At 65.7% G+C, this 56,081-nt stretch carries 55 protein-coding genes (2 of these 55 cut by a window edge); 47 read left to right on the forward strand and 8 right to left on the reverse strand.

Annotated elements, in window-relative coordinates; all coding sequences use genetic code 11:
* The 12 genes from AB1K63_RS02745 to AB1K63_RS02800 form a co-directional block, all read left to right on the forward strand.
* Positions 1-28: the end of an acyl-CoA ligase (AMP-forming), exosortase A system-associated gene (locus AB1K63_RS02745; protein ID WP_366958398.1), read on the forward strand. 1,499 nt of this gene lie to the left of the window's left edge; the window shows 28 of its 1,527 coding nt (coding positions 1,500-1,527); its start codon lies off the left edge, out of view; the stop codon is at positions 26-28.
* Entirely contained in the window at positions 25-1,251 is a 1,227-nt protein-coding gene (locus AB1K63_RS02750) for a pyridoxal-dependent decarboxylase, exosortase A system-associated (RefSeq protein WP_366958399.1), read from the forward strand. Before AB1K63_RS02745 ends, AB1K63_RS02750 begins: the two co-directional genes overlap by 4 nt.
* A gap of 177 nt (positions 1,252-1,428) precedes the next feature.
* Positions 1,429-2,073, forward strand: a complete 645-nt coding sequence (locus AB1K63_RS02755) for an XrtA/PEP-CTERM system exopolysaccharide export protein (RefSeq protein WP_366958400.1) — start codon at positions 1,429-1,431, stop codon at positions 2,071-2,073.
* 13 nt (positions 2,074-2,086) lie between these two features.
* Positions 2,087-3,625 (forward strand): XrtA system polysaccharide chain length determinant, encoded by a 1,539-nt coding sequence (locus tag AB1K63_RS02760; protein WP_366958401.1) that lies wholly within the window; start codon positions 2,087-2,089, stop codon positions 3,623-3,625.
* Between the two features lie 11 nt (positions 3,626-3,636).
* A complete protein-coding gene (locus AB1K63_RS02765) occupies positions 3,637-4,722 on the forward strand; it encodes a capsular biosynthesis protein (RefSeq protein WP_366958402.1) in 1,086 nt (361 codons plus the stop codon).
* Positions 4,719-6,347, forward strand: a complete 1,629-nt coding sequence (locus AB1K63_RS02770) for a preprotein translocase subunit YajC (RefSeq protein ID WP_366958403.1) — start codon at positions 4,719-4,721, stop codon at positions 6,345-6,347. The genes AB1K63_RS02765 and AB1K63_RS02770 overlap by 4 nt, the downstream gene beginning before the upstream one ends.
* An 18-nt stretch (positions 6,348-6,365) precedes the next feature.
* Positions 6,366-7,559 (forward strand): XrtA/PEP-CTERM system-associated ATPase, encoded by a 1,194-nt coding sequence (locus AB1K63_RS02775; protein ID WP_366958404.1) that lies wholly within the window; start codon positions 6,366-6,368, stop codon positions 7,557-7,559.
* A 10-nt stretch (positions 7,560-7,569) separates the two neighbouring features.
* Positions 7,570-8,469 (forward strand): XrtA system polysaccharide deacetylase, encoded by a 900-nt coding sequence (locus tag AB1K63_RS02780; protein WP_366958405.1) that lies wholly within the window; start codon positions 7,570-7,572, stop codon positions 8,467-8,469.
* Complete coding sequence (locus AB1K63_RS02785; protein ID WP_366958406.1) at positions 8,466-9,527, forward strand: FemAB family XrtA/PEP-CTERM system-associated protein; 1,062 nt, start codon at positions 8,466-8,468, stop codon at positions 9,525-9,527. The genes AB1K63_RS02780 and AB1K63_RS02785 overlap by 4 nt, the downstream gene beginning before the upstream one ends.
* A complete protein-coding gene (locus AB1K63_RS02790) occupies positions 9,527-10,750 on the forward strand; it encodes a TIGR03087 family PEP-CTERM/XrtA system glycosyltransferase (protein WP_366958407.1) in 1,224 nt (407 codons plus the stop codon). The genes AB1K63_RS02785 and AB1K63_RS02790 overlap by 1 nt, the downstream gene beginning before the upstream one ends.
* Positions 10,740-12,284: an exosortase A gene (xrtA, locus tag AB1K63_RS02795; RefSeq protein ID WP_366958408.1), complete on the forward strand. Its 1,545-nt coding sequence runs from the start codon at positions 10,740-10,742 to the stop codon at positions 12,282-12,284. Before AB1K63_RS02790 ends, xrtA begins: the two co-directional genes overlap by 11 nt.
* A 10-nt stretch (positions 12,285-12,294) precedes the next feature.
* Positions 12,295-14,199 carry an XrtA/PEP-CTERM system amidotransferase gene (locus AB1K63_RS02800; RefSeq protein WP_366958409.1) on the forward strand — a complete coding sequence of 635 codons (1,905 nt, stop codon included), beginning with the start codon at positions 12,295-12,297 and terminating at the stop codon, positions 14,197-14,199.
* A 3-nt stretch (positions 14,200-14,202) separates the two neighbouring features.
* On the opposite strand, the gene zapE is transcribed toward AB1K63_RS02800, so the two are convergent.
* Genes zapE through AB1K63_RS02815 form a run of 3 tightly spaced genes read right to left on the reverse strand, consistent with a single transcriptional unit; the run spans position 14,203 to position 16,570 of the window.
* On the reverse strand, positions 14,203-15,315 hold the full coding sequence (gene zapE / locus AB1K63_RS02805; RefSeq protein WP_366958410.1) for a cell division protein ZapE: 1,113 nt from the start codon (positions 15,313-15,315) through the stop codon (positions 14,203-14,205).
* Complete coding sequence (locus AB1K63_RS02810; protein ID WP_366958411.1) at positions 15,315-15,773, reverse strand: PaaI family thioesterase; 459 nt, start codon at positions 15,771-15,773, stop codon at positions 15,315-15,317. The genes zapE and AB1K63_RS02810 overlap by 1 nt, the downstream gene beginning before the upstream one ends.
* A 14-nt stretch (positions 15,774-15,787) precedes the next feature.
* Positions 15,788-16,570 carry a succinate dehydrogenase iron-sulfur subunit gene (locus tag AB1K63_RS02815; RefSeq protein ID WP_366958412.1) on the reverse strand — a complete coding sequence of 261 codons (783 nt, stop codon included), beginning with the start codon at positions 16,568-16,570 and terminating at the stop codon, positions 15,788-15,790.
* A gap of 182 nt (positions 16,571-16,752) precedes the next feature.
* On the opposite strand from AB1K63_RS02815, the gene AB1K63_RS02820 reads away from it, so the two are divergent.
* On the forward strand, positions 16,753-17,484 hold the full coding sequence (locus AB1K63_RS02820; RefSeq protein ID WP_366958413.1) for an SDR family NAD(P)-dependent oxidoreductase: 732 nt from the start codon (positions 16,753-16,755) through the stop codon (positions 17,482-17,484).
* Positions 17,485-17,489: 5 nt separating this feature from the next.
* Here AB1K63_RS02820 and AB1K63_RS02825 read toward each other — a convergent pair whose 3' ends face one another.
* A complete protein-coding gene (locus AB1K63_RS02825) occupies positions 17,490-18,386 on the reverse strand; it encodes a haloalkane dehalogenase (RefSeq protein WP_366958414.1) in 897 nt (298 codons plus the stop codon).
* Between the two features lie 174 nt (positions 18,387-18,560).
* Positions 18,561-21,365, reverse strand: a complete 2,805-nt coding sequence (locus tag AB1K63_RS02830; RefSeq protein ID WP_366958415.1) for a ribonuclease E/G — start codon at positions 21,363-21,365, stop codon at positions 18,561-18,563.
* Positions 21,366-21,831: 466 nt separating this feature from the next.
* On the opposite strand from AB1K63_RS02830, the gene AB1K63_RS02835 reads away from it, so the two are divergent.
* From AB1K63_RS02835 to AB1K63_RS02855, 5 genes are all read left to right on the forward strand, one after another.
* Positions 21,832-22,707 (forward strand): N-acetylmuramoyl-L-alanine amidase, encoded by an 876-nt coding sequence (locus tag AB1K63_RS02835; RefSeq protein WP_366958416.1) that lies wholly within the window; start codon positions 21,832-21,834, stop codon positions 22,705-22,707.
* A 56-nt stretch (positions 22,708-22,763) separates the two neighbouring features.
* Entirely contained in the window at positions 22,764-25,283 is a 2,520-nt protein-coding gene (locus AB1K63_RS02840) for a transglycosylase domain-containing protein (RefSeq protein WP_366958417.1), read from the forward strand.
* 78 nt (positions 25,284-25,361) lie between these two features.
* A complete protein-coding gene (prfB, locus tag AB1K63_RS02845; RefSeq protein ID WP_366958418.1) occupies positions 25,362-26,489 on the forward strand; it encodes a peptide chain release factor 2 in 1,128 nt (375 codons plus the stop codon).
* A gap of 42 nt (positions 26,490-26,531) precedes the next feature.
* Positions 26,532-27,266, forward strand: a complete 735-nt coding sequence (locus AB1K63_RS02850) for a class I SAM-dependent methyltransferase (protein WP_366958419.1) — start codon at positions 26,532-26,534, stop codon at positions 27,264-27,266.
* Positions 27,267-27,304: 38 nt separating this feature from the next.
* The gene (locus tag AB1K63_RS02855; RefSeq protein ID WP_366958420.1) at positions 27,305-28,711 is read left to right on the forward strand and encodes a nitronate monooxygenase; all 1,407 of its coding nucleotides are present in this window, start codon (positions 27,305-27,307) and stop codon (positions 28,709-28,711) included.
* Between the two features lie 30 nt (positions 28,712-28,741).
* Here the strand turns inward: AB1K63_RS02855 and AB1K63_RS02860 are convergent, their stop codons facing one another.
* Entirely contained in the window at positions 28,742-29,755 is a 1,014-nt protein-coding gene (locus tag AB1K63_RS02860; protein ID WP_366958421.1) for a D-glycerate dehydrogenase, read from the reverse strand.
* 79 nt (positions 29,756-29,834) lie between these two features.
* On the opposite strand from AB1K63_RS02860, the gene AB1K63_RS02865 reads away from it, so the two are divergent.
* Positions 29,835-30,305 carry an SH3 domain-containing protein gene (locus tag AB1K63_RS02865; RefSeq protein WP_366958422.1) on the forward strand — a complete coding sequence of 157 codons (471 nt, stop codon included), beginning with the start codon at positions 29,835-29,837 and terminating at the stop codon, positions 30,303-30,305.
* Here the strand turns inward: AB1K63_RS02865 and AB1K63_RS02870 are convergent.
* On the reverse strand, positions 30,302-31,498 hold the full coding sequence (locus AB1K63_RS02870) for an acetyl-CoA C-acyltransferase (protein WP_366958423.1): 1,197 nt from the start codon (positions 31,496-31,498) through the stop codon (positions 30,302-30,304). The genes AB1K63_RS02865 and AB1K63_RS02870 overlap by 4 nt on opposite strands.
* Positions 31,499-31,673: 175 nt before the next feature.
* Here AB1K63_RS02870 and AB1K63_RS02875 point away from each other — a divergent pair, with 175 nt between their 5' ends.
* From AB1K63_RS02875 to AB1K63_RS03000, 26 genes are all read left to right on the forward strand, one after another.
* Positions 31,674-33,104, forward strand: a complete 1,431-nt coding sequence (locus AB1K63_RS02875; protein WP_366958424.1) for a coniferyl aldehyde dehydrogenase — start codon at positions 31,674-31,676, stop codon at positions 33,102-33,104.
* Between the two features lie 127 nt (positions 33,105-33,231).
* The gene (ndhC, locus tag AB1K63_RS02880; RefSeq protein WP_366958425.1) at positions 33,232-33,606 is read left to right on the forward strand and encodes an NADH-quinone oxidoreductase subunit A; all 375 of its coding nucleotides are present in this window, start codon (positions 33,232-33,234) and stop codon (positions 33,604-33,606) included.
* A 59-nt stretch (positions 33,607-33,665) separates the two neighbouring features.
* Positions 33,666-34,208: an NADH-quinone oxidoreductase subunit B family protein gene (locus AB1K63_RS02885; RefSeq protein ID WP_366960633.1), complete on the forward strand. Its 543-nt coding sequence runs from the start codon at positions 33,666-33,668 to the stop codon at positions 34,206-34,208.
* A 15-nt stretch (positions 34,209-34,223) separates the two neighbouring features.
* Positions 34,224-35,084 carry an NADH-quinone oxidoreductase subunit C gene (locus tag AB1K63_RS02890; protein ID WP_366958426.1) on the forward strand — a complete coding sequence of 287 codons (861 nt, stop codon included), beginning with the start codon at positions 34,224-34,226 and terminating at the stop codon, positions 35,082-35,084.
* The gene (locus AB1K63_RS02895) at positions 35,081-36,292 is read left to right on the forward strand and encodes an NADH-quinone oxidoreductase subunit D (RefSeq protein ID WP_366958427.1); all 1,212 of its coding nucleotides are present in this window, start codon (positions 35,081-35,083) and stop codon (positions 36,290-36,292) included. The genes AB1K63_RS02890 and AB1K63_RS02895 overlap by 4 nt, the downstream gene beginning before the upstream one ends.
* A gap of 32 nt (positions 36,293-36,324) precedes the next feature.
* Complete coding sequence (locus tag AB1K63_RS02900; protein ID WP_366958428.1) at positions 36,325-36,477, forward strand: hypothetical protein; 153 nt, start codon at positions 36,325-36,327, stop codon at positions 36,475-36,477.
* Positions 36,470-37,138 (forward strand): NAD(P)H-dependent oxidoreductase subunit E, encoded by a 669-nt coding sequence (locus tag AB1K63_RS02905; RefSeq protein ID WP_366958429.1) that lies wholly within the window; start codon positions 36,470-36,472, stop codon positions 37,136-37,138. The genes AB1K63_RS02900 and AB1K63_RS02905 overlap by 8 nt, the downstream gene beginning before the upstream one ends.
* The gene (locus AB1K63_RS02910) at positions 37,132-37,311 is read left to right on the forward strand and encodes a hypothetical protein (RefSeq protein WP_366958430.1); all 180 of its coding nucleotides are present in this window, start codon (positions 37,132-37,134) and stop codon (positions 37,309-37,311) included. The genes AB1K63_RS02905 and AB1K63_RS02910 overlap by 7 nt, the downstream gene beginning before the upstream one ends.
* Positions 37,311-37,451 (forward strand): hypothetical protein, encoded by a 141-nt coding sequence (locus tag AB1K63_RS02915; RefSeq protein WP_366958431.1) that lies wholly within the window; start codon positions 37,311-37,313, stop codon positions 37,449-37,451. Before AB1K63_RS02910 ends, AB1K63_RS02915 begins: the two co-directional genes overlap by 1 nt.
* Positions 37,448-37,645 (forward strand): hypothetical protein, encoded by a 198-nt coding sequence (locus tag AB1K63_RS02920; RefSeq protein ID WP_366958432.1) that lies wholly within the window; start codon positions 37,448-37,450, stop codon positions 37,643-37,645. Before AB1K63_RS02915 ends, AB1K63_RS02920 begins: the two co-directional genes overlap by 4 nt.
* The gene (nuoF, locus tag AB1K63_RS02925; protein ID WP_366958433.1) at positions 37,635-38,927 is read left to right on the forward strand and encodes an NADH-quinone oxidoreductase subunit NuoF; all 1,293 of its coding nucleotides are present in this window, start codon (positions 37,635-37,637) and stop codon (positions 38,925-38,927) included. The genes AB1K63_RS02920 and nuoF overlap by 11 nt, the downstream gene beginning before the upstream one ends.
* Positions 38,924-39,142: a hypothetical protein gene (locus AB1K63_RS02930; protein WP_366958434.1), complete on the forward strand. Its 219-nt coding sequence runs from the start codon at positions 38,924-38,926 to the stop codon at positions 39,140-39,142. The genes nuoF and AB1K63_RS02930 overlap by 4 nt, the downstream gene beginning before the upstream one ends.
* Complete coding sequence (gene nuoG / locus AB1K63_RS02935; RefSeq protein ID WP_366958435.1) at positions 39,135-41,141, forward strand: NADH-quinone oxidoreductase subunit NuoG; 2,007 nt, start codon at positions 39,135-39,137, stop codon at positions 41,139-41,141. The genes AB1K63_RS02930 and nuoG overlap by 8 nt, the downstream gene beginning before the upstream one ends.
* The gene (locus AB1K63_RS02940) at positions 41,138-41,407 is read left to right on the forward strand and encodes a hypothetical protein (RefSeq protein ID WP_366958436.1); all 270 of its coding nucleotides are present in this window, start codon (positions 41,138-41,140) and stop codon (positions 41,405-41,407) included. Before nuoG ends, AB1K63_RS02940 begins: the two co-directional genes overlap by 4 nt.
* Positions 41,407-41,610, forward strand: a complete 204-nt coding sequence (locus AB1K63_RS02945) for a hypothetical protein (RefSeq protein WP_366958437.1) — start codon at positions 41,407-41,409, stop codon at positions 41,608-41,610. The genes AB1K63_RS02940 and AB1K63_RS02945 overlap by 1 nt, the downstream gene beginning before the upstream one ends.
* Positions 41,607-42,653, forward strand: coding sequence for an NADH-quinone oxidoreductase subunit NuoH (gene nuoH, locus AB1K63_RS02950; protein ID WP_366958438.1), 1,047 nt, complete (start codon positions 41,607-41,609; stop codon positions 42,651-42,653). Before AB1K63_RS02945 ends, nuoH begins: the two co-directional genes overlap by 4 nt.
* Positions 42,650-43,135, forward strand: coding sequence for an NADH-quinone oxidoreductase subunit NuoI (gene nuoI, locus AB1K63_RS02955; RefSeq protein WP_366958439.1), 486 nt, complete (start codon positions 42,650-42,652; stop codon positions 43,133-43,135). The genes nuoH and nuoI overlap by 4 nt, the downstream gene beginning before the upstream one ends.
* A 27-nt stretch (positions 43,136-43,162) precedes the next feature.
* Entirely contained in the window at positions 43,163-43,783 is a 621-nt protein-coding gene (locus tag AB1K63_RS02960) for an NADH-quinone oxidoreductase subunit J (protein ID WP_366958440.1), read from the forward strand.
* On the forward strand, positions 43,780-44,085 hold the full coding sequence (nuoK, locus tag AB1K63_RS02965; protein ID WP_366958441.1) for an NADH-quinone oxidoreductase subunit NuoK: 306 nt from the start codon (positions 43,780-43,782) through the stop codon (positions 44,083-44,085). Before AB1K63_RS02960 ends, nuoK begins: the two co-directional genes overlap by 4 nt.
* Before the next feature lie 5 nt (positions 44,086-44,090).
* Entirely contained in the window at positions 44,091-46,151 is a 2,061-nt protein-coding gene (gene nuoL / locus AB1K63_RS02970) for an NADH-quinone oxidoreductase subunit L (protein WP_366958442.1), read from the forward strand.
* Positions 46,151-47,707, forward strand: coding sequence for an NADH-quinone oxidoreductase subunit M (locus tag AB1K63_RS02975; protein ID WP_366958443.1), 1,557 nt, complete (start codon positions 46,151-46,153; stop codon positions 47,705-47,707). Before nuoL ends, AB1K63_RS02975 begins: the two co-directional genes overlap by 1 nt.
* Entirely contained in the window at positions 47,707-49,167 is a 1,461-nt protein-coding gene (gene nuoN / locus AB1K63_RS02980) for an NADH-quinone oxidoreductase subunit NuoN (protein ID WP_366958444.1), read from the forward strand. Before AB1K63_RS02975 ends, nuoN begins: the two co-directional genes overlap by 1 nt.
* Complete coding sequence (locus AB1K63_RS02985; protein ID WP_366958445.1) at positions 49,164-49,874, forward strand: biotin--[acetyl-CoA-carboxylase] ligase; 711 nt, start codon at positions 49,164-49,166, stop codon at positions 49,872-49,874. The genes nuoN and AB1K63_RS02985 overlap by 4 nt, the downstream gene beginning before the upstream one ends.
* Before the next feature lie 12 nt (positions 49,875-49,886).
* Positions 49,887-50,669 carry a type III pantothenate kinase gene (locus AB1K63_RS02990; protein ID WP_366958447.1) on the forward strand — a complete coding sequence of 261 codons (783 nt, stop codon included), beginning with the start codon at positions 49,887-49,889 and terminating at the stop codon, positions 50,667-50,669.
* Between the two features lie 4 nt (positions 50,670-50,673).
* Positions 50,674-52,311 carry a ribonuclease J gene (locus AB1K63_RS02995; RefSeq protein ID WP_366958448.1) on the forward strand — a complete coding sequence of 546 codons (1,638 nt, stop codon included), beginning with the start codon at positions 50,674-50,676 and terminating at the stop codon, positions 52,309-52,311.
* A gap of 4 nt (positions 52,312-52,315) precedes the next feature.
* A complete protein-coding gene (locus AB1K63_RS03000; RefSeq protein ID WP_366958450.1) occupies positions 52,316-52,600 on the forward strand; it encodes a DUF1467 family protein in 285 nt (94 codons plus the stop codon).
* Between the two features lie 13 nt (positions 52,601-52,613).
* Here the strand turns inward: AB1K63_RS03000 and AB1K63_RS03005 are convergent, their stop codons facing one another.
* Positions 52,614-55,220: a hypothetical protein gene (locus AB1K63_RS03005; RefSeq protein ID WP_366958451.1), complete on the reverse strand. Its 2,607-nt coding sequence runs from the start codon at positions 55,218-55,220 to the stop codon at positions 52,614-52,616.
* 91 nt (positions 55,221-55,311) lie between these two features.
* Between AB1K63_RS03005 and AB1K63_RS03010 the strand changes: the two genes are divergently transcribed.
* Positions 55,312-55,620, forward strand: a complete 309-nt coding sequence (locus AB1K63_RS03010) for an Hpt domain-containing protein (RefSeq protein ID WP_366958452.1) — start codon at positions 55,312-55,314, stop codon at positions 55,618-55,620.
* Positions 55,621-55,708: 88 nt separating this feature from the next.
* Positions 55,709-56,081: the beginning of a hypothetical protein gene (locus AB1K63_RS03015; protein WP_366958453.1), read on the forward strand. Its footprint extends 605 nt past the window's final position; 373 of the gene's 978 nt are visible here — the first part of the coding sequence; its start codon is at positions 55,709-55,711; the stop codon falls past the right edge of the window.

Genomic DNA, 56,081 nt, shown 5'->3' on the forward strand with positions numbered 1-56,081 from the left:
GGCGCTGGCAAGGGAGATCGGCGCGTGAAGCCGCTCGGTCCCATTCCGCCCGACTTCGAAAGCGTGGACGGCGAGCTCGCAATCAGTGGCAGGACCGCATCGCAACTCGTTGAGGATGCAGGGTCGACGCCGTTGTTCGTCTATTCGCGCCAGCGCCTGTCCGACCGCATGGCGCAGCTGCGCGAAGCGCTGCCGGAGCGGCTCGCGATCAACTACGCGATCAAGGCCAATCCCTTCCTCCCGGTCCTGCAGCACATGGCGTGCCTGGTCGACGGGTTCGACATCGCATCGTCGGGCGAATTGCGCATGGCGCAGGCGGCGGGTCTCGATGCGAACCGCATCAGCTTTGCCGGACCCGGCAAGCGGGACGACGAGCTGGAAGCGGCCATTGCCGCCGGGGTGACACTGAACTGCGAAAGCGAAGGCGAGGCGGAGCGAGCGCTGGGAATCGCCGCGGCTGCGGGGACGCAGGCGCGCATGGCGATCAGGGTCAATCCCTCCTTCGAACTGCGCGGGTCCGGCATGAAGATGGGCGGGGGCGCCAAGCCCTTCGGCGTCGACCAGGACCGTGTGCCCGCCCTCGCGCGCCGGATCATCGAGGCCGGGGCCGACTGGCGCGGGCTGCACATCTATACCGGCAGCCAGGCGCTGTCCGCGGACGCGATCATCGAAACGCAGGGCAATGTCCTCGACCTGGCCGACGCGCTGGCGCGCGAGATCGGCGGCCCGCTGCCGAAGCTCAACATGGGCGGGGGCTTCGGCATTCCCTATTTCCATGGCGACGAGGCGCTGGATATCGCCGCCGTTGGCGCGGCGCTGGAAGAGCGGTTCGCGAACCTGCCGGCGAGCCTTGCCGACACGTACCTGTGCATCGAACTCGGCCGCTACCTCGTGGGCGAGGCCGGCGTGTACCTGACGCGGATCGTCGACCGGAAGGTCAGCCACGGCACGGTCTACCTCGTCACCGACGGGGGGCTTCACCACCAGTTGGCCGCCTCGGGCAATTTCGGCACGGTCGTACGCCGCAACTACCCCTCCGCCATCGCCACCCGCTTCGGGGCCGAACCGGAAGAGGAAGCAAACGTTGTCGGCCGCCTGTGCACACCGCTCGACCGGCTGGCCGACGCGGCGCACCTTCCATGGGCGGAGGCGGGTGACCTGGTCGCGGTCTTCTGCGCCGGGGCCTATGGCGCGACCGCGAGCCCGGCGCAGTTCCTGGGCCACGGCCCGGCCGCCGAAATCGTCGTTTAACCCTTTCGCAACTCCTGTCCCGCGATGGGACGCAAGCGTTGAAAACGCCGGAATTCCGCGAAAGGATAACGTGTTGTTCACCCTTTTGCGCGAGATGGCGAGCCTGATCCGCGACGAGGCGGGAAGGGTCGCTCCTTTCCCGGTGCCGAAGTCGCATGCGGGCAAGGATGCGCATCGATGTCGAAGACCAATACCCTTTCCAAGATCGCCGGGCTGACGCTGGCGCCCCTCGCGCTGGCAGGCTGTGCCGGCGGCGGCGGGCAGCAATTGCCGCCGGCGACTTCCGCCATGATGGAGCAGGGGCCGAGCGAATCCTATGTGATCGGCGCGACCGACGTCCTGACCGTCCATGTCTGGCGCAACCCGGAACTGGGCGCCGAGGCGATCCAGGTCCGCCCCGACGGGCGCATCACCATTCCGCTGGTGGCGGACATGCCCGCGGTCGGGAAGACCCCGGCCATGCTGGCGCAGGACATCCGCCTGCAGCTTTCGCAATATATCGAGGAGCCGCTGGTCACCGTGATCGTGAACCAGCCCAATGGCGGTTTCGCGCAGCAGGTGCGGATCGTGGGCGCGACGGAAAAGCCCGCCGCCATTCCCTACCTCGCCAACATGACCGTGCTCGACGCGATGATCGCGGTCGGCGGCCTCAGCGAATTCGCGGCCGGCAACCGGGCCAAGCTGATCCGCACCGACCGCCGCACCGGCACGCAGCAGACCTACGCCCTGAAGCTGGGCGACCTGCTCAAGAAGGGCGACAGCCAGGCCAACGTCCTCCTCCAGCCGGGTGATGTGATCATCATCCCGGAAAGCATGTTCTGAGGGGCGCTGCCGGATGAACGAAGTATTCGAAGACCTGCGCGCCGCGCTCCATTCCGTCTGGCAGAGGCGGTGGCTGGCGCTGGGCATCGCGTGGATCGTCTGCCTGCTGGGATGGATGGCAATCGCCTTCATCCCCAACACCTACGAATCGAAGGCGCGGATCTTCGTCCAGCTCGACGACGTGCTGGCCGAGGAAATGGGCATCCGGGGCGGCGGTGAAAAGGAAATCACCCGCGTACGCCAGACGCTGACGAGCGCGGTCAACCTGGAGAAGGTCGTCCGTTCGACGCAGCTCGGCGCGAACGTCTCCAGCGAACGCGAAATGGAAGGCGCGGTCGCGGGGCTGGCCAAGGCCGTCGAGGTGAAGAGCGAGGAGGACAACCTCTTCGAACTGACCGCCAAGATCGGCAGTTCCTCGCTCTCCGAAGCCGAGAACGCGACGCTGGCGCAGAACGTCGTCCAGAAGCTGATCGACATCTTCCGCGAGGAAAACATCGCGGGCAGCCGCGGCGACGTGGCCGAGACGGTGGTATTCCTCGACCAGCAGCTCGAGGATCGCAAGCGCGAGCTGGAAGCGGCCGAACAGCGCCGCCTCGCGTTCGAATCAGAGAACCCGGAACTCATCGGCGGCAGCGACGCGATCAGCTCGCGGCTCACCAACCTGCGCACGGAAATCCGCGGCGTGGATGCGGACCTGGCCGCAGCGCAGAGCGCGCTTGCGGCGATCAACGGCCAGCTTGCGGGCACGCCCGCCACGCTCGCGGGTGGTCCCCGGGTCTCGACGCCCGGCAGTGCCAACCAGGCGCTGGCGCAGGCGCAGTCGCAGCTGGCGAGCCTTCAGTCGCGCGGCCTGACCCCGCAGCATCCTGACGTGGTCGCTGCGCAGCGGCAGGTTGCATTGCTGAGGCGGCAGGCCGCGAACGAGCCGGATTCGTTCTCCGGCGGCGGATCGCAGCCCAATCCCGCCTACAGTTCGCTCGTCTCGATCAAGGCCGAGCGGCAGGCGAATGTGCAGGCGCTGCAGGCGCGCAAGGCCGCGCTCCAGTCGGACCTGTCGGCCCTGATCGCCAGCCAGGCGAACGAGCCGGCCGTGGCCGCCGAAGCGAACCGCATCAGCCGCGATTACGAGGTGCTGAAGGACAAGTACGACGAACTGCTCGAGAACCGCGAGAAGATGCGGCTTCGCGGACAGGTCGAGAACGAGCGGAGCAGCTTCCGTTTCGAAGTCGTCGATCCGCCGACCACGCCGCGTGCGCCGTCCGCGCCGAACCGGCCGCTGCTGCTGCTTGGCGTGCTCTTCGCCGGGATCGCGGCGGGCATCGGCGGGGCCTTCGTGCACAGCCAGCTGCGCTCCACCTTCGCGACCAGCGGGAGGCTGGAGCGTGCGCTCGACCTGCCGGTCCTGGGCACGATTTCGCAGACGATGACCGACGCGGCGAGGGCGCTGAAACGCAAGCGCCTGCGCCAGTTCGCGGCCGGGTGCGGGGCGCTCGGGGCGCTGTGCGTGGTGCTGCTCGCGGTCGAATTCATCCAGGTCGGCATGGTCGCCTGAGGGAGAGGGAAATGACCGAACACAGGAAGATTCCGCTCCCCAAGGACGGGGACGAAGAGGCCCGCGAAAGCTCGCTGTTCGAGCGCGCGAGCGGCACTTTCGGCTACGATCCCTTCAGCCCGGCCCCGATCGAGGGCGCGCTGCCCGACGTGCGGATGAAGCGCTCGAAGCGCCCGGAACGCAAGGTCGGACGCACGCCCGAGCAGCCGGCCGAACGGGACGAGCCTGTGGCGCCCGTCGCGGCGCCGGCGGAACAGGTCCGTCCGGACCCGGTCGAGGCACCGGCGCCCGTTTTCGAACCGGCCCCGCAGCCCGTCGCGAGCCAGCCCGAGGCAGCGCCCGTTTTCGCACCGGTCGAGTTCGCGGGCGAACGGCACGTCATCGATCGCGCGCTGCTCAAGGAGCAGGGTATGATCGTGCCAGGCGGCCAGCCGACCGCGCTGGTCGAGGAGTTCCGCATCGTGAAGCGGCAGGTCCTGACCGCCGCGCGCAAGCGGGACGATGCGCAGTCGCGCCGGGTCCTCGTCAGTTCGCCGCATCCGCAGGAAGGCAAGACCTTCTGCTCGATCAATCTCGCGCTTTCGATCGCCAGCGAGCGGGAATGGGAAGTGCTGCTGGTGGATGCCGACACGGCCAACCCGTCGGTCGTGCGCCGGCTCGGCCTGACGGATGCCAGGGGCCTGACCGATTGCCTGACCGACGACGCGCTGCGGCCGGAAGACTGCGTGCTGGGCACCGACATTCCCGGCCTGTGGGTGATGCCCGCCGGCAGCAATGCGGACGGGGCGGGGGACTACCTCGCCGGATCGCGCACCGCGGACGTCCTCGACCGGCTGTCGCAGGGCAATCCGGACCGGATCGTCATTTTCGACACGCCGCCCGCGCTCGCCGCGTCGGCAGCGGCCGAACTGGCCAAGCATGCCGGGCAGACGATCCTCGTCGCCCGCGCGGAAAGCACCGGGCAGAACGCGCTGGAAGACGCCGTCGACCTGCTGTCCGCCTGTCCCGATATCAAGCTTCTTCTCAATGGCGCCCATTTCTCTCCGAGCGGGCGCAAGTTCGGTTCCTATGGCGGGACCGGGGAGTCATCGACGTGAAACTAGCCCTCATCCCCGCGATCAGCGCGATTGCTTTGGCCGCTGCGCCCCAGCCTGCCGCGGCGCAGGACGCCGACGAGCAGCGCGAGCGCCGCGTCGAGGTGGAGCCCTATATCGAGGCGAGCCAGATCCTGACCGCCGAGCTTTCGCCCGGCGACGAGGTGGTGACCTACACCCAGCTGGCCGCGGGCGTGGATGCCTCCGTCACGGGCCGCAACAATGGCGGTTCCGTCTCGCTGCGGGTTGAGCAGAACATCGGTTACGATGACGATTCGCTCGACAGCACCTCGCTGAGCGGGGTCGCGCGCGGTTACGCGACGCTCGTGCCCAATACGCTGACGGTGGAAGCAGGCGGCCTCGCCGCGACCACGCGCATCGACGGCAATGGCGGCACCTCCCTGAACCCGATCGCGGGCGATGACGGGGAAAGCACGATCTATTCCGGCTATGTCGGACCGAACCTGACGACGCGGGCGGGGCCTGCGGAAATCACCGCGAACTACCGCTTCGGCTATACCCGCGTGGAATCGCCCGACGTGCTCGTCATCGATCCGGCCGCCGGCCCGATCGACGTGTTCGACGAGAGCACCACGCACAGCGCCAATGCGCGCATCGCCACCGGTCCGCGCGACCCGTTGCCGGTGGGCGTGGGCGTTGGCGGCGGCTTCTTCCAGGAAGACGTCGACAATCTCGACCAGCGGGTGCGCGATGCCTACGTCCGCGCCGACGTGACCGTACCGCTCAGCCCGACCTTCGCGGTCGTCGGCGGGGTCGGTTACGAGGATGTCGAAGTGTCTAGCCGCGACGCGCTGCTTGGCGATGACGGCCTGCCGGTCATCGATTCCAATGGCCGCTTCGTTACCGATACCAGCGAGCCGCGCCGGATCGCCTTCGAGACCGACGGCCTCATCTGGGATGTCGGCGTGGTCTGGCGGCCCAGTACCCGCACCGCGCTGGAAGCGCATGTCGGGCGGCGCTACGATTCCACGACCTATTACGGCAGCTTCGCCTGGGCGCCCAACCGGCGCAGTTCGGTGAATGTCAGCGTCTACGATGCCGTTACCGGCTTCGGCGGCACGCTGAACACGGCGCTCGCCAACCTGCCGACCGATTTCACCGCGGCGCGCAATGCGCTGACCGGCGACCTCACGGGCTGCACCGTGGGCGAGCAGGGCGCGAACTGCCTCGGCGGGGTGCTGGCTTCGGTCCGCTCCTCCATCTTCCGCTCGCGCGGCGTGTCGGCCAGCTACAGCCGCTCCATCGGGCGGATGGATGCAGGTGTCGGCATCGGGTACGACCAGCGCGAATTCATCGCCGCCGAAGGCACGATCCTGGCGATCGCCAACGGCGTGACCGACGAGAGCTACTACGCGACCGCGTTCCTGTCCGGCGATGTCGGCAATGCGGGCAGCTTCAACACCTCGATCTACGCCAACCGGCTGGAAAGCGGATTCCTCAATGCAGGCGACCTGACGACCTACGGCGCGTCGGCGGGCTACGGCCACCAGCTGGGATCGAACCTGTCGGCTCGCGCGGCCATCGCGCTCGACCACCTGGACAGCGACATCGACGACGAAGACCTGACGGCAGCCTCGGCGCTGCTGGGCGTGAGCCTGGGCTTCTGAGGGCAAGAGGAAAGCACAATGTACGAACGTTTCTATGACCTGACGGGTCGCCCGTTCCAGCTGACCCCGGATCCGTCCTTCTATTTCGAGAGCGCGACGCACCGAAAGGCGCTGTCCTATCTCGGTTACGGCATGGCGCAGGCCGAAGGCTTCATCGTCATCACCGGCGAAGTGGGGGCGGGCAAGTCCACGCTGGTCGGGCACTTGATGCGCAAGGTCGATCCGGAACGGATGACCATCGGCCAGATCGTGACCAGCAACCTCGACGGGGCCGAACTGGTCCATGTTGCCGCGCAGAGCTTCGGCCTCGACATCGAAGGGCACGACAAGGCGAGCGCGCTGGGCGCGATCGAGGCTTTCCTGCAGGACGAGGCCCGTGCGGGCCGGCGGTCCATGCTGGTGGTGGACGAGGCGCAGAACCTGTCGGTCGAGGCTCTGGAAGAACTGCGGATGCTGTCCAACTTCCAGCTCGGCTCCTTCCCGCTGCTGCAGATCCTGCTGCTGGGCCAGCCCGAATTCCGCACGATCCTGACCGACCATCCGGAACTGGAGCAGCTGCGCCAGCGGGTCATCGCCACCCACCACCTGTCGGCGATGCAGCCGGAGGAAATCGGCCCCTACATGGAGCACCGGCTGGAACATGTCGGATGGGACGGCAATCCCGAATTCGATCCCGAGGTCTTCGCAGCGATCCATGCCGCCACGGGCGGCATCCCGCGCCGGGTGAACCAGGTCGCCAACCGGCTGCTGCTGCTGGGCGCGGTCGAGCAGCGCGAACAGATCGACACCGCCATGCTGGAAAGCGTGCTGAAGGAAATGCGCGACGATCGCATGGCGCCCGCCAGCGATGCGGCACGCGACGGACGTCCGCAGGCGGCACCCGCGCCGGGGCCCGTGAAGCATGCGATGGCGCAGGGCGCGCAGGCGGCGGAAGCGCCGGCCGCGACCACGCCCGCACCCGACATCATGCCGGACGTCGAACGGATGCTGGCTGCACGCGACAACCAGATCGCGGAACTGCAACAGGCGGTCGTGGAACTGTCCCGCGCAGTGGACGAGGCGAAGGGCACCGACGAGATCCCGGCCGAAATCGCCGAGCGTTTCGCCGCGCACGAAGCGCGGATGCAGGAACACGAGCGCGCCGTGCGCCACGTGCTGACCATGCTCATCGAATGGTTCGAGAACGGCCAGTCTCCCCGCGAGGCGGCCTGAGGACGCAAAAGTGAAGCACCCGCGTATCCACGATGCCGAGCAGGCGATCGTCAACGGCCTGTCGGTCGATGTCGAGGACTGGTTTCAGGTCGGTGCGTTCGAGAACGTCATCGACCGGTCCGACTGGGACGGGATCGCGCTGCGCGTGGAGGACAATGTCCTGCGCATCCTCGACATGTTCGCCGAAGCCGACGTGAAGGCGACCTTCTTCACGCTGGGCTGGGTGGCGCAGCGCAAGGGGCCGCTGATGCGCCGCATCGTGGAAGCCGGGCACGAGCTCGCCAGCCATGGCTGGGACCACACCCGCGTCTTCACCTTCGATCGCCAGCAATTCGCCGACGACATCCGCAAGGCGCGCGAGACGCTGGAAGATGCCGGCGGCAGCGAAGTGTGCGGATACCGCGCGCCCAGCTTTTCCATCGACCAGCGCACGCCCTGGGCGTTCGAGGAACTGGCCGAGCAGGGCTATTCCTATTCCTCCAGCGTCGCGCCGGTGAAGCACGACCACTATGGCTGGGCCGAAGCGCCGCGCTTCGCCTTCCACCCGCTGCCAGATGCCGGGCTGGTGGAAGTGCCGGTCACCACCGCCATGTTCCGCGGCAAGCGGCTGGCGGCAGGCGGCGGCGGATTTTTCCGCGTCCTGCCCTATGGCTTCTCGCGCTGGGCGATCCGGCAGGTGAACCGGCAGGACCAGCGCCCGGCGGTGTTCTATTTCCACCCGTGGGAAGTCGATCCGCAGCAACCGCGCGTGCGCAACGCGCCGCTGCGTTCGAAGCTGCGCCATTACACCAATCTCGACCGGATGGCGCCCAAGCTGCGGCAGCTCATCCTGGACTTCGAATGGGGCCGGATGGACGCGCTGGCCTCGCGCGAGGCGGACAAGCTCGATCGGCAAAAGGTTGCGGCGTGAATGCGCCCTTTTCCCCCGCGACGACGCGGATCGGCGTCTGCGACTTCGCTGACGCGGCACTGACCGCGCGCATCGACGCGTTCGTCGCGGAACACGACGGCTCGCTCTTCCACCTGACCGACTGGTCGAAGGCGGTAGAGCAGGGCACCAGGCAGGAGGCCACGGGCCTGTTCGCGGAACGGTCGGGCGCGATTGCCGGCTGGCTGCCACTGACGCTCGTCCATTCGCCGCTGTTCGGTCGCGCGCTGGTATCAAGCGGGTTCGGCGTGGGGGGCGGTCCGCTCGCCGTGTCGAAGGGCGTGGCGGAGCTGCTGTGCCGCGAAGCCGAGCGCCTTGCGCTGCGGCAATCCTGCACCGACATCGAGCTGCGCGGCGGCGATGCCCCTGCGTACTGGCATTGCTGGGACGACAAGCATTGCGGATTCGAAACCGACCTCGCAGTGGATGACGAGGCGCAATTGACCGCAATCCCGCGCAAGCAGCGCGCCGAAATCCGCAAGGGCCTGAAGAACGACCTGACGGTCGAAACGGGCCGTTCCGAAGCGGACCGCGCGGCGCATTACGCGGTGTATGCCGAGAGCGTGCACAATCTCGGCACGCCGGTCTTCCCACGCGGCCTGTTCGACGCGATGCTGGACCGGTTCGCGGATGCCGACATCCTGACCGTGCGGCATGAAGGCCGGCCGGTCGCCAGCGTGCTGTCCTTCTATCACGGCGGGGCGGTGATGCCCTATTGGGGCGGTGGGACGACCGCGGCGCGGGGCCTGCGCGCCAACGAGCGCATGTATTACGAACTCATGTGCCACGCGCGGCGCAAGGGCATGGCGCGGTTCGATTTCGGTCGGTCCAAGAACGGCAGCGGGCCCTGGCACTACAAGAAGAACTGGGGGTTCGAGCCGCAACCGTTGCGCTATGCCGGCTGGACCGCGCCCGGCCATGCGCGGCGCGACGTCGATCCGACCAGCGCGGCCTATTCCGCCAAGATCGAGCTTTGGAAGAAGCTGCCGCTGGGCCTCGCCAACCGGATCGGGCCGTTCATCGCGCGGGGCCTGGCCTGATGGGCGAGATCCTGTTCCTGGCACACCGCATTCCGTTCCCGCCCGACCGGGGGGACAAGATCCGCTCGCACCACTTGCTGAAGGCTCTTGCGAGCCTCGCGCCCGTACATGTCGGCTGCTTCGGGGAAACCGACGCGGACTTGGCGGAGGAAGATGCCCTCGACGGCGTCAGCGCGTCCCATTGCCTGGTCAGGCGAGCGAAGTCCCTGCCGCTGGCGGGGCTGGAAGCGGTCATGCGCGGCAAGCCGGTCAGCCTGACCGCCTTTGACCATCCGCGACTGCGCGCATGGGTGGCGGACACGCTGGCCAGCCGCCCGATCGACACGATCTTCGTCTTCTCGGGGCAGATGGGCCAGTTCGTGCCCGACGACTTCGCGGGCCGGGTGGTGATCGACCTGTGCGATGTCGACAGCGCGAAATTCGATGCGTTCGGGGAGGGCCGCATGACGCCACGCGCCGTCATCGACCGGCGCGAAGGGCGGCTGCTCGCGCGCGAGGAAGAACGCCTCGCCTGCCGCGCGGATACGACGCTGCTGATCACGGCGGAGGAGGCGGCCCTGTTCCGCTCGCGCCTGAGCGATCCTGCCGGTCTCGGCATCCGGCCATTGCCGAACGGTATCGACGCGGATTTCTTCGACCCGGCCAGGGCCGTGCCGCATCCCGATCTGGAGCGTGGCGGCTCGCATTTCGTCTTCACCGGACAGATGGATTACGCACCCAATGTGGACGCGGTCCGCTGGTTCGCGAACGGCGTCATGCCGCAGCTTCGCCGGCACCACCCGGGCGCCGTGTTCCACATTGTGGGGCGGGCACCCACTGCCGCCGTCGAGGCGCTCGGGCAAACGCCCGGCGTGCGCGTCTGGGGCAGCGTGCCCGACATGCGGCCTTTCCTTGCCGGCGCGGACGTGGTGGTCGCGCCGCTGCGGATCGCGCGCGGGATCCAGAACAAGGTGCTGGAAGCGATGGCCATGGCCCGGCCGGTCGTCCTCAGCCCGGAAGCCGCGACCGGCATCCAGGCAACGGACGGGCGCCACTTCCGCATTGCCGACGGAGTCGACGGCTTCGTGGACGCGCTGAACGATATCGCCACGGACAAGACCGCCGCGAATGCGATGGGCAAGGCCGCGCGGTCCTTCGTCCTCGCGGAGCAGAGCTGGCCCGCCATGCTCGCGCCGCTCGCGCAGATCTGCGGCATCGAGGAACGGGGCCGCGATGCCGCCTGATGCTGCCTCTGTTCCCGCCGCGCGCCTGCTGCCCCGCGCGACGATCGCACCGGCGTGGCGCGAGCCGCTCGGCCGGCTGGCGATTGCCGCGGTGCTGCTGCTGGCGCTGACCCTGCGCGACTGGCTGGCGATGTTCGACCAGTGGTGGAACGTCTCGACTTACAACCACGTCCTGCTGGTCCCGCCGATCGTCGGCTGGCTGGTATGGGTCCGGCGCGACGGGCTGTCGCACCTGGTGCCGAAGGCGTGGTGGCCCGGTTTGGTCCTGCTGGCGGGCGCGCTGTTCCTGTGGCTGCTCGGCTCGCTCGCCGGCGTGAACAGCGCCAGCCAGCTGGGCGCCGTCGGCGCGCTGCAGGCCGCTGTCGTGACGCTGCTCGGCCTCCGGGTCGCGGCGGCTCTCGCCTTTCCGATCGCCTACATGTTCTTCCTCGTCCCGTTCGGCGACGAGCTCGTGCCAGCCCTGCAGATGATCACGGCCGAGCTGGTCATCGCGCTGACCGGCTGGAGCGGCATCCCCGCGCAGATCGACGGCGTGTTCATCGATACGCCGGTGGGCCTGTTCGAAGTCGCGGAGGCGTGTTCGGGCGTCAAGTTCCTGATCGCCATGGTCGCGCTGGGCGTACTCGTCGGTTACACCTGCTTCCGCAGCTGGAAGCGCCGCGCACTGTTCATGCTCGCCGCCGTCGCCCTGCCGATCCTCGCCAATGGCGTGCGCGCCTGGGGCACGATCTATATCGCGCAGTCGCAGGGCATCGAATTCGCCGTCGGCTTCGACCACGTGTTCTACGGCTGGATCTTCTTCGCCATCGTGGTTGCGGCTCTGCTCGCGATCTTCTGGCGCTGGTTCGACCGCGATCCCGAGGATGTGGGCATCGATTTTCCGCGCTTCGCGAAGTCGGGAGGGGCGGTTTTCGGTCAGCTCGGCGCGCGCCCGGCTTTCCTCGGCGTGCTTGCACTCATCGCCGTGTTCGGCGGGTGGCACATGCTCGGCCAGCGGATCGAGGCGGACCTGCCGCAAACCGTCATGCTGCCCGACGTCCCTGGATGGCAGCGCGAGCAGTACCGCCCCGCCATCGCTTGGCAGCCCCGCGCCGCGGGGGCCGATCACAGGCTGGTCGCCCGCTACCGCGATGCATCCGGGCGCGATGTCGACGTGTTCGTCGCGCTCTATGCCGCGCAGCGCGACGGCAAGGACCCGACGGCCTATGGCGAGGGCGCGCTGGTGCTCGACAGCCCGTGGCGCTGGGTCGCCCCGGCCAACACGGGGGCGGACGCGGTCGCGGATATCTATCTCGCGGATGGCATCCACCGCCGCCGGGCGGAAACCAGCTACCGGACGGGCGCGCTGTTCACAGGGTCCGCCATGCAGATGAAGCTTGCCGCCATGAAGCAGCGCCTGCTGCTGCGCGCGCAGCCATCGGTAATGCTGATCCTCTCGACCGATGGGCGCGACGATCCCGAAGCCATCGCGGATTTCCGCGCGGCCATCGGGGACGAAGGCGCCTGGCTCGACTGTATCGTGCAGGGACGATAGGCGCCGGGGCATGTGCGGCATCGCGGGCATATTCCATTGCGGCACGCCGCAAGCGGTCGATCCGGCGCGGATCGCCGCGATGACCGACGTGCTGGCGCATCGGGGCCCGGACGGGTCGGGCGTCTGGACGGCCGACGGCGTCGGGTTGGGACACAGGCGGCTCGCCATCATTGACCTCGCCGGATCGCCGCAGCCGATGCATTCGCCCGATGGCGATGCGGTCATCGTGTTCAATGGCGAGATCTACAATTTCCGCGCCCTGCGAACCGAACTGGAAGCGGCAGGCGCGCGGTTTCGGACGGATGGCGATACCGAGGTGATCCTTGCCGCCTGGCAACGCTGGGGTCCGGACTGCCTTTCGCGCCTCGACGGGATGTTCGCGTTCGCGATCTACGACCGGACGAAGCGCGAGCTGTTCCTGGCGCGCGACCGGTTCGGTGTGAAGCCGCTGTTCACCACCCTGCTGCCCGACGGCAGCCTGGCCTTCGCGTCCGAACTGAAGGGCCTTCTGGCGCTGCCGGACGTGACGCGCGCGGTCGATCCGCTGGCGATCGAGGACTACCTGACCTGGGGTTTCGTGCCCGACCATCGCGGGTTTCTGAAGCGCGTCGAGAAGCTGCCCGCGGGCCATTTCCGGCTGCTGCGCCACGATGCCGCGCCGGCAGCGCCGGTGCAGTGGTGGGACATCGGCTTCGACACGCGGGCGGGAGACCGCGCCGACGATCTGGAAGCGCAACTGATGTACCTGATGCGGGGCGGGGTGGCCTCGCGCATGGTGTCGGACGTGCCGCTGGGCGCGTTCCTGTCTGGCGGAGTGGACTCGTCATCCGTCGTCGCCCTGATGGCCGAACGCAGCGAGCGGCCGGTGACCACGTGCTCCATCGGCTTCGACGTCGCGGAATTGGACGAGACGGCCTATGCCGACCGGATCGCGCGCCAGTTCGGGACCGACCATCACGGTCGCCGGGTCGATCCCGGCGATTTCGATGCGGTCGACCTCCTCACGGACATGTTCGACGAGCCCTTTGCAGATGCCAGCGCCCTGCCGACCTGGCGGGTCTGCAAGCTGGCGCGCGAACATGTCACCGTCGCGCTGTCGGGCGACGGAGCGGACGAGGCGTTTGCGGGTTACCGCCGGCAAGTATTTCACGCGCATGAGGAACGGATGCGGGGGCTGCTGCCCGCCGGCCTGCGCCGGCCGCTGTTCGGGACGCTCGGCGGGATCTGGCCGAAGGCGGACTGGGCACCGCGGCCCCTGCGCGCGAAATCGACGCTGCTGGCGCTCGCGGGCGACGGGGCGGAAGGATATGCGCGCGGGCTGTCGGTCATCGACCCGCAGGCGCGCGAGCGGCTCTATTCCGCGGACTACCTGCGCGCACGCGGCGATTACCGGGCGGAGCAACCCTTCGTCGACCTGATGCGGAACGCCCCGGCACGAAGCGGACTGGACCGCGCGCAATATGCCGACCTCAAGTTCTACCTGCCGGGCGACATCCTGACGAAGGTCGACCGCACGAGCATGGCCGTGGGCCTGGAAGCGCGCGAGCCGCTGCTGGACCATCGGCTTGTGGAGTTCGCGGCGACGCTGCCGGACGCGATGAGAGTGCGGGGCGGGCAGGGCAAGTGGCTGCTCAAGAAGGCGATGGAGCCGCACCTGCCGCACGATGTGCTCTACCGGCCCAAGCAAGGCTTCGTGACCCCGATCAGTGCCTGGTTCCGGGGACCGCTGGCGCAACGCGCGCGCGACACGGTGACGTCCGAGTGCCTGCTCGACCAGGGCTGGTTCGATGCGCGCGCCCTGTCCGACGCGGCCGAGAGCCATATCGCAGGGCGGTCCGACAACGGCCGCCTGCTGTGGCAGCTGTTGATGCTGGAACGCTCGCTCGAAAGCATGGACCGCCGCGCGGCGGCATGACGTTCAGTCCGTCCCGTGGCCAAGCGCCATGTAGGACGCGCTCTGCATTTCCTTCAACCGGCTGACGGTGCGCTCGAATTCGAAGCTGCCGTCGCCCGACGCATAGAGGTCTTCCGGCTCCGCATCGGCGGTGGCGAAGAGCTTGACCCGGTGTTCGTAGAGCGCGTCGATCAGGGTGACGAAACGCGCAGCCTCGTTGCGGTCTTCGCGCGTCATGACCGGGATGCCGACCACGATGACGCTGTGATAGGCGCGCGCGATGGCAAGGTAGTCCGCAGCGCCGCGCGCTTCCCCGCACAGGCGCTTGAAGCTGAAGACGGCCACGCCTTTCAGGCTGCGCGGCACGTGAATGGTCCGCCCGCCGCCCACGTCCAGATCGGCGGAGGGGACATGGTCCCGGTCCGCCGGATCGTAATCCGTCAGTCGATAGAAGGCTTCCGTCACCTGCGCCGTCGCGTCATCGCCCAGCGGCGTGTGCCATGTCTCGATCCCGGCGAGCCGTTCCAGCCGGTAGTCCACCGGACCGTTGAGCGGCATGACTTCCAGCCGGTCCTTCACCAGCGCGATGAAGGGCAGGAAGTGTTCGCGGTTGAGACCGTCCTTGTAGAGGTCGTCGGGCGGGCGGTTGGACGTGGTGACAATGGCGACGTTCTGGTCTTCGATCAGCGCGCGAAAAAGGCGCCCCATGATCATGGCGTCGGCGCTGTTGTTGACGACCATCTCGTCGAAGGCGAGGCAGCGCAGGTCCTGCGCGATGCGGGTCGCCACCACCGGAATGGGATCGCCGCTTTCGTCCTTGCGCGCGTCGCGCAGGTGGGCGTGAACTTCCAGCATGAATTCGTGGAAGTGCGCCCGGCGCTTCCCTTCGACGGCCAGCGTCTGGTGGAACAGATCCATCAGCATCGACTTGCCGCGTCCCACGCCGCCCCACATGTAGATGCCGCAGGGCGCGTCCTCGTTATGGCCGAGCAGGCGCTTGAAGAAGCCGGGGCGCCGGCCGTTCTCGAGCTCTGTCTGGAGGCGCTGCAGCTTCGCGACCGCCTCCGCCTGCTCCGCATCCTCGCGCAGCTCGCCTGCCTCGATCAGCGATCGATACCGCTCCTGTATCCCCGCCATCAGCCGGCCTTGCGGATAAGGCCGCTGAAGGAGGCGACGACGTGATCGTCATCCTCGCCCTGGACGACCTGGCCGCGCAGGAACATCAGCCGGCCGGTTTCCCGCAGCACCTCGACCACCGCGTCGAGCGGCATGTCGGTCCGGCCCGCGGCGATGAACTGGGTGGAAAGCTCCAGCGTGACGCCCATGCCGGCATCGCTCTGGCGCAGCGCGTGCATCGCTGCGAACAGGGCGACGTCGATCAGGGACAGGGTCACCGCACCGTGGATCATTTCCTGCAAGTTGGTGTGCCGCTGTTCCGGCATCAGGCGAAGGCGCGCCTTGTCGCCGTCCTGCCGGAGCCTGAGCGGCCCCAGCGCGACGGCGTTGAAGCGCGTGCGATCCTTCATGTCCCAGCTGTACCAGCCGGGTTCTCCGTCGATCGGTTCGCAGGCGAAGAAGCTGGGCGGCTCGCGCATGGCGGCGGCCGCGATCAGACTTCGCGTTCCGCCATCATCTTCTTGGTTTCGGCGATCGCCTTGGCCGGGCTCAGGCCCTTGGGGCAGACATTCGCGCAGTTCATGATCGTGTGGCAGCGATAGAGGCGATAGGGGTCTTCCAGCTGGTCCAGCCGCTCGCCCGTCATCTCGTCACGGCTGTCCGCCAGCCAGCGATAGGCCTGAAGCAGGATCGCCGGGCCGAGGAACTTGTCCGAATTCCACCAGTAGCTGGGGCAGGCGGTGGAGCAGCAGGCGCACAGGATGCATTCGTAGAGGCCGTCGAGTTGCTCGCGCTCTTGCGGGCTCTGCAGCCGTTCCTTGCCGCTCGGCGTCGGGCTGACGGTCTGCAGCCAGGGACGGATGCTGGCATATTGCGCGTAGAAATGGGTGAAATCGGGCACCAGGTCCTTCACCACTTCCATGTGCGGCAGCGGGGTGATGGTGATCGTGCCCTTCAAGTCCTCGATCGCGGTGGTGCAGGCGAGGCCGTTCTTCCCGTTGAGGTTCATCGAGCAGGACCCGCAGATCCCCTCGCGGCAGGACCGGCGGAAGGTCAACGTGGGATCGACCTCGTTCTTGATCTTGAACAGGGCGTCGAGGACCATCGGACCGCACTGGTCCAGGTCGATGTCGAACCGGTCGTAACGCGGGTTTTCCCCGGTATCGGGATCGTAGCGATAGATCTTGAACGTGCGCACCCGCCCGTCGGTCTGTGCCTCGTGGGTGCGGCCCTCGCGGCGGATCTTGGAGTTCTTGGGGAGGGTGAAGGTAGCCATCTGTACGTCCTGTTTCCTGCGCGTCCGCCTCTTTAACGGTTAGCCCGCCTAGGGCAAGGATGCCATAGACATGGACCGCATGGACCACTGTCCAAAGCGAAAAAACCGCGTCCCGTGTTGCACGCGGCAAAACAGCGTGCGGGACGGGGGAACGCGGAGGTCATCGGACGCGTCTATCGCACATGGCGGATGTAGGACAGGACGAGATGCACGCGATCCGGCGGGCGGCGGTTTTCGGCGCGAGCGGCGGGATCGGCAAGGCTTTGGCGCAGGCCCTGCGCGAACGCGGCGCGGCGGTGCTGGAAGGCGCGCGCAAGCCCGGCGATGCGGCCGGCGCCTTCGCCTTCGACCTGGCTGACGAGGACAGCATCGCCGCCGCGGCGGACGCGATGAAGGACGATCCGCCCGATTGCGTGATCGTCGCCACGGGCGTGCTGACGCTGGGCGACGGCACCGGTCCCGAACGCAGCTATCGCAAGCTGGACCCGGCGGCGATGGAGCAGGCGTTCCGCATCAACACGATCGGGCCGGCGCTGATCGCCAAGCATGTCCTGCCAATCCTGCCGCGCGATCGGCGCAACGTCTTCGCGGTGCTGTCCGCGCGCGTCGGCTCGATTTCCGACAACCGGATCGGCGGCTGGCATTCCTACCGGGCGAGCAAGGCCGCGCTCAACATGCTGGTGCGCAATTTCGCGATCGAGCTGGGCCGCACGCACAAGGACAGCATCGTCACCGCGCTGCATCCCGGCACGGTCGATACCGCGCTGTCCGAGCCGTTCCAGTCCAACCTGCCCGACGGCCAGCTGACCGCGCCGGACGAGGCGGCGGCGAACCTGCTGGCGGTTATCGATGGCCTGACCCCGGACGACAGCGGCGAGATCTTCGACTGGAAGGGAGAACGGATCGCCCCCTAGGCATCTCAGACCCCAGCGCGCTTCGCCGTGTCGAGGATCGCCTGGACGAAGCCGGACGGATCGTCTTCCTGGATGAAATGGCTGCCCGAAAGGGTCCTGTGCAGCGGATTGTCGCGCGCACCCGGCACCCGCTTCCTGAAGATCGCATCCCCGCCGCGCGTGATCGGGTCCTTGTCGGAAAAACAGCAGGTGAAGGGCCGGTCGAACGTCTCCAGTACGCGCCAGGCTGCTTCCTGGTCCGGCACGGCGGAGTTTGACCCGAGCGGGACGAGCGAGGGGAAGATGCGTGCCGCCGCCTTGCTGCCGCGCGTCGGGAAGGGCGCATCGTATGCCGCGACTTCCGCATCGGCCAATGTCCGCACCGTGCCGCGCTGGATTATCCGACCGACCGGAAAGACCGGCGAATAGCGCGAGAAGCGCCGCCATGCGGCGAAGGCCCGGGGCGCGGGCTGGCCGGCCGGCAATCCGCCATTGGACAGCACGACGGCGGCGAACTTTTCGGGATGCGCCGCCAGCAGGCGGAGCCCGATCAGCGATCCCCAGTCCTGGCAGACGAGGACGATGTTCGCGATGCCGGTCGCTTCCAGCCATTCTTCCATCCACCCGACATGGCGCGCATAGGTGAAGTCGGACTTCGAGGTCGGCTTGTCGGACTTGCCGAAGCCGATCAGGTCGGGCGCGAGCACGCGGTACCCGGCTTCCACCACCGGGCAGATCATCTTGCGGTAGAGATAGCTCCAGCTCGGCTCGCCATGCAGCATCAGCACCGGGGTCGCATGGCGCGGGCCTTCGTCGAGGTAGTGCAGGCGCAGCCCGTCATCGAGCATGTGGTAGCGCGGATCGAACGGATAATCCGGTATGCCGGCGAACCGATCGTCCGGAGTCCTGAACGATTTTGTCATGCCTCGACCTCCCCCGGTTCACATCATGCCGGGAGGCCGTCCGAAATAAAGCAAAATTTCATTTGATGGGTTTCGCGCCGCGCGCTGCGTGGCGGATTGCGCACACCTGGCTTCGATTGCGCGTCCGCGCGGGGCGGGCAGGGAGGCGGCCGCAACCGGCCGCCTCCCGCCCTGTCATTCGCCGAAGGTGCGCTGCCACCAGCCGCGGCGGGGCTTGGCGTCCTTCTCGGCCGCGGCCTCGGCGGTTTCCGGAGTGCCCTCCGGTCCGGTCGCGACGGCGATGTCTTCTTCCAGCTGCTTGGCGACTTTCTTCGCCGGGGCCTTCTTCACCGCCTTGCCGACTTCCTTGGCCGAAGGCGCGGGCGTGTCCTCGCCCGCCTTCACCGCCTTCTTGCGCGGAGCGCGGCGCTTGGGCTTCGCCTCTTCCTCGGCTGTTTCGGCCTCGGCCGCCGGAGCGGACTTGGGAGCGGCCTTCTTGCGCGGAGCGCGCTTCTTCGGCTTGGCTTCCGCCTCGTCGACTGCCTTCTCGGCGGTTTCCGGAGCATCGCCGGGACCCGCGACGACCGCCATGTCTTCCTTGACGTGTTCGGACACTGTCTCGGCCGCCTGCTCATCCGCCTTGGCGCGGCGGCGGGACCTCGGCTTCGGCTTGGAGCCGCTTTCGGCACCGGCGTCCTCGGTACCGGCAGCGTCGTCGTTACCGGTATCGTTGCCGGTTTCGTTGTCGCTGTCGTCGCTCTCGCCGTTGCCGTTGTCGCCGGAATTGCGGTTGCGTCCGCCCCTGCGACCGCGGCCGCCGCGGCGACGGCGCTTCTTCCGGGGCTTGCCGTCATCGTCGTCGTCGCTGCCGGACTGGCGCTCGTCCCGACCGGAATCGTCGTCGTCGTCGCTGTCGTTGTCGTCGTCATCGTTGCCGGACGTGTCGCCGTTGCGCTCGTCGTTCCGGTTGCGACCGCGACCGCCGCGACGGCGGCGCTTCTTGCGCGACCGGTCGCCCCGGTTGTCGCCATTGTCGTCGCCGTTGTCCTCTTCGTCCTCGTCCTCGGCGTAATCCTCGGGCAGGTCGTCATCGTCGTCGTCGTCGACGATCGGATCGAACTTTGGCGCCTGCGTCGGGCGCGGACCCGAGCTCGACACGTTCATCTTGGCGCCTTCGTCCTCGCCTTCCGGGACCACCTGCACGGTGACGCCGTAGCGCTTCTCGATCTCGACCAGGTCGTCGCGCTTGGAATTGAGGAGGTAGACCGCCGCCTCCGTGCTGGCGGCCAGCGTGATGATCGAACCCTTGCCCTTGGCCGCCTCGTCCTCGATCAGGCGCAGGGCCGACAGGCCGGCGCTGGACGCGGTGCGCACGAGGCCGGTGCCGTCGCAGTGCGGACAGTCGCGGGTGGATGCTTCCAGAACGCCGGTGCGCAGGCGCTGGCGGCTCATTTCCATGAGGCCGAAGCCCGATATGCGGCCCACCTGGATGCGCGCCCGGTCGGACTTCAGCGCTTCCTTCATCGCCTTTTCGACCTTCCGGACATTGGAATTGTAATCCATGTCGATGAAGTCGATGACGATCAGGCCGGCCATGTCGCGCAGGCGCAACTGGCGGGCGATCTCCCGCGCCGCTTCCAGGTTGGTCGCGGTGGCGGTCTGCTCGATGCCGTGTTCCTTGGTGGAGCGGCCCGAGTTGATGTCGATCGAGACCAGCGCCTCGGTCGGGTTGATGACCAGGTAGCCGCCCGATTTCAGCTGCACTTCCGGATCGTACATGGCGCGCAGCTGGTCTTCCGCGCCGTAGCGCTGGAACAGCGGCACCGGATCGGAATAGGCCTTCACTCGCCGTGCGTGGCTGGGCATCAGCATCTTCATGAAGGCCTTGGCCGACTTGTAGCCTTCCTCGCCCTCCACGATCACTTCCTCGATCTCGCGGTTGTAGAGGTCGCGGATCGCGCGCTTGATCAGGTCGCTGTCCGAATGGATCAGCGCCGGCGCGGCGGAGGACAGCGTCTTCTCGCGGATCTCGTCCCACAGGCGGGCGAGGTAGTCGAAGTCGCGCTTGATCTCGGTCTTGGTGCGGCTCATGCCGGCCGTGCGCACGATCAGGCCCATGCTGCGCGGCAGGTTGAGGTCGGAGACGACCTGCTTCAGCCGCTTGCGATCGCCGGTGCTGGCGATCTTGCGGCTGATGCCGCCGCCATGGCTGCTGTTGGGCATCAGCACGGTGTAGCGCCCGGCAAGGCTGAGATAGGTGGTCAGCGCGGCGCCCTTGTTGCCGCGTTCTTCCTTGACGACCTGCACCAGCAGGACCTGGCGGCGCTGGATGACGTCCTGGATCTTGTAGCGGCGGCGCAGTTCGCGGCGCTTCTCGCGCGCTTCGTCCACTTCCTTGGCGCGCGTAGGACCGCCGCCGCCCTGGCGGCGCCGGCCGCGACCGCGGCGGCCCTTGGACCGGCCGTTGCCGTTCTCGCCATTGTCCTCGTCTTCGTCGGAATCGTCGTCATCGTCGTCGTCGCCGTTGACGGACTCGCCTTCCTCGATGGTGGAAACTTTGTCCTTTTCCGAGGTGTCGATTTCCTCCAGTCCGTCTTCGGCGAGATCTTCGGCCAGCGCTTCGGCGGACTCGTCGTCCTCAGCGTCGTATTCGTCGCCCGGGGTCTTGCCGGACGCTTCCTCCTCGTCGCGCAGCCGCGCTTCCTCGGCGGCGGCTTCCGCGTCCGCGGCGATCAGCGCCTCGCGGTCTTCCTTGGGGATCTGGTAATAGTCGGGGTGGATTTCGCTGAAGGCGAGGAAGCCGTGGCGGTTGCCGCCGAAGTCGACGAAGGCCGCCTGCAGCGAGGGTTCTACCCTGGTAACCTTGGCGAGATAGATATTGCCCTTGATCTGCTTGTGATCGGCAGATTCGAAGTCGAATTCCTCAATACGGTTCTTCTGAAGCACCGCCACCCGGGTTTCTTCCGGGTGGCGCGCATCGATAAGCATGCGCGTTGCCATGTATAAGTCTCCGAAGCGGGGGGAAGGCGGACGCTGTCCGTTCCGGGCCGCTCATCATTGTAAAAAAGCCGCACGGCCCGGTGGACCGCACGGCGATATCGGAACGATCCCCGGCGCCCGGTTTGGTCAGGCGCGACGATCGACGGGATGTGTCTGCACAAGCGAAATTGCGCCGCCGTGGCGCAGCCGCACCGGACCACGCGGCGGCAAGACCTTGCGGCTCGCTCGTCGTGATCGGGAGGTGGCATTTCATTTCTGCATCAACCTTGCATTGCCGGGCAGGGCCCGGAACTCTCTTGCGGAAAATGGCCTGTGTCGCGCCCCGTCCGAAGTGTGGACTTCTGGCGGTCTGGCGCGGCGTGCCGGGCGGGAACCCTTTTTTCCGGTCATGGGTGGCTAGCACCGTGGGTTTCAAGCCGCAACCATATTGCACGAGGCGCCACCAAAGCCTTAACACGCGCGCAACATGTCGTTGCGCCTGCAGATCCTGGCCATTTTCCTGGTACCCGTCGCGGTGATCGGCGCGCTGTACGCTTTCGGCCTGACCATTCCGATCCCGCATCTGGGGCGCGACTACGTCATCCGGTTGGCCCTGCCGCAGACCGCGCAGCCGGTGGACCTGCCCGAAGTGCTGGGCCCGCCGGACCGGACCCGGCCGCTGGTGGTGATCGACGCGGGGCACGGGGGCAAGGATCCGGGCGCGTCGGTCGAAGGCCTGCGGGAAAAGGACATCGTGCTGGGGCTGGCGAAATCGCTGCGCGACCGGCTGGTCGAGGAAGGCGGCATCCGCGTTGCGCTGACGCGGGACGACGATACCTACCTGATCCTGGAGGAACGCCCCCAGATCGCGCGGCGGCTGGACGCGGACCTGTTCATTTCGATCCATGCCGATTCCGCCGGCGACCAGCTGGGCGTGCGCGGCGCGAGCATCTACACCCTGTCGAACGAGGCCTCGAGCGAAGCCGCCGCGCGTTTCGCCGCGCGCGAGAACCGCGCCGGGCTGGGCGTCAACGGCGTGGTGCTGGACGCGCAGAACGAGGCCGTGAACACCATTCTGGTCGAGCTGTCCCAGCGCCGGACGCAGGAAGCTTCCGCCGAATTCGCGAGCCTCATCACGCGCGAAGGGGAGGGCGTGCTGAGCTTCCACCCCCAGCCACGCCGGTCCGCCGCACTCGCCGTGCTGCGGGCGCCCGACGTGCCCGGCGTCCTCTACGAATCCGGCTTCGTGACCAATCCGGAGGATGCCGAACGCCTCACTTCCGACGAGGGGCGCGCGCAATTCGCCGAGACGATGGCCCGCGCCATCCGCATCTATTTCGCGCGCCAGGCGGATTTGCCCTGAGGGGCGTATTGTTATGGCGCCAGACAGAATAGGCGTGCTAGGTGCGCCGCGCGAAAATGGCTGAATCGACACTTTCCTCCGTAACCTATCGCGTGAAGCGCGGTGCCGGCGGCGCCGCGGGCTGGCTTGCGAGCGTCTGGCGCGAACGCCGCCTGTTCCGCTGGGCGACCTACCTGCTGGCCGTGATGCTTGCCTTCCTGCTGGCAGGATACATCGCGGTGACACGCGACTTGCCCGATGCGGAGGCTTTGCTCGACTACCAGCCGTCCCTGCCGACGACGGTCCGCGGCGTGGACGGGGAAATCGTCCATTCCTACGCCCGCGAACGGCGCGTGCAGCTGCAGTTCGACGACTTCCCCGAACCGCTCATCAACGCCTTCCTCGCGGCCGAGGACAAGACCTTCTTCAGCCATGGCGGGATCGACGCCGGCGGCCTTGTCGGCGCGGTGACCGACTATGTCAGCAAGATGGGATCGGACGAGCGCGCGGTGGGCGGATCGACCATCACCCAGCAGGTCGCCAAGAACATCCTGCTGACCAACGAGTACTCGATCACGCGCAAGCTGCGCGAGATGGTGCTGGCACGGCGGATCGAGGGCGTGCTGAGCAAGCAGGAAATCCTCGAGCTTTACCTGAACGAGATCCCGCTCGGACGCCGCAGCTACGGCGTGCAGGCGGCCTCGCGCACCTATTTCGACAAGGACGTGGGTGACCTCGAACTGCACGAGGCCGCGTTCCTCGCGACCCTGCCCAAGGCGCCGGAACGCTACAGCCGCGCCGCCAATTTCGAGGAAACGCGCGGACGCCGCAACTTCATCCTCGACCAGATGGCGGAAAACGAGTTCATCACGCAGGCCGAAGCGAACGCCGCGAAAGCGAAGCCGCTCGAACTGGCGCCCTTCCGCAGCCAGGTGCCCAGCGTGGATGCCGGATACTTCCTGGAAGAAGTCCGGCGCCAGCTGATCGACGAATTCGGCGAGAATTCGGAAGACGGCAACAACAGCGTCTATGGCGGCGGCCTGTGGGTGCGCACCTCGCTCGATCCGGAAATGCAGGACGCGGCCCGCGTCGCCTTGCGCGAAGGGCTCTACCGCTATCACGGGAGCCGCGGCTGGACGGGCCCGGTCGCCACGATCGATTTCGACGACGGACCGTGGGAAAGCCAGCTCGCCAGCACGGGGCTGGGCATAAATTACGAAGGCTGGCGCGTCGGCGTCGTCACCCAGCGCGAGGGCGGATCGGCCACGATCGGCTTCTCCGACGGCGAGACGGCACCGCTTTCCGGCCTCCCCAACGCGCTGAAGGCGGGCGATGTCATCGTCGCTTCGCAGAGCGGCAACGGATACCGCGTGCGCAGCCTGCCCGAAGTGGGCGGCGGCTTCGTGGCGCAGGAGCCTCTCTCGGGCCGCATCCTCGCCATGCAGGGCGGGTTCGACAGCCGGCTGGAGGCTTTCAACCGGGCGACGCAGGCGAAGCGTCAGCCGGGCTCTTCCATCAAGCCCTTCGTCTACGCCACCGGTCTCGACAACGGCATGACGCCTTCGACGCTCGTCGACAATTCCCGCTATTGCTACCAGCAGGCGGGCGGTCGTGGCCAGAAGTGCATTCGCGGCGGTCGCGGCGGATCCTATCCGATGCGTTACGGGCTGGAGCAGTCGCAGAACATCATGACGGTCCAGATCGGCATGCAGTCGGGCATGGACAATGTCGTCAAGACGATCGAGACGATGGGCATCAGCGAGGATGTCGATCCCTACGCCGCGACCACGCTCGGTTCGGAAGAGACGACCGTGCGTGACATCGTCAACGCCTATTCCGCGCTGGTCAATCACGGCCGCCTGAACGAGCCGACCGTCATCGACTACGTGCAGGACCGCAACGGCAAGGTCATCTGGCGCGCCGACCGGCGCGAATGCGATGGCTGCAACATGCCGGAATGGGACGGCCAGCCCATGCCGCGCCTCGGCCTGTCCGGGAAACAGGCGATGGACCCGCGCACCGCGTTCCAGGTCGTGCATATGCTCGAAGGGGTGGTCCAGCGCGGCACCGCGACCGTCCTTGCCGATCTCGACATGCCGATGTTCGGCAAGACCGGCACCACGACCGGGCCCAAGGACGTCTGGTTCGTGGGCGGGACCCGCGATGTCGTCACCGGTGTCTATCTCGGCTTCGACGAGCCGCGCAACATGGGCGGATACGCGCAGGGCGGCACGGTGGCGGCACCGGTGGTCAAGCGGTTCCTCGAGCAGATCAAGGACCGCCTGAGTGGCGAGCCGTTCGTCGCCCCGGCGGGCGTGCGCATGGTCCGCGTAGACCGCGCCACCGGCAAGCAGGTGTTCGACCGCTGGCCGACCGGCGAGCCGCGCGCCGCCGTCATCTGGGAAGCGTTCAAGCCCAACACCGAACCGCCGCGCTACACGCGCCGCGACGAGCTGGAACGGCGGCGCAAGCAGATTCTCGAACTGCTGCGCCGGGCGCAGAACAGCATCCGCCGCGAAGCGAGCGAGCGCGCCGCGCCCGTCCAGCGCGAGGAACCGCCGGCCGACTTCGTCGAGGACCAGGGCGGCATCTATTGATCGCAAGCGAGGGTCGCTGCCTTTGACATGCGGCGCACCTTCGCTAAGCGATCCAGTCTTTCAGCGGAGAACAAGTGCATGCGTGCCGAAGGGCAGGCCCATATCGACCGTATCGAAGCAGCGCTCGCGCTGGTGCGCCAGTCGCTCGACTGGGAGCGCGCGCTGCGCCGCCTCGACGAGCTGAACGCGCGGGTCCAGGATCCCGACCTGTGGAACGACCCCAAGGAAGCGCAGGCGATCAGCCGCGAGCAGAAGCAGCTCGAAAGCGCGGTGGACACGGTCAGGACGATCTCCAGCGAGAAGGCCGACGCGATCGAGTTCATCGAGATGGGCGAGGCCGAAGGCGACGAGGACGCGGTGCGCGAGGGTCTCGCCAGTCTCGAGAAGCTGGCCGAGCGGGCCGATGCGGACAAGGTGCAGGCGCTCCTGTCGGGAGAGGCGGACAGCAACGACACCTACCTGGAAATCCACGCGGGCGCGGGCGGTACCGAAAGCCAGGATTGGGCGGAAATGCTGCTGCGCATGTATGCCCGCTGGGCGGAACGGCGCGGCTTCAAGGTCGAAACGGTCGAATACCAGGCGGGCGAACAGGCCGGCATCAAGTCGGCCACGCTCATGATCAAGGGCGAGAACGCCTATGGCTATGCCAAGACCGAAAGCGGCGTCCATCGGCTGGTGCGGATCAGCCCCTACGACAGCAGCGCCCGGCGCCACACCAGCTTTTCCAGCGTCTGGGTCTATCCGGTGATCGACGACGATTTCGAGATCGAGATCAACGAGAGCGACCTCAAGATCGATACCTACCGCGCCAGCGGCGCGGGCGGTCAGCACGTCAACACGACCGATTCCGCGGTCCGCATCACTCACCAGCCGACCGGCATCGTCGTCGCCAGCCAGAACGACCGCAGCCAGCACAAGAACCGCGCGACCGCGATGAACATGCTGAAGGCGCGCCTCTACGAACGCGAGATGGCGGAGCGCGAAGCGGCCGCCGGCAGCGAGTACGAGGCCAAGACCGAGATCGGCTGGGGCCACCAGATCCGCAGTTACGTGCTGCAGCCGTACCAGATGGTGAAGGACCTGCGCACCGGCGTAACCTCGTCCTCGCCCGACGACGTCCTCGACGGCGCTCTCGACCTCTTCGTCAGCGCCGCACTGGCACAGCGGGTTACCGGCGAAGCCGTTGAAGTCGAGGATGTGGAGTAGACTGACTTGGCCGGGTTCGCTTCTATGACCATGACGAAACGGATGCGTGGACCTCTGGCATCGCTAGCGACGCTTGCGACACTCGCCGCCTGCCAGCCGGAAGCGACCGACCGGCCCGAGACCGCGCGCGAGTTTCCGCAGCCGGTGCGGCCGGTTTCGGATCTGGGTTCGAACCAATTCTCGACCGAGACGGAACGTGACAACCGGGGCGAGGCGCAGGCGGTGATGGACCTGGCCGAGATCGGAGAGGGCATGACGGTGGCCGATATCGGTGCGGGCAACGGCTATTATACCGTGCGTCTGGCCGAACGGGTCGGTGCCGACGGGCGCGTGCTGGCGCAGGACATCGACGGGGCCGCGCTGGAGCGCCTGGGCCGCCGGGTGGAGCGCGAGCGGCTCGACAATGTCTCCATCAAGTTGGGCGCGGCAGACGATCCGCGCCTGCCGGAGCGCAGCTTCGACCGGATATTCCTTGTCCACATGTATCACGAGGTCACCGAGCCCTACGCCTTCCTGTGGCGGCTCTGGCCGGCGCTGAACGAGGGCGGGCAGGTGGTCGTGGTCGATGTCGACCGGCCGACCGACCAGCACGGGATCGATCCGCTGCTGCTGCAATGCGAATTCCGCAGCGTGGGATTCGAACTGGTCTCCTTCCGCGACGCGCCGGAAATCTCCGGGTACTATGCACAGTTCAAGGCAGCGGCTACAAGGCCGGACCCGGAAACGATCAAACCCTGCCGGGGCGCGCAGGGACAGACGGGCGCAGCGCCGGCCTGACAGCGGCGCGCGCCCTCAAACAACGATAGGTATCGAAAATGACGTTCAAGGGGCTCAGCCCGATCATGTATGGCGGCCGCGAAGTCTGGCCGCTCGTCGAAGGCGGCAAGGGCGTTTCGGCCACCAACCACACCAGTTCCGGGGCCTGGGCCGCGGCAGGCGGCATCGGCACGGTCAGCGCGGTCAATGCCGACAGCTACGATGCCGAGGGCAAGATCGTCCCGCAGGTCTACGACGCGTTGACGCGCAAGGAACGGCATGAGCAGCTGATCCGCTACGCCATCGACGGTGCGACCGAACAGGTGAAGCGCGCCTACGACATCGCCAGTGGCAAGGGCGCCATCAACATCAACGTGCTGTGGGAAATGGGCGGCGCTCAGGAAGTCCTGGAAGGCGTGCTGGAGAAGACCCGCGGCCTGGTGACCGGCGTCACCTGCGGCGCCGGCATGCCCTATCGCCTTGCGGAAATCGCGGCGCGCTTCAATGTGAGCTACCTCCCGATCGTCAGCTCCGCGCGCGCGTTCCGTGCCCTCTGGAAGCGCAGCTACCACAAGGTCAGCGAATTGATGGCAGCGGTGGTCTACGAGGACCCCTGGCTGGCCGGCGGCCACAACGGCCTGTCCAACGCGGAGGACCCGACCAAGCCGCAGGACCCGTACCCGCGCGTCAAGCAATTGCGCGAGACGATGCGCGCCGAAGGCGTGAGCGAGGACGTGCCGATCGTGATGGCGGGCGGCGTCTGGTACCTGCGCGAATGGAACGACTGGATCGACAATCCCGAACTCGGCAAGATCGCGTTCCAGTTCGGCACGCGGCCGCTGCTGACCGAGGAAAGCCCGATCCCGCAGGGATGGAAGGACGCACTGCGCGAAATCGATGAAGGCGACGTGCTGCTGCACAAGTTCTCGCCCACCGGTTTCTACAGCTCGGCGGTCCAGAACAGCTTCCTGCGCGACCTCGTGGCCCGCAGCGAGCGGCAGATTCCCTACAGCAAGGTCGAGGCGGGCGAACATACCGCGCAGCTCGACGTCGGAGTGCGCGGCAAGAACTTCTGGGTCGCGCCGAAGGACTACGAACGCGCCAAGGCGTGGTTCGGCCAAGGCTATACCGAGGCGATGAAGACGCCCGACGATACCATCATTTACGTTGATCCGCCCAAGCGCGACGAGATCCGCAAGGACCAGAAGGACTGCATGGGCTGCCTCAGCCACTGCGCCTTTTCCAGCTGGAAGGATCACGACGACTACACGACCGGGCGCCTCGCCGATCCGCGCAGCTTCTGCATCCAGAAGACCCTGCAGGACATCGCCCATGGCGCGCCGGTGGACGAAAACCTGATGTTCGCAGGCCATGCCGCCTACCGGTTCAAGCAGGACCCGTTCTTCTCGAACAACTTCACGCCGACCGTGAAGCAGCTGGTCGATCGCATCCTGACCGGAGACTGATGGCGGGAGGGGCGCAGCCCCCGCAGTCGATTACAGCCATTCCAGCACCTGGTCCGGCGGGCGGTGCCCGTCGGCCCACATGCGGATGTTGGCGATGACCTTCATGCCCGACGCCTCGCGCCCTTCGACGGTCGCGCTGCCTATGTGCGGCAGGGTCATCACGTTGGGATGGCGGATCAGGCGCTTGTCGACCTGCGGTTCGTCTGGATAGACGTCGAGGCCCGCGCCCGCGAGGTGGCCGCTTTCCAGCGCCGCGATGAGCGCTTCCTGATCCACCAGGTCGCCGCGGGCGGTGTTGATCAGGCTGCTGCCGGGTTTCATCAGCGCGATGCGGCGCGCATCGATCATCCCGCGCGTTTCCTCGCTGGCGGGCGAGTGGAGCGTCAGGATATCGGCCTGCGCCATGAGGTCGTCCAGGTCCGCGACATAGCGCGCCCCCAGCATCCGCTCGACCGCTTCGGGCACGCGCTTGCGGTTGTGGTAGGCGATCTCCAGGCCGAAGGCGCGGGCCCGGTGCGCGACCGCCTGCCCGATGCGCCCCATGCCGACGATGCCGAGTGTCTTGCCCGCCAGCTTGCGCCCCAGCAGGGCCGTGGGTGTCCAGCCCGACCATTCGCCGCGCCGGATCAGTGCCACGCCTTCGCGGATGCGGCGGGGCACGCCGATGATGCCGGCCATAGTCAGGTCCGCCGTATCGTCGGTAAAGACGCCCGGCGTATTGGTGACCATGATCCCGCGCTTCCGCGCCGCTGCGAGGTCGATATGGTCGGTGCCCGCACCGAAACTGGCGATCAGGCCGAGCTGCTCGCCCGCGCCGGCGATCAGTTCCGCGTCGATCCGGTCGGTGACCGTGGGCACGAGCACGTGGCATTCCTTGAGCGCCACTTCGAGCTTCCCGCGCGAGAACGGGGTATCGACCGTGTTGAGGCTGGCATCGAACAGCTCCGCCATCCGTTCTTCCACGGTCGGCATCAGGTGCCGGGTGACGACGACGCGGGGCTTTCCGTCCACGCGGCGCAGGGTCGATGTCTCACCAGTGTCCATGGGGGAGGGGCTAGGACCTGCCCGGCGGGTCGGTCAAGACGGCTTGCGGCGCGGCGGCCTTCGATTTAGCAAATGCGCCATGAAACGTCTCCATGTCCTGCTTTCGATTGCGCTGGTCGCGCTCGGTTCGACCGTCGCTTACGCGCAGCAGCGCGAAGTGCCCTACTGGGCCAGCATCCGCTTCGAGGAGATGTACATGCGGGTGGGGCCGAGCGAGCAGTACAAGATCGACTGGGTGTATCACCGGCAGGGCCTGCCGGTGAAGGTCGTCAGGGTCGTGGAAGGCTGGCGGCTTATTCGCGACCAGGACGGCACGGAAGGCTGGGTGTCACAAAGCCAGCTCGATCCCGACCCGACCGCGGTCGTGATCGGGGAAGGGCTGGCCGCGATGCGCGATGCGCCGGCGAGCAATGCCGGGCTGAAATGGAACGCGGAGCCGGGTGTCATCGGCGCGCTGGGCGACTGCACCGCCGGATGGTGCGAGCTCGACGTCGAGGGCCGCGAGGGCTGGGTCGACGCCGAGCGGCTATGGGGCGACGGCGCGCCCTAGAGCATTTCCACCGCGACGGCGGTCGCTTCGCCGCCGCCAATGCATAGGCTGGCTACGCCCTTCGTCTTGCCCTGCGTCTTGAGCGCGTTGAGCAGGGTGACGAGGATGCGGGTGCCGCTGGCGCCGATCGGATGGCCAAGGGCCGTGCCGCCGCCGTTCACGTTGATCTTTTCGTGGGGGATGCCGATGTCGCGCATCGCGAACATGGCGACGCAGGCGAATGCCTCGTTCACTTCCCACAGATCCACATCTTCCGCGGACCATTCCGCCTTTTCGAGAAGCTTCTCGATCGCGCCGATCGGGGCGGTGGTGAACTTGCTGGGTTCCTGTGCATGGGCCGCCATGGCGACGATCCGCGCCACCGGCTTGCGCCCGCCTTCTTTCGCGACGCTCTTGCGCGACAGGACGACCGCCGCCGCCCCATCGGAAATGGAGCTGGACGTCGCCGCCGTGATCGTTCCGTCCTTGGCGAAGGCGGGGCGAAGGGTGGGGATCTTGTCCGGCTTGCCGCGGCCCGGCTGCTCGTCCGTATCGACGGTCACGTCGCCCTTGCGCGTCGACATCGTGACCGGAACGACCTCGTCGGCAAAGGCACCGCTTTCGATCGCCGCATTGGCGCGGCGCAGCGACTCGATGGAATACTCGTCCATCTCCTCGCGGGTCATCTGGTATTCGTTGGCGGTTTCCTGGGCGAAGGTGCCCATCGCGCGGCCTTCCTCGTAGGCGTCTTCCAGCCCGTCGAGGAACATGTGGTCGTAGGCGGTGTCATGGCCGAGACGCGCACCGGACCGGTGCTTCTTCAGCAGGTAGGGCGCATTGGTCATGCTCTCCATGCCGCCGGCGATGACATAGTCGACATCGCCCGTCGCCAGCGCCTCGCTGCCCATGATCACGGTCTGCATGCCGCTGCCGCAAACCTTGTTGACCGTCGTCGCCTGCACGGACTTGGGGAGGCCGGCCTTCAGCGCCGCCTGGCGGGCAGGGGCCTGTCCCAGACCCGCGGGAAGCACGCAGCCCATGTAGATCCGGTCGAAGCTGTCGCCGTCCACGCCGGACCGCTCGACGGCCGCCTTGACCGCGGTCGATCCCAGGTCGGTCGCGCTCGCATCGGCCAGTGCGCCCTGCATCCCGCCCATCGGCGTGCGGGCGTAGGACAGGATGACGATCGGATCGGCTTCGGAAAATTGCGGCATGATGCGGCCTTTCGCTTGGCGTGATTAGTCGCGAACCACCTAATGCTGCGATGCGGCACAATCAACTCGCGCCGGGCCGGCGGGCAGCCGGAACGCCTTGGCGACGGGATCGCTTGCCTTTCATCGATGCTTGCCGGACAAACGATGGCAAAGCGAAACCGACCGGAGAAATCGCATGGCAGACGACAAGCAGGCCGAACTCGAGCGCATCCTTCAGGTGCAGCGCACTTCCTTCACCAAGGCACGTCCGGAAGGACTGGACGTACGCAAGGATCGCATTCGCCGCGCGATGGATCTGCTCAAGACCCACGCCGATGCGCTGTGCGATGCGATGAACGAGGATTTCGGCAATCGCAGCAGGCACCAGAGCATGCTGACCGACATTGCCGGCACGGTCGGGTTCGGGAAGTACTGCCTGAAGCATGTCGACAGCTGGGCGAAGCCGAGCCGGCGCAAGCTGCAATTCCCGCTCGGCCTGATCGGATCGAAGGGTGAGGTGCGGTACGAACCCAAGGGGGTGGTCGGGATCCTCAGCCCCTGGAACTTCCCCGTGAACCTGTCTTTCGGCCCGCTGATGCAGGTGCTGGCGGCCGGGAACCGGGCCATGATCAAGCCGAGCGAATTCACCGAAGCCACGTCCGAACTCTCGCGCGAACTCGTCGCCCGCTATTTCGACGAGAGCGAGGTCGCGGTGGTCACGGGGCCGCCGGAAGTGGCGCAGGCGTTTTCGTCCTTGCCGTTCGACCACCTCGTCTTCACCGGATCGACCGCGACCGGACGCAAGGTGATGGAAGCGGCAGCGAAGAACCTCGTGCCCGTCACGCTGGAACTCGGCGGCAAGTCGCCCGTCATCCTTGGCCGCGATGCCGATTTCGAGAAGGCGGGCGAGCGGATCGCGCTGGGCAAGATGCTGAATGCGGGGCAGATCTGCCTCGCGCCCGACTACCTCTTCGTCCCCGAAGAACGCGAGGAGGGCGCCATCGCCGCCGTCGAACTGGGCGTGCACACCATGTACCCCACGATGCTCGACAACGACGATTACGCCTCCGTCGTGACCGACAAGCATTTCGAACGCCTGCAGGGCCTCGTCCAGGATGCCCGCGACAAGGGGGCCGAGGTGATCGAGGTCAATCCGGGCAACGAGGATTTCTCCGCCAGCAATGCGCGCAAGATGCCGCTGACGATCCTGCGCAACGTCACCGACGACATGCAGGCGATGCAGGAGGAGATCTTCGGCCCGGTCCTGCCTGTCAGGACCTATGGCGCGGTGTCCGAGGCGATCGACTACATCAACGCGAACGACCGGCCGCTCGGCCTGTATTACTTCGGCGACGATTCCGGGGAGCGGGAGGAAGTGCTCCGCAGGACCGTCTCGGGCGGGGTGACGGTGGACGATGTGGTCATGCACGTGTCGATGGAAGACATGCCCTTCGGCGGCATCGGCCCGTCGGGCATGGGAAGCTATCACGGACCGGAGGGCTTCCGGGAATTCAGCCACGCCCGCTCGGTCTATACACAGACCAAGCGGGATGTCGCCAAGCTCGCCGGGCTCAAGCCGCCCTACGGTAAGGGAACCCGGAAAAGCGGCGAACGGCAAATGGGTTGAGGCCTTGCAACTTGTGCAAGTCGGGGTGCAATCAAACGCGGCGCAAATAGGCCTTGCGCCCCTTGCACCCCATTGTCCGGAGGCCTAGGAGGCGGGCAATTCAAGCTAGTCAGCGGAAAAACCCTACGTGGTCGATCTAAGCCAATATCTGCCGATCCTGCTGTTCCTGTTCGTAGCAGTGATCCTCTCCGCCGCCTTCGTATTCCTGCCGATGGGCGTGTCGCGCCTGACGGGTGCGCATAACCCGAACGCGGAGAAGAACAGCGAATACGAGTGCGGCTTCCCCGCCTTCGAGGAACCGCGCAGCCAGTTCGACGTGAAGTTCTATCTCGTCTCGCTGCTGTTCATCATCTTCGACCTCGAAGTCGCCTTCCTGTTCCCGTGGGCTGTCAGCCTCGGCGTGACCGGCGTCGTCGGCTGGAGCGCGATGATGGTCTTCCTCTTCATCCTGACCATCGGCTTCATCTACGAATGGAAGATGGGAGCTCTGGAATGGGACTGACCGACAAGAACGAGATGGCGCGCAGCGATCATTACGCTCTGACCCCGGACCACAACCGGATGCTGCATGACGCGCCGACGGCGAAGGGCGGCGAAATCCGCCAGCCGGACGCGGATTATTTCCACGCGCTGCAGACCGAGGTGAACGACAAGGGCTTCCTGGTCACCAGCACGGAAGACCTGTTCCACTGGGCCCGCACGGGCAGCCTGTGGTGGATGACCTTCGGCCTTGCCTGCTGCGCGGTCGAGATGATCCACGTCAACATGCCGCGTTACGACATGGAGCGCTTCGGCGTCGCGCCGCGCGCGTCCCCGCGCCAGTCGGACGTGATGATCGTGGCGGGCACGCTGTGCAACAAGATGGCCCCGGCCCTGCGCAAGGTCTACGACCAGATGTCCGATCCGAAATACGTGATCAGCATGGGCAGCTGCGCCAATGGCGGTGGGTACTATCATTACAGCTACAGCGTCGTGCGCGGCTGCGACCGGATCGTGCCGGTGGACATCTACATCCCCGGGTGCCCCCCGACCGCCGAGGCCCTGCTGTACGGCGTGATGCAGTTGCAGCGGAAGATCCGCCGCAGCGGAACGATCGAGCGATAGGAGGGCCCGAAAGCCATGGCAGTCCTTCACTCGGCCCCGCGATTTGCGTCCAATGACGGCGTGCGCGAAACGCTGTCCGGCGCTGTCGGCGAGCATCTCGTCGACGCGCACGAGGAGCACGGCGAGATCCTGCTGCGCGTGAAGCGCGAGAGCATCGACACGGTCCTTCGCCTGCTGCGCGACGAGCATGGCTACCAGCAGCTGATGGAGATTGCCGGGGCGGACTATCCCGATCGTCCGGAGCGGTTCGAGATCGTCTACATGCTGCTCAGCCTGACGAAGAACCATCGCGTGATGGTCAAGTGCACGGCCACGGAATCGACCCCGGTTCCGACCGCGACCGAGCTGTGGCCCAGTGCCGGCTGGCTGGAACGCGAGGTCTTCGACATGTACGGCGTGCTGTTCGAAGGCAACACGGACCTGCGCCGCATCCTGACCGACTATGGCTTCGAAGGGCATCCTTTCCGCAAGGACTTCCCGATGACCGGCTACACCGAGCTGCGCTACTCGGAAGACGAGAAGCGCGTGGTGTACGAGCCTGTCGAGCTGGCGCAGGACATGCGTACATTCGACTTCATGAGCCCGTGGGAGGGCGCGGATTACGTGCTCCCGGGCGACGAGAAGGCCGATACGCCGCCGGTCGACGATCCGAAGACGACTGAAAAGACGTCCGATACCGGAGCCGGTGCGAAGACCGACAAGGAAGCTGCCGAAAAGGTGAGCGAGGGTGCACCGGCCGAAGAGGATTCCGGGGTCGAGGCGCCCGATGCGCCGGCGCCGACCGAGGACGAGCCCGACCGCGCGGAGCGCGAAGGCAGCACCACCGACACCAAGGCCGCGACCCGGCCCGATGAAAAGCGGGAGGACGGCGAATGAGCCTTCAGCTGGAAGAATCGCCGACCACCGGCGACGAGGTCATTTCCAACTACACGATCAATTTCGGGCCCCAGCACCCTGCAGCGCACGGCGTGCTGCGCATGGTGATGGAGCTCGACGGCGAAGTGATCGAACGCGTCGATCCGCATGTCGGCCTGCTCCATCGCGGGACCGAGAAGCTGATCGAGCAGAAGACCTACCTGCAGGCGCTGCCCTATTTCGACCGGCTCGATTACTGCAGCCCCTTGTGCCAGGAACACAGCTACGTCCTCGCGATCGAGAAGCTGCTCAACCTCGAGGTTCCGGAGCGCGGCCAGTACCTGCGCGTGCTGTTCGCGGAGCTGACCCGCATCTGCAACCACATGCTCAATATCGGCGCGCACGTGATGGACGTGGGCGCGATGACGCCCAATCTGTGGGTGTTCGAGCTGCGCGAAGACTGCATGAACTTCTTCGAGCGCGCATCCGGCGCGCGTATGCACGCCGCGTGGTTCCGCCCCGGCGGCGTCCACCAGGACGTGCCGGAAAAGCTGCTTGTCGATATCGGCGAATGGATCGACAATCGCCTGCCCGAACTGTTCGGCGACGCGATGAGCCTCGTGCTCGACAACCGCATCTTCAAGCAGCGCAATGTCGACATCGCCCATGTGAGCCGCGACGACGCGATCGCCTGGGGCTTCTCCGGCCCGATGATCCGTGCCGCCGGCATCGCGTGGGACCTGCGCAAGAGCCAGCCCTACGACGTGTACGACCGGATGGAGTTCGAAATCCCGGTGGGCACGAATTCCGACTGCTACGACCGGTTCGTGGTGCGGGTGAAGGAAGTCTACGAAAGCGCGAAGATCATCAAGCAGTGCCTGGCGCAGATGCCGCAAGGGCCGGTCGCCAGCACCGATGCCAAGGTCGTGCCGCCGAAGCGCGGTCCGATGAAGCAGTCGATGGAAGCGCTGATCCACCACTTCAAGCTCTACACCGAAGGCTTCCACGTACCCGCAGGCGAAGTCTATGTCGCCACCGAAAGCCCCAAGGGCGAGTTCGGCGTCTATCTTGTCAGCGACGGCAGCAACAAGCCTTACCGCTGCAAGATTCGCCCGACCGCCTTCAGTCATCTCCAGGCGATGGACATGATGTGCAAGGGGCACATGCTGCCCGACGCGACCGCCATCCTCGGCGCGATCGACGTGGTGTTTGGGGAGTGTGACCGGTGAACCGACTTAGCAAACTGTTATGGATCGAGGTCGTGTTACTTCTCGTGCTCTTCGCACTGTTCGTTGCAGGCATTCTGAACGCCGGCTCCTACGCGTACTCGACCGTCGCAGTAATGGTGATCTTCGCGATCCCCGCGTTCCTGAAGTTGGGCGCGACAAATTCGCGGGAGGCCGATAATGGCTGACCGCGCTCCCGCTCCCGATACTCCCGAACTGCGCGCCCGCTGGGGTGACTGGCAGTTCGATGCCGACACCAAGGCGAAGGCCGACAGGGCCATTGCGCGCTATCCGGAAGGGCGCCAGAAATCGGCCGTCATGCCGCTGCTCGACCTTGCCCAGCGGCAGGTCGGCCAGGAAACCGATACGCAGGGCTGGCTGCCGCTGCCGGTGATGGAATACGTGGCCGACTATATCGATATGCCGGTGATCCGCGTGCTCGAGGTCGCGACCTTTTACATGATGTACAACCTGACCCCGGTCGGGAAGTATCATGTGCAGGTATGCGGCACGACGCCCTGCATGCTGCGCGGCTCGGACGCGCTGTTCGAGACTTGCCGCAAGCGCGGGATGAAGAAGGGCGTGGTCTCGGAAGACGGCCTGTGGACCCTCACCGAAGTCGAGTGCATGGGCAATTGCGCCACCGCGCCGATGGTCCAGATCAACGACGGCAATTACGAGGACCTGACGCCCGAACGCCTCGACGCCGTGCTCGACGCGCTGGCCGCGGGCGAGCAGCCCAAGGAAGGGACGCAGGAGCCCGGGCGCCATACCAGCGAGCCGCTGGGCGGGCCGACTACGCTCAAGGACATGGTCGACGCGAACCATGACTACCGGAGCGAATGGTGAAGAATGGCCGCGTCCTTTTCATCGCAGCGGGCGTGCTGTTCTTCGTCGCCGCCGGCGGATATTTTCTCGCCGACCGCGGTTCGCTCGGCGCGACGTTCCTCGCGCTCGGATCGGTGTTCCTCGCGCTCAGCGCAGGGCAGGGCACCAAGAAGGGCGGACCGGAGGATAGCTGATGGATATCGTCACCATCATCGTCGCCCTCGTACTCATCTTCATCGCGTGGAAAGTGCTGATGGGACTGGTGAAATTCGGCGCCATCGCCCTGATCGTCGTCGCGGCGATCTGGTTCCTGTCGAGCGCAGGAATGGCATGAACATCCTGCGGCTTCGCAAGTTCTCGCGCATCGGCGTGGCGATCGGCAGCCTGTCCTTCGTGGTCGGCGGTGCCCTGATCGTTTTTCACAAGGACCGGCTGGGCGACGGACTCATGATTTTCGGAGGAATTACGCTGCTCCTTTCCGCGTTGCTTCTCTCGCGCACACCTACGGGGGACCAGGATGCTGGCTGACAAGGATCGCATCTTCACCAACGTCTACGGGTTCCAGGACTGGGGCCTGAAGGCCGCGCAAGCCCGTGGCGACTGGGACGATACCAAGGCGCTGATCGGGCGCGGGCAGGATGCCATCATCGACGAGATGAAGGCCAGCGGCCTGCGCGGGCGCGGCGGGGCGGGTTTCCCGACCGGCCTCAAGTGGTCCTTCATGCCGAAGGAGTCCAAGGACGGCCGGCCGAGCTTCCTGGTCATCAACGCGGACGAATCCGAACCCGGATCGTGCAAGGACCGCGAAATCATCCGGCACGATCCGCACAAGCTGATCGAAGGCGCTTTGATCGCGGGCTTCGCGATGCGCGCGCGCGCCGCCTACATCTACATTCGCGGCGAATACATCCGCGAGGCGGAAACGCTGCAGGCCGCGATCGACGAGGCATACGATGCCGGGCTGATCGGCAAGGATGCGTCGAAGTCCGGCTACGATTTCGACGTGTTCCTGCATCGCGGGGCGGGCGCCTATATCTGCGGCGAAGAAACCGCGATGATCGAGAGCCTGGAAGGCAAGAAAGGCCAGCCGCGCCTCAAGCCGCCGTTCCCGGCCGGTGCCGGTCTTTACGGCTGCCCGACCACGGTCAACAATGTCGAGAGCATCGCCGTGGTGCCGACCATCCTGCGGCGCGGCGCGAGCTGGTTCAGCTCGTTCGGACGCGAGGGCAATGCGGGTACCAAGCTGTTCCAGATCAGCGGTCATGTCGAAAAGCCCTGCGTGGTCGAGGAAGCGATGAGCATCCCGTTCCGCGAACTGATCGAGAAGCATTGCGGCGGCATCACCGGCGGGTGGGACAACCTGCTGGCCGTGATTCCCGGCGGTTCCTCGGTTCCGCTGGTCCCGGCCGAGCAGATCATGGACTGTCCCATGGACTTCGACGGGTTGAAGGAACTGGGTTCCGGTCTCGGCACGGCGGCGGTCATCGTGATGGACAAGTCCACCGATATCGTCCGCGCGATTTCGCGCATCAGCTATTTCTACAAGCACGAAAGCTGCGGCCAGTGCACCCCTTGTCGCGAAGGCACCGGGTGGATGTGGCGCATGATGGAACGCCTGCGCGAAGGCGATGCCGCGATCGAAGAGATCGACATGCTGCAGCAGGTCACCAAGCAGGTCGAAGGCCACACCATCTGCGCGCTGGGCGATGCGGCCGCCTGGCCCATTCAGGGCCTTATCCGACATTTCCGCCCCGAGCTGGAACGTCGGATCGCCGAGCATAACGCGCAGTTCGCGGAGGCAGCGGAATGACTTCCGAAAACAAGGCATTGATCGGGTACATTGCAGCTGCGGTCAATTTGGCGGTAGGGTTCTTTATCCTTGTCGGCCTTTATCCCGAACTTGCCGATGGCGAGATTACCGCGATTAATTACGTGGTTCGCGGCCTCGGTCCGCTGATCCTTGCCGCTACTCTAATTCTTCTGGCGCGCCAGGTGCGGGTCAAGGACGATGTGAACAATGCCTAAGGTTACCGTAGACGGACAGGAAATCGACGCACCCGACGGGGCGACCGTGCTGCAGGCGTGCGAGATGGCGGGGAAGGAAATTCCGCGTTTCTGCTACCACGAGCGGCTCAGCATTGCCGGCAATTGCCGCATGTGCCTGGTCGAAGTGAAGCCCGGGCCGCCAAAGCCGCAGGCGTCCTGTGCGCTGCCGGCGACCGAGGGGCAGGAAATCCGCACCGATACCCAGATGGTGAAGACCGCGCGCGAAGGCGTGATGGAATTCCTCCTGATCAATCACCCGCTCGACTGCCCGATCTGCGACCAGGGCGGCGAATGCGACCTGCAGGACCAGGCGATGGCCTACGGCCGCGGCGGCACGCGTTACGAGATGAACAAGCGTGCGGTGACCGAGAAGTACATGGGCCCGCTGATCAAGACGATCATGACCCGCTGCATCCACTGCACCCGCTGCGTGCGTTTCTCCGAGGAGATCGCCGGCGTTGACGAGATCGGCGCGCTGTATCGCGGCGAGGACATGCAGATCACGACCTATTTGGAGCAGGCGGCGGAGCACGAGCTTTCGGCAAACGTCATCGACCTCTGCCCGGTCGGCGCGCTCACCAGCCGGCCCTACGCATTCGAGGCACGCCCCTGGGAGCTGAAGAAGACGCTCAGCATCGACGTGTCCGACGCCGTGGGTGCGAACATCACGCTGTACTCCAAGGGCCGTGAAGTCATGCGCGCCCTGCCGCGCATCAATGACGACGTGAACGAGGAATGGGTCAGCGACAAGGGCCGCTACCAGGTCGACGGCCTGATGCGACGGAGGCTCGACCGGGTCTTCGTTCGGCGCGAAGGCAAGTTGCAGCCGGCGAGCTGGGACGAGGCGTTCGGTCTTATCGCCGACGCGAAGCCGGGGAACAGCATCGCGGCCGTCGCGGGCGACCTCGTCGATTGCGAGACGATGTTCGCGGCGAAGAGCCTGCTGGGCGCGCTGGGCTCTGATATGCTCGAAGGCCGGCAGACCGGCATGGACTATGACGTGTCCAGCCTGGCCGCCGTCAATTTCAATTCGACGCTCGCCGGGATCGAGACGGCCGACGCAATCCTGATTCTGGGTAGCCAGATCCGGCACGAGGCGCCGCTGGTGAATGTGCGCCTGCGCAAGGCGGCAAAGCGCGGCGCGAAGATCTTCGTCGCCGGACCGGAATGGGATCCGACCTATCCAGTGACCTGGCTGGGCGAGGACCTCAAGTTCCTTAATCGCATCCCCAAGGAACTGGGCGATGCGATGAAGGATGCAGAGCGCCCGGCCGTCATTCTCGGCGGTGCCGCGCTGGCGCAGGGCGCGCTCGGCCCCGCACGGAAGCTGGTCGACAAGTTCGGCCTCGTGAAGGACGGGTGGAACGGTTTCAACGTGCTGCACATGTCCGCGGCGCGGATGGGCGGGCTCATGCTCGGCTTCGCGCAGAAGGGCGGGATGGCGGACATCGTTTCCGCAAAGCCCAAGGTGCTGCTCTCCCTCGGGGCGGACGAAATGGACTATGCCCCCTTCGAAGGCAGCCTCAAGGTCTATATCGGCCACCACGGCGACCGCGGAGCCCACGCGGCCGACGTCGTCCTGCCGGCAGCCAGCTTCGCGGAGAAGGACGGGACCTACGTCAACACCGAGGGGCGCGTGCAGTTCGCGGAAAAAGCCGTCTTCGCGCCGGGTGACGCACGCGAGGACTGGACGATCATCCGCGCGCTTGCCGATGCGCTGGGCGTTTCGGTCGGTTTCGACAGCTTCGCGGAGCTGCAGGCGGCGATGATTTCGCAGGTCCCGGCACTTGGCGAAGAAAGCCTTGCCGATTATGGCGCGCTGCCGAAAGCGGATGGCGGCGCGAAGGCGGACGGAACGATCTCGCATTACCCGATCGCCGATTTCTATCTGACCAACCCCATCGCCCGGGCCAGCGCGACCATGCAGCAGTGCAGCGCCGAACTGCTCGGACCCGAATTGCAGGAGGCTGCAGAATGAGTTTCTATCGCTTCTGCATGACCAAGGCGTCTGCGATCCTGTTCGTGATCTCCATCATCGTGTTCATTCAGGCCGCCTGGTCGGTCCTCGTCACTTCTTCGGACGTCTTCGGCGCGGTATCGCAAGCAGCCGACAACGTCGCGTTTATGAGAATTAACTCGGTGGTTGGGGCGTTTTCCGCTGGCCTTGGCGCGGCATCCCTGCCGTTTGCTTTCGCCGCCCTGCTGTTTGCAATGAAAACCTCAAGGCTGGAGGCTGCAGAATAATGGCTACTCCCGTACTCGCACTCGCCATGGTCGGCGCCGGCGGCTATGCCGTCTACCGCGCTTTCCGCGAGCGTAATCCGCACAAGTCCAACGCTGCCAATGGCTGGCAGAACGAAGCCTTCATGAAGCAGGAAGAGGCGCGCAAGGCGCGTGATGCCCGTCGGCAGGCGGACGAGGCACCGAAGGACGAAAGCCAGCCGTGACGGGGTTCTTCCAATCTCTGGGCCTTAATTACGAGGCCTCCTGGACCATCGCGACGTTCGCGGGGATCCTGCTGATCGCGCTGCCGCTGATGCTGGCGGTCGCGATGATCATTTACGTGGACCGCAAGGTCTGGGCCGCGATCAACCTGCGCCGGGGGCCCAACGTGGTGGGCCCCTTCGGCCTGCTGCAGAGCTTTGCCGACGGGCTTAAGGTCTTCCTGCAGGAAACGATCATCCCTTCGGCCGCGAACAAGGGCATCTTCCTGCTCGCGCCGATCATTACCTTCACTGTCGCGCTGGCGGCATGGGCGGTGATCCCGTTCGATGCGGGCGTGGTTCTGGCGGACATCAATGTTGGTCTGTTGTACATCCTCGCCATCAGTTCGCTGTCGGTTTACGGCGTCGTGATGAGCGGTTGGGCTTCTAACTCGAAGTACCCGTTCTTCTCCGCCATGCGCGCCGCGGCGCAGATGATCAGCTACGAAGTCTCGATCGGCTTCATTCTGGTTTGCGTCGTCCTTTGGGCGGGGACCTTCAACCTGACGGAAATAGTCGAGGCGCAGCGCGGCCATGGCCTGGGTGTGGTCAACGCCTACGTGTTCAACATCCTGCTGTTTCCGATGTGGGTGGTGTTCTTCATCAGCTCGCTTGCGGAAACGCAGCGCGTGCCGTTCGACCTGACCGAAGCGGAAAGCGAGCTCGTCGCGGGCTACCAAACCGAATACAGCTCGATGAGCTTCGCGCTGTTCTGGCTGGGCGAGTATGCCAACATCCTGCTGATGTGCAGCCTCAACACGCTGCTGTTCTTCGGCGGGTGGCTGCCGCCGGTGGACTGGGCGCCGCTCTATTGGGTGCCGGGGATCGTCTGGTTTCTGCTGAAGACCTTCTTCTTCTTCTTCATGTTCAGCTGGGTCATGGCGACCGTTCCGCGTTACCGCTACGACCAGCTGATGCGGCTTGGCTGGAAGATATTCCTGCCGCTGAGCCTGATCTTCGTCATCGTCATTTCCGGCTATCTGGTATTCACGGGGCACTACGCATGACCGTCGCCCAACTCGTCAAATCGTTCACCTTGTGGGAGTTCGTGAAGGCGCACGCCCTCACGTTGAAGTATTTCTTCAAGCCCAAGGTGACGATCAACTACCCGTACGAGAAGAACCCGATCTCGCCGCGCTTTCGGGGCGAGCACGCCCTGCGCCGCTATCCCAATGGCGAGGAGCGCTGCATCGCGTGCAAGCTGTGCGAGGCGATTTGCCCGGCGCAGGCGATCACGATCGATTCCGAACCACGCGAGGACGGCAGCCGCCGCACCACGCGCTACGACATCGACATGACGAAGTGCATCTATTGCGGCTTCTGCCAGGAAGCCTGCCCGGTGGATGCGATCGTCGAGGGTCCGAATTTCGAATACGCAACCGAAACGCGTGAAGAGCTACTGTACGACAAGGCGAAACTACTGGCCAACGGGGACAAGTGGGAGCGGGCCATCGCCGCGAACCTTGAAGCCGATGCGCCGTATCGCTAGGCGGCGCGCAATTCTTTCCGGGGCATCATGATCCAGGCCATCGCCTTCTACCTGTTCGCGGCAATCGTCATTGCCAGTGCCGTCATGGTGATCATGGCGCGCAATCCCGTGCACAGCGTGCTCTGGCTGATCCTGGCTTTCTTCAACGCCGCAGGGCTGATGGTCCTCGCCGGGGCGGAGTTCATCGCGGTCCTGCTGGTGGTCGTCTATGTCGGCGCCGTCGCGGTGCTGTTCCTGTTCGTCGTCATGATGCTGGACATCGATTTCGCCGAATTGCGGGCGGGCTTCGTGAAGAACTTTCCGCTGGGCATCGCGATCGCGCTCGTGCTGCTGGCCGAGCTGGTGCTCGGCATCGGCGCTTACCGGGCGGGTGCCATCGATCTGGGTACGCCAAGCGGCGATGCGGCCGTGCAGGCGGGGCTGAGCAATACCGAGAACCTCGGTGCGCTGCTCTATGGCCCGTACATCCTGCTTTTCGAACTGGCCGGCCTCGTGCTGCTGGTCGCCATGATCGGCGCGATTGTACTGACCCATCGCCCGCGCAAGTCGCGCCGCGCGCACCAGAACATCGCTCGCCAGAACGCCCGCCGTCCCGAGGACGCGACTGTCATGAAATCGCCCGAGATCGGGCAGGGGGTCGAACTGTGATCGGCGTCGAACACTACATTGTCGTCAGTGCCATGCTGTTCGTGCTGGGCGTGCTGGGGATATTCCTCAACCGCAAGAACGTGATCGTCATCCTGATGGCGATCGAGCTGATCCTGCTGTCGGTGAACATCAACCTCGTCGCGTTCAGTTCCTTCCTCGGTGATCTGACCGGGCAGGTCTTCGCGATGTTCGTCCTGACCGTCGCCGCCGCCGAAGCAGCGATCGGCCTGGCCATCCTGGTCATCTTCTTCCGCAATCGTGGCACCATCGCGGTGGACGACGTCAGCCAGATGAAGGGTTAAGGCAGGTGCAGTCGATCCTCCTCATCGTCTTCCTGCCGCTGCTCGCCGCGATCGTCGGCGGGTTCGGACGGCATTTCATCGGCGCACTCGGCGCCAAGATCGTCACGACCGGCGCCTTGTTCGTATCCTGTGCGCTCAGCTGGCCGATCTTCCTCGGTTTCGTGAACGGGACGGCCGAAGCCGGCGTCGTCCCGGTCATGCAGTGGATCCAGTCGGGTTCGCTCGACTTCGCATGGAGCTTGCGAGTCGATACGCTGACGGCGGTGATGCTGGTCGTCATTACGACCGTATCCGCGCTCGTCCATCTCTACAGCTGGGGCTACATGGAAGAGGATCCGGACCAAGCCCGGTTCTTCAGCTATCTCAGCCTCTTCACCTTCGCCATGCTGATGCTAGTTACGGCCGACAACCTCGTCCAGTTGTTCTTCGGTTGGGAAGGTGTCGGTCTCGCGAGCTACCTGCTCATCGGCTTCTGGTTCAAGAAGCCGAGCGCGAATGCCGCCGCTATCAAGGCCTTCGTGGTCAACCGTGTGGGTGACCTGGGCTTCATGCTCGGTATCTTCGGCACCTTCCTGGTTTTCGGCACCGTGTCCATCCCCGCAATCCTGGAAGCAGCACCGGCGATGAGCGGCAGCAGCATCACCTTCATGGGCATGCGGTTGATGACCATGGATATCCTGTGCATCCTCCTGTTCATCGGCGCGATGGGCAAGTCCGCGCAGCTCGGCCTGCACACATGGCTGCCGGACGCGATGGAAGGCCCGACGCCGGTGTCCGCACTGATCCATGCCGCAACGATGGTCACGGCCGGCGTCTTCATGGTGTGTCGCCTTTCGCCCATGTTCGAGACCGCGCCGACCGCGCTGGCGATCGTGACCTTCATCGGCGCCGCGACCTGCCTGTTCGCCGCCACCGTGGGGACCACGCAGTGGGACATCAAGCGCGTCATCGCCTATTCCACCTGCTCGCAGCTGGGATACATGTTCTTCGCCGCCGGCGTTGGCGCTTACGGCGTCGCCATGTTCCACCTCTTCACTCACGCCTTCTTCAAGGCGCTGCTGTTCCTCGGGGCAGGCTCTGTGATCCACGCGATGCACCACGAGCAGGACATGCGGTATTACGGCAATCTGCGGAAGCACATCCCGTTCACCTTCTGGGGCATGATGGCCGGAACGCTCGCCATCACCGGTGTCGGCATTTACTGGCTGCACGCTGGCTTCGCCGGATTCCATTCCAAGGACGCCATCCTCGAAGCCGCCTTCGGTCGCGGTACGGAAATGGGCCAGTTCGCATTCTGGGTCGGCACCTTTGCCGCGCTGCTGACGAGTTTCTACAGCTGGCGCCTGATGTTCCTGACCTTCTGGGGCAAGCCGCGCTGGGCCGACAGCGAGCATATCCAGCACGCGGTCCATGCCGGTCACGACCACCCGGAAGAGCACAACCCGCCGGTCCAGGAAGATGCCGGGGACGATGCAACGCATCACGTCCCGTCGCCAAAAGAAGACGACGGCACGGCGGGCTACCACCCGCATGAAAGCCCGGTATCTATGCTCATTCCGCTGGGCGTGCTGACGGTCGGTGCCGTCTTCTCGGGGTGGCTGTTCACCCACCAGTTCGTGGACAGCGCAGAATTCTGGGGCGGTTCGATCTTCTTCAACGAAGGGCTCATTCACGAGCTTCACGAGGTGCCGTTGCTGGTCAAGCTGGCAGCCACGATCGTGATGCTGATCGGGCTCCTGATCGCCTGGATGGCCTACATCCGCGACACCAGCATTCCGGGCAAGTTCGTGGAACAGTTCCGCTACCTGCACGCCTTCCTTTACAACAAATGGTACTTCGACGAGCTCTACAATCTCGTCTTCGTACGTCCTGCCTTCTGGATCGGTCGCAAGTTCTGGAAGATCGGTGACGTCGGGATCATCGACCGCTTCGGTCCCAACGGAGCGGCGTGGATCGTGTCGAAGGGCACGGTCGGTGCCCGGTACCTGCAATCCGGTTTCCTCAACACCTATGCACTCGTCATGCTTCTCGGCCTGGTCGCCGCGGTCACCTGGATCCTGATGTGATGGACGGCTTCCCGATCCTCTCGATCCTCCTGCTGGTGCCGCTGGTTGCGGCCGTAGCCTGCCTGTTCGCAAATGCGGGCGCGGCAAGGCTGATCGCGCTCGGTGCCACGCTGGTCAATCTCGCCCTGGGCCTGGTCCTGTGGGCCAATTACGATGTCGGCGGGGCCCAGTGGCAGTTCCAAGAAAAGGCGGAGCTGTTCGCCGGGTTCTCCTACGCACTCGGGATCGACGGCATCGCGTTGATGCTGATCGTGCTGAGCGTGTTCCTGATGCCGATCTGCATCTTGGCGAGCTGGGACGCGATCAGGACGCGCGTGGGCGAATACATGGCCGCGTTCCTGTTCATGGAACTGCTGATGATCGGCGTGTTCGCCGCGCAGGACCTGTTCCTGTTTTACATTTTCTTCGAGGCCGGCCTCATCCCGATGTACCTCATCATCGGCATCTGGGGCGGGGACAACCGGATCTACGCCAGCTACAAGTTCTTCCTCTACACGCTTCTCGGCTCGGTCCTGATGCTGATCGCGATGCTGTGGATGGCGAACGAAGCCGGCACTACCGACATCCCGACGCTGATGCAGTTCGACTTCGCTCCCTATGCGCAGCAGTGGCTGTGGCTGGCCTTCTTTGCCAGTTTCGCGGTGAAGATGCCGATGTGGCCGGTGCATACCTGGCTGCCCGATGCGCACGTCCAGGCACCCACGGCAGGCTCCGTGATCCTCGCGGGCGTTCTCCTGAAGATGGGCGGATACGGCTTCATCCGGTTCAGCCTCCCGATGTTCCCCGATGCCAGCGCGCAATTCCTTTGGCTGGTGCTGGGGCTCAGCATGGCCGCGGTCGTGATCACCAGCCTGATCGCGCTGGTCCAGCACGACATGAAGAAGCTGATCGCCTACAGTTCGGTCGCCCATATGGGCATCGTGACGGCGGGTCTGTTCGCCTTCAACCAGCAGGGCCTCGAAGGCGCGATGGTCATGATGCTCAGCCACGGGCTCGTGTCGGGCGCATTGTTCCTGTGCGTCGGCGTGATCTACGACCGTCTCCACACGCGGGAGATCGACCGGTACGGCGGCCTCGCGATCAACATGCCGCATTACGCGATCTTCTTTCTGCTGTTCACCATGGCCAGCATCGGATTGCCCGGTACCAGCGGCTTCGTCGCCGAATTCCTGAGCCTGATCGGGGTCTACGAAGTATCGAGCTTCGCGACCTTCGTCCTGACCACGGGGATCATCCTTGGCGCAGGCTACATGCTCTATCTCTACTGGCGCGTGGCGTTCGGAACGCAGCGCAATGCCGATGCTGCCGCCATGCCGGATCTGACCATGCGCGAATGGATCATGCTGACGCCGATCGCGGCGGCCGTTCTCTGGATGGGCGTCTATCCGGAAAGCTTCCTTGCCCCGATGCGGCAGGATATTGCCGCACTCGACGCGCGCCTCGCCCCGGCCGAGCCGGCCGGCGATGCGAAGGTGGCGCCGGGGACCCCGCGCGAAGAGGCAGCCAACTACATACCGTACGAAAAAGCCGCGCATGGCGGTGAGGGCGAACATTGATGGATCTTCACGTCTCCCTGCACATCGCCATGCCGGAGATCCTCCTGTCGGTCGCCGCCATGGCGCTGCTGATGGTCGCTGCCTTTGTCGGCAAGTCTTCGGCGCGGATCGTCACGATCCTGTCGGTGGCCGCGCTCGTCGGTGCGGCCGTCATTGCGGGCCATTTCATGCTCAACCCCGTCGCGGACGGCGGTGCGGCATTCGGCGGTATCTACCGGGCGGACGGGTTCGCCGGATTCGCAAAGATTCTCATTTTCCTCGGCGCGATCGGCTGCCTGGTCGTCACACCGAGCTTCTTCGAAGCGAACGGAACCTATCGGCCCGAATACGCCGTCATCGTCCTGCTGAATGCCACCGGCATGGGGATCATGGCTTCGGCAACGGATCTCATGACGCTGTATCTGGGTCTGGAACTCAGCAGCCTCGCCTCGTACGTGCTCGCAAGTTTCGCGCGCGACGATGCCCGTTCGTCGGAAGCCGGCCTCAAATACTTCGTCCTCGGCGCTCTGGCTTCCGGGATCCTGCTATACGGCATGAGCCTCGTCTACGGTTTCGCCGGGTCGACCTCCTACCAGGCCATTGCGCTGGCGGTGGATGCCGACATGACCACGGGCCTCCTTTTCGGGATCGTGTTCGTACTGGCGGGTCTCGCCTTCAAGATTGCTGCCGTCCCATTCCACATGTGGACGCCGGACGTCTACGAGGGCGCGCCGACGCCGGTGACCATGTTCTTCGCGACTGCACCCAAGGTGGCGGCGCTAGCGATCCTCATGCGCATGGCGCTCGAGCCCTTCGGCGGCCAGATCGATGCTTGGCGCCAGATCGTCATCTTCGCAGCTCTTGCGTCGATCATCGTCGGTGCCCTCGGCGCCATCGGGCAGGACAATCTGAAGCGCCTGCTGGCCTACAGCTCGATCAACAATGTCGGCTTCATCCTGATCGGTCTCGCTGCCGGAACGGTCGAAGGCGCAAGCGCGATGCTGGTCTATCTGACCTTCTACGTCGCCATGACGCTGGGCAGTTTCGTGGCGGTGCTGATGCTGCGCGACGGGCAGGGCGCGCAGGTCGAGGAACTCCGGTCGATTGCCGGGCTTTCGACCTCGCGACCGGGCATTGCGCTGTGCCTCGCGATCATGATGTTCAGCCTCGCCGGAATCCCGCCCATGATGGGGTTCTGGAGCAAGTTCGTCGTGTTTCAAGCGGCGGTCGAGGCCGACCTGATCCTGCTGGCGGCGCTTGGCATCGCGGCGAGCGTGATCGGCGCGTTCTACTACCTGAAGGTCGTCAAGGTCATGTATTTCGACGATCCTGCCAACGTGGTGTCCGGAAAGGCGCAGCTGTCGCGCTGGATCGTCCTCGCGCTCACGACGCTCGTCGTGTCTCCGGTGGCGTTCCTCTTCACCCGCTGGCTCGGTAGCTGGGCGGATTACACGGCGCTCTCGCTCTTCGTCTCCAGTTGATCCGGACAGTTCCAGAAACCGGCTCCACCAATGCCGATCTGCTCGCCCGGCTCCGATCGGGCGAACACCTGGTCGAAGGCGAATGGCTGGTCGCCGATCGCCAGACGCGCGGGCGGGGCCGGCAGGGTCGCGAATGGTTTGACGATTCCGGCAACTTCATGGGTTCGACGGTCGCAAGACTGCTGCCCGGGGATCCGGCACCGTCGACCCTGACCTTTGTCGCCAGCCTTGCCCTCCATGAAACGCTGAGGCGCTTCCTTCCCGGCACGACTTCGCTGAAGCTCAAATGGCCGAACGACCTGCTTCTCGAAAATGCCAAGGTATCCGGCATCCTGCTGGAGTGGGAGGGGCAGACCGTCGTCGTGGGCGTAGGCGTGAACCTGCGCTCGGCTCCGGACGTGGGAGAGCGCCGCGTCACCGCGGTTTCGGATCACGCTCCGGCACCGGATCGCGACCGGTTTGCCGGCGAATTCGCCGCGCAGTTCGCGACTGAACTCGATCGCTGGCGATCCTACGGCTTCGAACCCATCCGGTCGCGCTGGCTGGCCGCGGCGCATCCGGTCGGGACGGCGCTGGCCGTGCACGATGCGGACGGCCACAAGGTCACGGGAAGCTTTGCCGGACTTTCGCAGGACGGATCGCTCTTGCTCCGCACGGCGGACGGTGCGACTCAAACCGTCCATGCGGGCGATCTGGAACTCGCCTGAGGGGAGAACAACATGCTGCTCGCGATCGATGTCGGCAATACCAATCTCGTCTTCGCGCTTTTCGACGGTGACGAGGTCAAGGCGCGCTGGCGCATTGCCACCGATGCCAGGCGCACCGGTGACGAATACGCGGTCTGGCTGCTGCAATTGCTCGGTACGGTCGGGATCGAGCGATCCGATATCGACCAGGTTATCTACGGCTCGGTCGTGCCGCGCGCGGACCACAACCTGTCGGTTCTGTGCGAAGAATATCTCGGTATTACGCCGCTGGTGGCAGGACAGGGCAAGGCATCATGGGGCTTCGAGATCGACGTGGAGCAGCCGAGCTCGCTGGGCGCGGACCGGGCTCTCAATTGCATCGCCGCCAGCAAACTTGTCGGCGGTGACATGATCGTCGTCGATTTCGGTACCGCGACCAAATTCGAAGCGGTCGATTTCAACGGAACCTACAAGGGCGGGATCATCACGCCCGGGATCAATCTGAGCCTCGATGCGCTGGTGGGGAAGACGGCGAAGCTCCCCCGGATCGCAATCGCGGCACCCGAAACGCGCAGCGTCATCGGTCGCAACACGGAAGACCAGATGCTGATCGGCATATTCTGGGGTTATGTCGCGATGATGGAAGGGTTGATCGAACGGATGCGGGCAGAGATCGGGCGACCGGTGAAAGTCGTGGCGACCGGCGGCCTTGCCGTCCTGTTCGACGAGCACACCGACATATTCGATGTCGTCGATCGCGACCTGACAATCCGCGGCCTCCAGATACTGGCGGACCGCGCAGCACGGAAAGACTGATGCGTTGAAGAAAGATTGTACCCCCGAAGACGAACTCCTTTTCCTCGCCCTTGGCGGATCGGGGGAGATCGGCATGAACGTCAATCTATACGGGACCCAGGGCAAATGGCTCATGGTCGATCTGGGAATGACGTTCTCGGGCAACGAATATCCCGGCGTCGATCTCGTCTTTGCCGATCTGGAATTCATCGAGGACCGGGCGGATGACCTTGTCGGCATTGTGCTGACGCACGGTCACGAGGACCATATCGGCGCCGTCCCGTATTTCGCCGAGGAACTGGGTGTCCCGCTCTATGCCACGCCGTTCACGGCCGAACTCGTGCGGCGCAAGCTTGCCGAGGCGGGCATCGCCGACCGTGTCCGGCTAATCGAGATCGACGACAACGAGCGCTTCGATATCGGTCCCTTCGGGATAACATACCTTCCGCTGGCCCATTCCATCGCGGAAGGTCATGCGGTCCTGGTCGACACGCCGCAGGGTCGGGTCTTCCATACGGGCGACTGGAAGCTGGACGACGAACCGATCATCGGCGAACCGACCACGCAGGAGGAACTGGAAGCAATCGGCAGGGACGGAGTGCTCGCTCTGGTCTGCGATTCCACCAATGTCTTCAACCCGGTGCCGAGCGGTTCGGAAGGCGCCGTGCGCGACGGCTTGCTTGAAGAAGTCTCGAAACACGAAGGCAAGCGGGTGCTTGTCACCACATTTGCATCCAATGTCGCGCGGATGGACACGCTCGGCGAAGTTGCGCGCGCCACCGGACGCAAGGTCTGCGTGGCGGGCCGGTCGCTGGACCGGATCCTCGAAGTCTCGCAGGCCAACGGCTACCTGACCGACTTTCCCGAGCCGGTTGATTTCGACACGGCCATGCGTCTGCCGCGTGGGGATGTGCTGATCATCGCGACCGGCGGGCAGGGCGAGCCGCGCGCGGCCCTGTCCCGGATCGCCGAGGGCAATCATCCGCTCGAATTGTCGCAAGGCGACGTCGTGCTGTTTTCCAGTCGCCAGATCCCTGGAAACGAGATCGCTATCGGCAAGATGCAGAACCAGCTCGCCGCGCGGGGGATCGAGATGATTACCGACCGCCAGAGCATGATCCACGTTTCCGGCCACCCGGGCCGCCCGGAACTCGAGGCCCTGTACGGATGGCTGAAGCCAGAGATACTCGTTCCCGTCCATGGCGAGATGCGCCACATGCAGGAACAGGCGAGGCTGGGTCTCGGAACGGGTATCGGATACGCCGTGGTGCAGAAGAACGGCGACCTCGTGCGGCTTGCGCCGGGCAAGCCCGCGAAGCTGGCGGAAGTCCAGACAGGCCGGCTCGTCCTCGACGGCGACCTGATCGTACCAGCCGATGGCGAGGCGATCGCCATGCGTCGCAGGCTGGCCCATAACGGCGCGATCTTCGTGTCACTGGATGGGCGCAACAAGCCCACCATCGAAGCCCTCGGCCTGCCGCTGGACGAAGACTACGCCGAGTTTGAAGCGGAAGCGAAAGAGGACGTCGCCAAGGCGATCAAGCGCCTCAAGGGCAAGAGCGAGCGCAGCGATGTGGCCGAAGCCACCCGCCTCGCAGTCAGGCGGGCGGCCCAGCGCTGGAGCGGCAAGCGTCCGCAAGTGCGCGTGGTGATGACGGGGTAGCGCTATGGCATGGACTTCCATCCTGGCGATCTACATCCTGATGTGGTCGATGGTCGCCTTCCTGTTACTGCCCTTCGGTGTGAGGACGGCGGACGAGGCCGGCGTCCGGAAGATCGAAGGGCAGGCTGACAGTGCGCCGGCCAATTTCCGCGGCGGCCGGCTCGCGTTGCGGGCCACCGTCATCGCTGCGGTTCTTACCGCAGTGTATGTCGCGAACTGGGAATATGGCTGGATCGACGTTCGCGATCTCGACGTGTTCGGGCGCCTGATCGGTCGACCGGCCGCCTGAACCACCGGCCCGGTCAGTCGCGCAGCCGTTCGATCGCCTGCGCCAGCGCGACGTAAAGCTTGCCCATGTCGGAACTCAGCAGCGTCACGCTCAGCGCGTTGCCGTCCCGGGTCGAAAGCATGGTGCGCAACATCGCCTCGAAATCGTGGATGTAGCGGCTGACGTTTTCCCTGAAATCGGGGTCCGCATCGTAGAGTTCGGCCAGTTCGCGCGCTTCCGAGTTGTTCAGCAGCCGCACCGCGCGTCGGGTGAAAATGCCGCGGTCACCGCGCAGGTAGGATGCCCACGAACTGTCCGACACGTCTGCGTCGAGGGCCTTGGCAATGTCGATCGCGTTTGAATTAAGGGCCTCGGTAATTAGCGCGCTGCGGCGGGCGAAGTCGTTGTCGATCCGCTCTTCCGCCCGTTCGCGCGCCTGTGCCACCCGGTTTTCCAAATTGATGGCCAGTTCATTGATGCGGCCGAGCTGGTCGCGCAGTTCCATGATCGTCTGGCGCCCGGCGGCACCGATCCGGTCGGAGTTCTGCTCCAGTTCCTCGATTGCCGCCGCAATGCGGGTATTCAGCGCCTCCTCGAGCGAGGTCACCGCGCGCTTGCCGACTTCTTCGCCCAGACTGTCGGCCCGATCCATCAGTGCCGCTTCGAGTTCGCCCGGCGCGGCTTCCGCCGCATCGCGCAGGCGTTCGAGGAGAGTGGCCAGTTCGGTACGCGTCTTTTCCGAGAGTTCCGCGATGGCCGCGGTGCTGTCGTCGAGATCGGTCCGGATATCGCTTGCAAGACCGACATGGTCCCGGCGTAGCTGGGCGACCCGATCGTTGAAGATCTCGATATCGGCCGTGGCTTGCCGGGATTCGTCCCGCGCCGCGATGACATAGCTCGACAGGTCTTCGCCCTTGGCGGCCGACGCGGTCACTGTTTCGTAAAGGGCGTCGACTCGATCTGCGAGGTCGGACAGCGTCTGGTGCGCGTCGCGGATCGCCTGCGGCAGATGATCCTGGCTGTGCTGGGAGCTTGCCTGGATGAGTTCCAGCAGGCGCACCGACGCATCGGTCAATTGCGCGATGGCGGCATCCGTCTGTGCGATTTCGTTGCGGCTGTCCGCCAGCTTGCGCTCGGCAAGGGTGGCGCTCTCTTCCAGGTTCGAGCCGATCCGCTCGCTGTCGCTGGCGAGCGTAGCGACGGTTTCACGCAGCTTGCGCACCGGTTCGGCGAGCCGGGCATCCAGTTCCTCGACGGATTTCGCGAATTCCTCGTGGCTGCCGCGCCGTTCGGAAAAGGCCTTGTCGATCGCGGCGAGGCGGACTTCGAACGAAGCGATTGCCTTGCCTTCGTCGGCCAGCATCATCGCCTGCCGATCCTTGACGCGGTCCATGAGTTTCTGGTCGCGATAAAGGATGTTGCGATCGACCTGTTCGGCTTCCTCGCGCAGGGCCTCCAGCTTCGCATTGGCGGATTCCAAGGCCTGCTGGTCGATCCGCTGGATTTCCGCGATGGCTGCGGTCAGGCGATCCGTGATGCTGTCGACCTGCGCGTTCCACAGGCTCGCGGCTTCTTCTTCGCCCGATCTGATGGCGCTGGCGGCTTCCTCGGCACCTGCCCTGAGGTCTGCAGCGCGCTGCACGAGCGCCTCGACGGCTTCGTCCTCGCTACCGGACAGGATGGTCCGGGCATCGGCGATCTCGTTGCGCAATCCGTCGATCCGTCGGCGCATAGAGGCGGCGGCCTGGGCCTCGCTCGTCTCGAGCTCGCTGCGCCATGCATCGGCGGCGTCGCGCAGCTGCGAAAGCCGGTCCTGGACGAATTGCTCGACGGCGCGGGTCTTCGCATCGAAGGCCTCCATCGCGTCCTCGATATGCGATTGAAGCGCTCGAATGCGCTCTTCGCCCTGTGCCCCGCGTTCGGAGAGCGTTTCGAAGCCTCTCTGCAGGGCGCCGAGGCTGTCCTGCGCGGTGTTGCCCGCAACGCCGATCTGGTTGGCGACATCGCGCGCCGAATTGGCAATGACCGGCAGGTCCGCGCGCAACCGGTTCATGTTGACGACCGCGCTCTCGCTCGCCGAGTCGATCGCGTCCATCTGCGCGGCGTTGGAACCGATCAGGCTTTCGAGGCGATCGGATTGCTCGCCGATCCGCTGGGTCGCCACGCGGCCGAGCGTCTCCAGCTCCCGCGACTGGGAGCCGAGGAATTCGCGTGCGAGACTCAGTTCGCGATTCACGGTCGCGAGCCGGGTCTCCAGTTCCGCGGATTCGGCAGAAAGCGCCCTTGCGGTCCGGGCGAACCGCGCGGCCTCGCTGCGGCTGTTGCGCTGGAGGATCAGGTAGAGCGCCGCGACGAGGACGACCGGAATGGTCCACTGGACCACCAGTTCGACCGCGCGGGTCAGGCTCGTCCCGGCCATGATCTCGGCCCGATGGGCAAATCCGACGAGGGCGGTCCAGCCGACCACGGCGAGGATTGCGATGGCAGGAACGATCCGGCCCATGCCGCTGCGCGAAGCTACGTCTTCCTCGACCCACTCTTCGGTCCACGGCGCGCCATCGGGCAGTCCTTCGCCGGCGGCCATGTCTGCCTCACGCGCTTCTTCGGCCCGATCCTCGTCCTGTTCGATTATGGCGCGCATGGATCCCCCCTCATTCCCGAACGCGCCAGATACCACCGGCCGGCAGACGATTAAAGCCATCTTAACTCCGCTTCGGATAACGGGCTTCACCATGCGACACGAATACGACAGTTTCGAAGCGACGCTGGCGATGGCGGCCGGGGACGACCAGGGCCTCGCCGACGAATTGCGCCGGACCTTCGCAGACAGTGTCGCGCGCCAGGTGGACCTGCTGAAGCGGGCCCGGTGCGACGGAAACTGGCTGGTCGCGGCCCAGCGGCTCAAGAGCCTCGCTTCGTCATTCTTCGCGCAGGAACTGATCGAACTTGCGGACCTCGCCATCGAATCCGCCCCGGGCGATCCAGTCGCGGTGCGCAGGCTGGAAGATTTCGTCTCGGACATGCGCACCGGCCAGAACTGATCGGCAAAGGCCGACATTGCACCCGCACAGCCGGCCGCATAGCGTTCGGATAACACCGATTTAACCACAGTGTGATATCCCGCGAACCATGTCAGAGGCGCCTGCCACCAGTCCTGCGATCGCCAGTCCGATCGAAACGATCCTGCGGGACGAGCTGGCGCATGGCGACCGCGCGCTGGGGTCGATCGGTCCCATCCTCGGCCACCTGGTCGTCAACGAAGAGAACGGACAGTTCAACGACGCGATCGTCGCGTCAGTCCGGGGCATGATCTTCGACCTCGCGCGCCAGGCGCTGTTCGCTTACGCCGGGGCAGCGAAGCTGGACGATCCGGCGGCCTATGTGGATGCGGCGATCGACGGGCTGGGCGGCCAGATGCTGACCGACATGCCGCTCCTCGCCCATTGCCATTCGCTGGCGATCGAGACGAGGCTGGCGGAAAGGCTCCAGCGTCGCAGCGGGC

Source organism: Qipengyuania sp. JC766, assembly GCF_040717445.1.
Taxonomy (GTDB): domain Bacteria; phylum Pseudomonadota; class Alphaproteobacteria; order Sphingomonadales; family Sphingomonadaceae; genus JC766.

What these genes read in the sequence shown, in the direction of transcription:
- AB1K63_RS02755 (WP_366958400.1), top strand. Translation starts at nt 1,429, where the DNA reads ATGTCGAAGACCAATACCCTTTCCAAGATCGCCGGGCTGACGCTGGCG.
- AB1K63_RS02760 (WP_366958401.1), top strand. Translation starts at nt 2,087, where the DNA reads ATGAACGAAGTATTCGAAGACCTGCGCGCCGCGCTCCATTCCGTCTGG.
- AB1K63_RS02765 (WP_366958402.1), top strand. Translation starts at nt 3,637, where the DNA reads ATGACCGAACACAGGAAGATTCCGCTCCCCAAGGACGGGGACGAAGAG.
- AB1K63_RS02775 (WP_366958404.1), top strand. Translation starts at nt 6,366, where the DNA reads ATGTACGAACGTTTCTATGACCTGACGGGTCGCCCGTTCCAGCTGACC.
- AB1K63_RS02790 (WP_366958407.1), top strand. Translation starts at nt 9,527, where the DNA reads ATGGGCGAGATCCTGTTCCTGGCACACCGCATTCCGTTCCCGCCCGAC.
- xrtA (WP_366958408.1), top strand. Translation starts at nt 10,740, where the DNA reads ATGCCGCCTGATGCTGCCTCTGTTCCCGCCGCGCGCCTGCTGCCCCGC.
- AB1K63_RS02800 (WP_366958409.1), top strand. Translation starts at nt 12,295, where the DNA reads ATGTGCGGCATCGCGGGCATATTCCATTGCGGCACGCCGCAAGCGGTC.
- zapE (WP_366958410.1), bottom strand. Translation starts at nt 15,315, where the DNA reads ATGGCGGGGATACAGGAGCGGTATCGATCGCTGATCGAGGCAGGCGAG.
- AB1K63_RS02810 (WP_366958411.1), bottom strand. Translation starts at nt 15,773, where the DNA reads ATGCGCGAGCCGCCCAGCTTCTTCGCCTGCGAACCGATCGACGGAGAA.
- AB1K63_RS02815 (WP_366958412.1), bottom strand. Translation starts at nt 16,570, where the DNA reads ATGGCTACCTTCACCCTCCCCAAGAACTCCAAGATCCGCCGCGAGGGC.
- AB1K63_RS02820 (WP_366958413.1), top strand. Translation starts at nt 16,753, where the DNA reads ATGGCGGATGTAGGACAGGACGAGATGCACGCGATCCGGCGGGCGGCG.
- AB1K63_RS02825 (WP_366958414.1), bottom strand. Translation starts at nt 18,386, where the DNA reads ATGACAAAATCGTTCAGGACTCCGGACGATCGGTTCGCCGGCATACCG.
- AB1K63_RS02830 (WP_366958415.1), bottom strand. Translation starts at nt 21,365, where the DNA reads ATGGCAACGCGCATGCTTATCGATGCGCGCCACCCGGAAGAAACCCGG.
- AB1K63_RS02835 (WP_366958416.1), top strand. Translation starts at nt 21,832, where the DNA reads ATGTCGTTGCGCCTGCAGATCCTGGCCATTTTCCTGGTACCCGTCGCG.
- AB1K63_RS02840 (WP_366958417.1), top strand. Translation starts at nt 22,764, where the DNA reads ATGGCTGAATCGACACTTTCCTCCGTAACCTATCGCGTGAAGCGCGGT.
- prfB (WP_366958418.1), top strand. Translation starts at nt 25,362, where the DNA reads ATGCGTGCCGAAGGGCAGGCCCATATCGACCGTATCGAAGCAGCGCTC.
- AB1K63_RS02850 (WP_366958419.1), top strand. Translation starts at nt 26,532, where the DNA reads ATGCGTGGACCTCTGGCATCGCTAGCGACGCTTGCGACACTCGCCGCC.
- AB1K63_RS02855 (WP_366958420.1), top strand. Translation starts at nt 27,305, where the DNA reads ATGACGTTCAAGGGGCTCAGCCCGATCATGTATGGCGGCCGCGAAGTC.
- AB1K63_RS02860 (WP_366958421.1), bottom strand. Translation starts at nt 29,755, where the DNA reads ATGGACACTGGTGAGACATCGACCCTGCGCCGCGTGGACGGAAAGCCC.
- AB1K63_RS02865 (WP_366958422.1), top strand. Translation starts at nt 29,835, where the DNA reads ATGAAACGTCTCCATGTCCTGCTTTCGATTGCGCTGGTCGCGCTCGGT.
- AB1K63_RS02870 (WP_366958423.1), bottom strand. Translation starts at nt 31,498, where the DNA reads ATGCCGCAATTTTCCGAAGCCGATCCGATCGTCATCCTGTCCTACGCC.
- AB1K63_RS02875 (WP_366958424.1), top strand. Translation starts at nt 31,674, where the DNA reads ATGGCAGACGACAAGCAGGCCGAACTCGAGCGCATCCTTCAGGTGCAG.
- AB1K63_RS02885 (WP_366960633.1), top strand. Translation starts at nt 33,666, where the DNA reads ATGCTGCATGACGCGCCGACGGCGAAGGGCGGCGAAATCCGCCAGCCG.
- AB1K63_RS02890 (WP_366958426.1), top strand. Translation starts at nt 34,224, where the DNA reads ATGGCAGTCCTTCACTCGGCCCCGCGATTTGCGTCCAATGACGGCGTG.
- AB1K63_RS02895 (WP_366958427.1), top strand. Translation starts at nt 35,081, where the DNA reads ATGAGCCTTCAGCTGGAAGAATCGCCGACCACCGGCGACGAGGTCATT.
- AB1K63_RS02905 (WP_366958429.1), top strand. Translation starts at nt 36,470, where the DNA reads ATGGCTGACCGCGCTCCCGCTCCCGATACTCCCGAACTGCGCGCCCGC.
- AB1K63_RS02910 (WP_366958430.1), top strand. Translation starts at nt 37,132, where the DNA reads ATGGTGAAGAATGGCCGCGTCCTTTTCATCGCAGCGGGCGTGCTGTTC.
- AB1K63_RS02915 (WP_366958431.1), top strand. Translation starts at nt 37,311, where the DNA reads ATGGATATCGTCACCATCATCGTCGCCCTCGTACTCATCTTCATCGCG.
- AB1K63_RS02920 (WP_366958432.1), top strand. Translation starts at nt 37,448, where the DNA reads ATGAACATCCTGCGGCTTCGCAAGTTCTCGCGCATCGGCGTGGCGATC.
- nuoF (WP_366958433.1), top strand. Translation starts at nt 37,635, where the DNA reads ATGCTGGCTGACAAGGATCGCATCTTCACCAACGTCTACGGGTTCCAG.
- AB1K63_RS02930 (WP_366958434.1), top strand. Translation starts at nt 38,924, where the DNA reads ATGACTTCCGAAAACAAGGCATTGATCGGGTACATTGCAGCTGCGGTC.
- nuoG (WP_366958435.1), top strand. Translation starts at nt 39,135, where the DNA reads ATGCCTAAGGTTACCGTAGACGGACAGGAAATCGACGCACCCGACGGG.
- AB1K63_RS02940 (WP_366958436.1), top strand. Translation starts at nt 41,138, where the DNA reads ATGAGTTTCTATCGCTTCTGCATGACCAAGGCGTCTGCGATCCTGTTC.
- AB1K63_RS02945 (WP_366958437.1), top strand. Translation starts at nt 41,407, where the DNA reads ATGGCTACTCCCGTACTCGCACTCGCCATGGTCGGCGCCGGCGGCTAT.
- nuoI (WP_366958439.1), top strand. Translation starts at nt 42,650, where the DNA reads ATGACCGTCGCCCAACTCGTCAAATCGTTCACCTTGTGGGAGTTCGTG.
- AB1K63_RS02960 (WP_366958440.1), top strand. Translation starts at nt 43,163, where the DNA reads ATGATCCAGGCCATCGCCTTCTACCTGTTCGCGGCAATCGTCATTGCC.
- AB1K63_RS02975 (WP_366958443.1), top strand. Translation starts at nt 46,151, where the DNA reads ATGGACGGCTTCCCGATCCTCTCGATCCTCCTGCTGGTGCCGCTGGTT.
- nuoN (WP_366958444.1), top strand. Translation starts at nt 47,707, where the DNA reads ATGGATCTTCACGTCTCCCTGCACATCGCCATGCCGGAGATCCTCCTG.
- AB1K63_RS02990 (WP_366958447.1), top strand. Translation starts at nt 49,887, where the DNA reads ATGCTGCTCGCGATCGATGTCGGCAATACCAATCTCGTCTTCGCGCTT.
- AB1K63_RS03000 (WP_366958450.1), top strand. Translation starts at nt 52,316, where the DNA reads ATGGCATGGACTTCCATCCTGGCGATCTACATCCTGATGTGGTCGATG.
- AB1K63_RS03005 (WP_366958451.1), bottom strand. Translation starts at nt 55,220, where the DNA reads ATGCGCGCCATAATCGAACAGGACGAGGATCGGGCCGAAGAAGCGCGT.
- AB1K63_RS03010 (WP_366958452.1), top strand. Translation starts at nt 55,312, where the DNA reads ATGCGACACGAATACGACAGTTTCGAAGCGACGCTGGCGATGGCGGCC.